Source organism: Leptospira jelokensis (assembly GCF_004769635.1).
GTDB lineage: Bacteria > Spirochaetota > Leptospiria > Leptospirales > Leptospiraceae > Leptospira_A > Leptospira_A jelokensis.
In genome coordinates this window covers 1-57,671 of the sequence record NZ_RQGH01000026.1, presented here as the reverse complement: position 1 = coordinate 57,671, position 57,671 = coordinate 1, and the positions used below count along the sequence as shown (strand labels likewise).

50 protein-coding genes and 1 pseudogene (1 of these 51 running past the window's edge) are annotated in these 57,671 nt (G+C 36.9%); 27 read left to right on the top strand and 24 right to left on the bottom strand.

What is annotated here, in order from left to right; translation table 11 throughout:
* Positions 1-274 carry the beginning of a class I SAM-dependent methyltransferase gene (locus EHQ62_RS10205; protein WP_135642502.1) on the bottom strand. The gene continues 578 nt to the left of window position 1, outside the view, so 274 of the gene's 852 nt are visible here — the first part of the coding sequence; the start codon lies at positions 272-274; its stop codon lies off the left edge, out of view.
* A 110-nt stretch (positions 275-384) separates the two neighbouring features.
* On the opposite strand from EHQ62_RS10205, the gene dapF reads away from it, so the two are divergent.
* A complete protein-coding gene (dapF, locus tag EHQ62_RS10200; protein WP_135642500.1) occupies positions 385-1,227 on the top strand; it encodes a diaminopimelate epimerase in 843 nt (280 codons plus the stop codon).
* 45 nt (positions 1,228-1,272) lie between these two features.
* Here dapF and EHQ62_RS10195 read toward each other — a convergent pair whose 3' ends face one another.
* Both EHQ62_RS10195 and EHQ62_RS10190 read right to left on the bottom strand, forming a co-directional pair.
* A complete protein-coding gene (locus tag EHQ62_RS10195; protein WP_135642498.1) occupies positions 1,273-1,995 on the bottom strand; it encodes a lysophospholipid acyltransferase family protein in 723 nt (240 codons plus the stop codon).
* A gap of 1 nt (position 1,996) precedes the next feature.
* Positions 1,997-2,287, bottom strand: a complete 291-nt coding sequence (locus EHQ62_RS10190) for a hypothetical protein (RefSeq protein ID WP_135642496.1) — start codon at positions 2,285-2,287, stop codon at positions 1,997-1,999.
* A 261-nt stretch (positions 2,288-2,548) separates the two neighbouring features.
* Between EHQ62_RS10190 and EHQ62_RS10180 the strand changes: the two genes are divergently transcribed.
* Entirely contained in the window at positions 2,549-3,034 is a 486-nt protein-coding gene (locus EHQ62_RS10180; RefSeq protein WP_135642492.1) for a DUF4468 domain-containing protein, read from the top strand.
* 13 nt (positions 3,035-3,047) lie between these two features.
* Here the strand turns inward: EHQ62_RS10180 and EHQ62_RS10175 are convergent, their stop codons facing one another.
* From EHQ62_RS10175 to EHQ62_RS18720, 5 genes are all read right to left on the bottom strand, one after another.
* On the bottom strand, positions 3,048-3,362 hold the full coding sequence (locus tag EHQ62_RS10175; protein ID WP_135642490.1) for a hypothetical protein: 315 nt from the start codon (positions 3,360-3,362) through the stop codon (positions 3,048-3,050).
* Positions 3,363-3,383: 21 nt separating this feature from the next.
* The gene (locus EHQ62_RS10170; protein WP_135642488.1) at positions 3,384-4,949 is read right to left on the bottom strand and encodes an adenylate/guanylate cyclase domain-containing protein; all 1,566 of its coding nucleotides are present in this window, start codon (positions 4,947-4,949) and stop codon (positions 3,384-3,386) included.
* 16 nt (positions 4,950-4,965) lie between these two features.
* A complete protein-coding gene (locus EHQ62_RS10165) occupies positions 4,966-6,351 on the bottom strand; it encodes an MFS transporter (protein WP_135642486.1) in 1,386 nt (461 codons plus the stop codon).
* Between the two features lie 103 nt (positions 6,352-6,454).
* Positions 6,455-8,248 (bottom strand): SpoIIE family protein phosphatase, encoded by a 1,794-nt coding sequence (locus EHQ62_RS10160; RefSeq protein WP_135642485.1) that lies wholly within the window; start codon positions 8,246-8,248, stop codon positions 6,455-6,457.
* Between the two features lie 48 nt (positions 8,249-8,296).
* A complete protein-coding gene (locus EHQ62_RS18720; RefSeq protein ID WP_279638326.1) occupies positions 8,297-9,394 on the bottom strand; it encodes a PP2C family protein-serine/threonine phosphatase in 1,098 nt (365 codons plus the stop codon).
* A 1,349-nt stretch (positions 9,395-10,743) separates the two neighbouring features.
* On the opposite strand from EHQ62_RS18720, the gene EHQ62_RS10150 reads away from it, so the two are divergent.
* A complete protein-coding gene (locus EHQ62_RS10150) occupies positions 10,744-12,435 on the top strand; it encodes a methyl-accepting chemotaxis protein (protein ID WP_135642481.1) in 1,692 nt (563 codons plus the stop codon).
* Positions 12,436-12,544: 109 nt separating this feature from the next.
* On the opposite strand, the gene EHQ62_RS10145 is transcribed toward EHQ62_RS10150, so the two are convergent.
* From EHQ62_RS10145 to EHQ62_RS10130, 4 genes are all read right to left on the bottom strand, one after another.
* Positions 12,545-12,982 (bottom strand): hypothetical protein, encoded by a 438-nt coding sequence (locus EHQ62_RS10145; protein WP_135642479.1) that lies wholly within the window; start codon positions 12,980-12,982, stop codon positions 12,545-12,547.
* 4 nt (positions 12,983-12,986) lie between these two features.
* On the bottom strand, positions 12,987-14,252 hold the full coding sequence (locus EHQ62_RS10140; RefSeq protein WP_015676506.1) for an acetyl-CoA acetyltransferase: 1,266 nt from the start codon (positions 14,250-14,252) through the stop codon (positions 12,987-12,989).
* 13 nt (positions 14,253-14,265) lie between these two features.
* The gene (locus tag EHQ62_RS10135) at positions 14,266-15,576 is read right to left on the bottom strand and encodes a 3-hydroxyacyl-CoA dehydrogenase NAD-binding domain-containing protein (protein WP_135642477.1); all 1,311 of its coding nucleotides are present in this window, start codon (positions 15,574-15,576) and stop codon (positions 14,266-14,268) included.
* A 596-nt stretch (positions 15,577-16,172) separates the two neighbouring features.
* Positions 16,173-16,661 carry a DUF2721 domain-containing protein gene (locus EHQ62_RS10130; protein WP_135642475.1) on the bottom strand — a complete coding sequence of 163 codons (489 nt, stop codon included), beginning with the start codon at positions 16,659-16,661 and terminating at the stop codon, positions 16,173-16,175.
* Positions 16,662-16,802: 141 nt separating this feature from the next.
* On the opposite strand from EHQ62_RS10130, the gene EHQ62_RS10125 reads away from it, so the two are divergent.
* The gene (locus EHQ62_RS10125; RefSeq protein WP_135642473.1) at positions 16,803-19,118 is read left to right on the top strand and encodes a sensor histidine kinase; all 2,316 of its coding nucleotides are present in this window, start codon (positions 16,803-16,805) and stop codon (positions 19,116-19,118) included.
* Between the two features lie 31 nt (positions 19,119-19,149).
* Here EHQ62_RS10125 and EHQ62_RS10120 read toward each other — a convergent pair whose 3' ends face one another.
* From EHQ62_RS10120 to EHQ62_RS10110, 3 genes are all read right to left on the bottom strand, one after another.
* On the bottom strand, positions 19,150-19,785 hold the full coding sequence (locus EHQ62_RS10120; RefSeq protein WP_135642471.1) for a hypothetical protein: 636 nt from the start codon (positions 19,783-19,785) through the stop codon (positions 19,150-19,152).
* 131 nt (positions 19,786-19,916) lie between these two features.
* Complete coding sequence (locus tag EHQ62_RS10115) at positions 19,917-20,570, bottom strand: response regulator transcription factor (protein WP_135642469.1); 654 nt, start codon at positions 20,568-20,570, stop codon at positions 19,917-19,919.
* 74 nt (positions 20,571-20,644) lie between these two features.
* Positions 20,645-21,571 carry a tRNA-dihydrouridine synthase gene (locus EHQ62_RS10110; protein WP_135642467.1) on the bottom strand — a complete coding sequence of 309 codons (927 nt, stop codon included), beginning with the start codon at positions 21,569-21,571 and terminating at the stop codon, positions 20,645-20,647.
* 184 nt (positions 21,572-21,755) lie between these two features.
* On the opposite strand from EHQ62_RS10110, the gene EHQ62_RS10105 reads away from it, so the two are divergent.
* The 15 genes and pseudogenes from EHQ62_RS10105 (at position 21,756) to EHQ62_RS10035 (ending at position 37,608) form a co-directional block, all read left to right on the top strand.
* Positions 21,756-22,580: a hypothetical protein gene (locus tag EHQ62_RS10105; RefSeq protein WP_244241733.1), complete on the top strand. Its 825-nt coding sequence runs from the start codon at positions 21,756-21,758 to the stop codon at positions 22,578-22,580.
* Positions 22,581-22,593: 13 nt separating this feature from the next.
* Complete coding sequence (locus tag EHQ62_RS10100) at positions 22,594-25,017, top strand: LA_1737 family protein (RefSeq protein WP_135642464.1); 2,424 nt, start codon at positions 22,594-22,596, stop codon at positions 25,015-25,017.
* A gap of 6 nt (positions 25,018-25,023) precedes the next feature.
* A pseudogene (locus EHQ62_RS18815) lies at positions 25,024-25,278 on the top strand (NADPH-dependent FMN reductase); the annotation flags it as partial.
* A 304-nt stretch (positions 25,279-25,582) separates the two neighbouring features.
* Entirely contained in the window at positions 25,583-26,620 is a 1,038-nt protein-coding gene (locus tag EHQ62_RS10090; protein WP_135642462.1) for a DUF1554 domain-containing protein, read from the top strand.
* 52 nt (positions 26,621-26,672) lie between these two features.
* The gene (locus EHQ62_RS10085) at positions 26,673-28,319 is read left to right on the top strand and encodes a hypothetical protein (RefSeq protein ID WP_135642460.1); all 1,647 of its coding nucleotides are present in this window, start codon (positions 26,673-26,675) and stop codon (positions 28,317-28,319) included.
* 108 nt (positions 28,320-28,427) lie between these two features.
* On the top strand, positions 28,428-29,378 hold the full coding sequence (locus EHQ62_RS10080; protein ID WP_244241732.1) for a multiheme c-type cytochrome: 951 nt from the start codon (positions 28,428-28,430) through the stop codon (positions 29,376-29,378).
* 67 nt (positions 29,379-29,445) lie between these two features.
* Entirely contained in the window at positions 29,446-30,042 is a 597-nt protein-coding gene (locus EHQ62_RS10075) for an NAD(P)H-dependent oxidoreductase (protein WP_135642456.1), read from the top strand.
* Positions 30,005-30,937, top strand: a complete 933-nt coding sequence (locus tag EHQ62_RS10070; protein ID WP_341866975.1) for an alpha/beta fold hydrolase — start codon at positions 30,005-30,007, stop codon at positions 30,935-30,937. The genes EHQ62_RS10075 and EHQ62_RS10070 overlap by 38 nt, the downstream gene beginning before the upstream one ends.
* Positions 30,934-31,482 carry a PadR family transcriptional regulator gene (locus EHQ62_RS10065; RefSeq protein ID WP_135642452.1) on the top strand — a complete coding sequence of 183 codons (549 nt, stop codon included), beginning with the start codon at positions 30,934-30,936 and terminating at the stop codon, positions 31,480-31,482. The genes EHQ62_RS10070 and EHQ62_RS10065 overlap by 4 nt, the downstream gene beginning before the upstream one ends.
* A gap of 64 nt (positions 31,483-31,546) precedes the next feature.
* Complete coding sequence (locus EHQ62_RS10060) at positions 31,547-33,697, top strand: ABC transporter substrate-binding protein (RefSeq protein ID WP_135642450.1); 2,151 nt, start codon at positions 31,547-31,549, stop codon at positions 33,695-33,697.
* A 37-nt stretch (positions 33,698-33,734) separates the two neighbouring features.
* Positions 33,735-34,844 carry a DNA alkylation repair protein gene (locus EHQ62_RS10055; protein WP_135642448.1) on the top strand — a complete coding sequence of 370 codons (1,110 nt, stop codon included), beginning with the start codon at positions 33,735-33,737 and terminating at the stop codon, positions 34,842-34,844.
* Positions 34,841-35,461 (top strand): hypothetical protein, encoded by a 621-nt coding sequence (locus EHQ62_RS10050; protein ID WP_208720662.1) that lies wholly within the window; start codon positions 34,841-34,843, stop codon positions 35,459-35,461. The genes EHQ62_RS10055 and EHQ62_RS10050 overlap by 4 nt, the downstream gene beginning before the upstream one ends.
* Complete coding sequence (locus tag EHQ62_RS10045) at positions 35,451-35,990, top strand: hypothetical protein (RefSeq protein WP_135642446.1); 540 nt, start codon at positions 35,451-35,453, stop codon at positions 35,988-35,990. The genes EHQ62_RS10050 and EHQ62_RS10045 overlap by 11 nt, the downstream gene beginning before the upstream one ends.
* Positions 35,987-36,901: a CE1 family esterase gene (locus EHQ62_RS10040; RefSeq protein ID WP_135642444.1), complete on the top strand. Its 915-nt coding sequence runs from the start codon at positions 35,987-35,989 to the stop codon at positions 36,899-36,901. The genes EHQ62_RS10045 and EHQ62_RS10040 overlap by 4 nt, the downstream gene beginning before the upstream one ends.
* Positions 36,898-37,608 (top strand): SDR family oxidoreductase, encoded by a 711-nt coding sequence (locus EHQ62_RS10035; protein WP_135642442.1) that lies wholly within the window; start codon positions 36,898-36,900, stop codon positions 37,606-37,608. Before EHQ62_RS10040 ends, EHQ62_RS10035 begins: the two co-directional genes overlap by 4 nt.
* A 1-nt stretch (position 37,609) precedes the next feature.
* Here the strand turns inward: EHQ62_RS10035 and EHQ62_RS10030 are convergent, their stop codons facing one another.
* From EHQ62_RS10030 to EHQ62_RS09985, 9 genes are all read right to left on the bottom strand, one after another.
* The gene (locus EHQ62_RS10030) at positions 37,610-38,131 is read right to left on the bottom strand and encodes a Crp/Fnr family transcriptional regulator (protein ID WP_135642440.1); all 522 of its coding nucleotides are present in this window, start codon (positions 38,129-38,131) and stop codon (positions 37,610-37,612) included.
* The gene (locus EHQ62_RS10025; protein ID WP_135634305.1) at positions 38,121-38,555 is read right to left on the bottom strand and encodes a Crp/Fnr family transcriptional regulator; all 435 of its coding nucleotides are present in this window, start codon (positions 38,553-38,555) and stop codon (positions 38,121-38,123) included. The genes EHQ62_RS10030 and EHQ62_RS10025 overlap by 11 nt, the downstream gene beginning before the upstream one ends.
* Positions 38,555-40,489 (bottom strand): ankyrin repeat domain-containing protein, encoded by a 1,935-nt coding sequence (locus EHQ62_RS10020; RefSeq protein ID WP_135642438.1) that lies wholly within the window; start codon positions 40,487-40,489, stop codon positions 38,555-38,557. Before EHQ62_RS10020 ends, EHQ62_RS10025 begins: the two co-directional genes overlap by 1 nt.
* Positions 40,486-42,051, bottom strand: a complete 1,566-nt coding sequence (locus EHQ62_RS10015; protein ID WP_135642436.1) for a peptidoglycan DD-metalloendopeptidase family protein — start codon at positions 42,049-42,051, stop codon at positions 40,486-40,488. Before EHQ62_RS10015 ends, EHQ62_RS10020 begins: the two co-directional genes overlap by 4 nt.
* Before the next feature lie 51 nt (positions 42,052-42,102).
* Positions 42,103-42,621, bottom strand: coding sequence for a helix-turn-helix transcriptional regulator (locus EHQ62_RS10010; RefSeq protein WP_135643701.1), 519 nt, complete (start codon positions 42,619-42,621; stop codon positions 42,103-42,105).
* A gap of 459 nt (positions 42,622-43,080) precedes the next feature.
* Positions 43,081-45,168, bottom strand: coding sequence for an adenylate/guanylate cyclase domain-containing protein (locus EHQ62_RS10000; protein WP_135642432.1), 2,088 nt, complete (start codon positions 45,166-45,168; stop codon positions 43,081-43,083).
* Positions 45,165-48,902: an adenylate/guanylate cyclase domain-containing protein gene (locus tag EHQ62_RS09995; RefSeq protein ID WP_135642430.1), complete on the bottom strand. Its 3,738-nt coding sequence runs from the start codon at positions 48,900-48,902 to the stop codon at positions 45,165-45,167. Before EHQ62_RS09995 ends, EHQ62_RS10000 begins: the two co-directional genes overlap by 4 nt.
* A gap of 49 nt (positions 48,903-48,951) precedes the next feature.
* Positions 48,952-49,950 carry an SPL family radical SAM protein gene (locus EHQ62_RS09990; protein WP_135642428.1) on the bottom strand — a complete coding sequence of 333 codons (999 nt, stop codon included), beginning with the start codon at positions 49,948-49,950 and terminating at the stop codon, positions 48,952-48,954.
* Positions 49,943-50,809 carry a phosphorylase gene (locus tag EHQ62_RS09985; protein ID WP_135642426.1) on the bottom strand — a complete coding sequence of 289 codons (867 nt, stop codon included), beginning with the start codon at positions 50,807-50,809 and terminating at the stop codon, positions 49,943-49,945. The genes EHQ62_RS09990 and EHQ62_RS09985 overlap by 8 nt, the downstream gene beginning before the upstream one ends.
* 27 nt (positions 50,810-50,836) lie before the next feature.
* Here EHQ62_RS09985 and EHQ62_RS09980 point away from each other — a divergent pair, with 27 nt between their 5' ends.
* The 8 genes from EHQ62_RS09980 to EHQ62_RS09945 all read left to right on the top strand — a co-directional run bounded on the left by EHQ62_RS09980 (position 50,837) and on the right by EHQ62_RS09945 (position 57,615).
* A complete protein-coding gene (locus EHQ62_RS09980) occupies positions 50,837-51,379 on the top strand; it encodes a glutathione peroxidase (protein WP_135642424.1) in 543 nt (180 codons plus the stop codon).
* On the top strand, positions 51,363-52,232 hold the full coding sequence (locus tag EHQ62_RS09975; RefSeq protein ID WP_135642422.1) for a ChaN family lipoprotein: 870 nt from the start codon (positions 51,363-51,365) through the stop codon (positions 52,230-52,232). The genes EHQ62_RS09980 and EHQ62_RS09975 overlap by 17 nt, the downstream gene beginning before the upstream one ends.
* A 15-nt stretch (positions 52,233-52,247) precedes the next feature.
* The gene (locus EHQ62_RS09970) at positions 52,248-54,851 is read left to right on the top strand and encodes a transglycosylase domain-containing protein (protein ID WP_135642420.1); all 2,604 of its coding nucleotides are present in this window, start codon (positions 52,248-52,250) and stop codon (positions 54,849-54,851) included.
* Positions 54,852-54,860: 9 nt separating this feature from the next.
* A complete protein-coding gene (locus EHQ62_RS09965; protein ID WP_244241730.1) occupies positions 54,861-55,838 on the top strand; it encodes a hypothetical protein in 978 nt (325 codons plus the stop codon).
* The gene (locus tag EHQ62_RS09960; protein ID WP_135642418.1) at positions 55,838-56,308 is read left to right on the top strand and encodes a hypothetical protein; all 471 of its coding nucleotides are present in this window, start codon (positions 55,838-55,840) and stop codon (positions 56,306-56,308) included. The genes EHQ62_RS09965 and EHQ62_RS09960 overlap by 1 nt, the downstream gene beginning before the upstream one ends.
* 234 nt (positions 56,309-56,542) lie before the next feature.
* The gene (locus tag EHQ62_RS09955; protein ID WP_135642416.1) at positions 56,543-56,911 is read left to right on the top strand and encodes a hypothetical protein; all 369 of its coding nucleotides are present in this window, start codon (positions 56,543-56,545) and stop codon (positions 56,909-56,911) included.
* Between the two features lie 9 nt (positions 56,912-56,920).
* The gene (locus tag EHQ62_RS09950) at positions 56,921-57,253 is read left to right on the top strand and encodes a hypothetical protein (protein ID WP_135642414.1); all 333 of its coding nucleotides are present in this window, start codon (positions 56,921-56,923) and stop codon (positions 57,251-57,253) included.
* A gap of 2 nt (positions 57,254-57,255) precedes the next feature.
* The gene (locus EHQ62_RS09945; RefSeq protein WP_135642412.1) at positions 57,256-57,615 is read left to right on the top strand and encodes a hypothetical protein; all 360 of its coding nucleotides are present in this window, start codon (positions 57,256-57,258) and stop codon (positions 57,613-57,615) included.
* The last annotated feature ends 56 nt before the right edge of the window (positions 57,616-57,671 follow it).

The window sequence follows — 57,671 nt, the reverse complement described above, 5'->3', positions numbered from 1 at the left end:
CAAAAAAACCAAGCCCACAACCCACATCCAAAAGATTCCCCTTTGGTTCTTTTAGATAGGTTCCTATAAAATCAGAATACACAGCTCTGTGTGCGTTGTCCCACCATTCCAGATCATATGTTTGTTCGGCGCCGTCCCAATACCCTTCGTAGTGTTCTTCTTGTTCATACGACGAATAAACATGACCACAATTTTGGCATTCCAAGATGGGGGTCCCATTTTCATTAAAAACGGATTTGGACTCGGTCGATTGGCAAAGGATACAAGATTTCATGTTCGATACTGTCAGTCTAATCGAAGGGAACAAGGGTCAAACTAAAAATCCTTGATACGACTTGCCAATGAGAGTCACCAAAAAATCATTGGGTGAAAAGAGAGGGACAGATGAAAATCAATTTCACCAAAATGGAAGGGATCGGAAACGACTACGTATACATTGATGCTACAAAAAACGATATCCGACTCACTCCAGAACAAATCCAAAAATTATCCGACCGCAATTTTGGAATCGGTGGCGATGGTGTGATTTTCATTCGTAATTCTAACTCTGGTGAATTCCAGATGGATATGTACAACTCCGATGGGAGCTCCTCGGAAATGTGTGGGAATGGAGTTCGTTGTGTGGGAAAATTTGTGTATGACCATGGTCTTACCAAAAACCAAAAACCTACGATTGAAACAGGAAAAGGAGTTCTCACCTTAGATTTAAAAACAGGTACGAATGGAAAAGTGGAAATGGTGACTGTGGATATGGGTGAACCCATCCTAAAACCAAACCTCGTTCCCATTGTTTGGTCTGGAGACGAACCTGTGATCAACCAAGTGATTGAAGTCCAAGGGAAACAATACCACTTTACCGCTGTTAGTATGGGAAACCCACATTGTGTGATCTATGTGGACGATGCAGATGATTTTCCTGTCAGAGAAATTGGCCCACTCATCGAAAACCATCCATTATTCCCAAGAAGAGTGAATGTTGAATTTGTATCCATCAAAGGAAAAGACCACCTTTACCAAAGGACCTGGGAACGTGGAACGGGAGAAACCTTGGCTTGCGGAACGGGAGCTTGTGCTGTCACAGTGGCCTCTATCCTGAATGGAAAAACCGGACGATCTGTACGGATTGATTTACGCGGGGGAACACTCCACATTGAATGGAAAGAAAATGGTTCTGTGATGATGACAGGTCCTGCAAAAGAAGTATTTTCGGGAGAAGTAGAAATTTAAGCAAACACCAAGGGAATGTGATCACATTGACTTGTAGTTTGATGATTACTTTTTGATGTAATCCACTTTTTGTAATTCACCCATACGCCGTTTCGTTTCTTCTGAAACGGCCACCATACCCTTGTCAAGTGGTAGGTGGGCATAGTCCTCATACTTGATCACTTCACCAAAGACCACATTGATTTTTTTGTATACGACTCTTCGTTTGATATCACAAACTTCTTTGGGCATTCCCATAAAAGCACGCACAAGTGGTGGGATGGGATAGTCGGTAATGGTTTCTTCTTCTGGGATGATGACAGATGGTAAGATATCGACTTTGTTACGCAAACTAAAGGCAGCAAAGCCAGTATGGAAATTTGCAAGTGGTGCGGAAAAATCATTTTTCACCATGTAGTCATGGCCTTCTGGAAAAATCCCAAGTACATCCCCATTCTTGAAAACCTGTTGTACCTTTTTGATACTTGCCATAGAAATGTTTCCATCAATGGCCATGGGGATGGTTCCCGTTTTTTCAACAAAGTCTTTAAAGAGTGGAATCCTTGTCGTGTATTCTGCAGCGATCCAAGAGATGAATCTTGGAAACACAGATCCAATGACAAACGGATCCATATCACTGCGATGGTTGCAAGTGAGGATCAGTTTGCCTGTTGGGACAATGTTATGGTATCCGTAAACCGTTGTGTTCACAGCCAAATTAAAAAACGGAGTGACAAACTTTTTGATGTTCTCGACGTTTTTTTTGGCTTGGTCTACGGTATTTTCCATTTCAATCTCCTAAAATCTTTTGCCACCAGGATTTGGTAACATTACCACTGTTTGGTTTTCGTGGTTCGGCACTGGGATTCTCTCCACTCATTTCTCTTGGGTCATTCGAGGGAGCATTGGGCATCCGGCGTTTCCCAACGTGAGGGCTTGGAACAGTGCGTTTGATTTCCTCCAATTCTTTTTGGGCAGAAGCGTTGGACTTAATAAAAGCGCGGATTTCATCCCACTGGGGATCAAAATCATTTCCATACATGGCATAATTCATAAGATCAATACGATCAAAATCGGGCATGTTCAAGATTGAAAGTGATGCCCGCACAAATTCAATCCAATTTTTATTTGGGCACTCTAGAATGAGGGAGGCCAATTCCGAAAATAATAAAGTGAGAGATAGAATCGAGTCCAAGAGACATAAGATCAAAAAAACAAACCAGAACACATCCCCATTGCCCAAAAACGTAATTCCATTTCCGGTCCAGCCGAATAAGGAGAAAATTTTCCATTTATGTGAAGATTTGTTTTGCGAACCGAACGAGGGAAAAGAAGCTTAGAGATGATGCAGAAACGATTATTGGCTTTATCTTTGTTTTTCCTTTTGTTCCAAAACTCAATGTGTTTGAAACTTTGGATTGTTTCTTCCAAAATGCGCACCACAGAAGATGCGAGAGACCATAAAACCTACCAAAAAACGAGAAGTTTTCTCAAAGCAAAACAATGGTTGGAATACAAACTGGATCCAGAAGTATCCAAAATTGAATTTGAAAACCAAGAAACCGGGGAACTCAGAGGGATTGGCCTCATCAAATGTTACGTTCCTTATGGAATTGGGGAAGTGGACGCCAACGAACATGAATTTGAATATGTGGTGAAGGTTCGGGATGGCCATGCTGAAATGCAGATCAATAAAATCTTTTCTTTTATCCGCGATCCCAATGACATCATCCTGAATTACGGTCCTAAGAATGAGAAAGTGGCGAAGGTAACGATTCGGTCTTGTTTTCGGCCACTGCTCGATGATTTCTTCGAGTTTATTAAATAATCTAAAATTTGGATTAGTAACCGAGTGGATTGCCCACCGTGGAACCCGTGGAACCAAAGGTATTGGTTCCTGTAGGGGAATCAGTTAGGCCATAGTAGTTCAGATTTTGTGAACTACCATTTTCTGAAGATTGGTTTTGCGATGAGGATTGGGAGGAATTGGATTGTGAATTGGCATTCGAATACCCATCGTCTTTCAGTAGGTCTAAAATGTCCTCGGTACTCACCAACTTGATTTCGTTACACGATGCAAAGAAAACACTGATCGCGAAAATTCCAAAAGCCAATTTCATAAGGACCAGTTTGCCCGATTGGAAAAAAGGATTCAAGCCTTTAATCCAGATTCTTTTTCAAGTGGCGGCATAAGAAAAAATCTTTTCTTTTGATTCCCTTCCTTTGAGTTCAAATTCACCTTCCAATTGCAAACGGAAATTTTGGCTTTTGAGTAAGTATTTTGCGGTGTTTTCTGTGATGAGAAGGTTTTTTTGTAACCCTTTGCATAATCCCTCCACTCGTGATGCGGTATTCACAGTATCACCAATCACCGTAAATTCCATTCTGTTGGTTGATCCAATATTTCCAACAAGTAAACTCCCCGTATGGATTCCGATTCCCATTTTGAGTTCCGTGAGCCCTTCCGCTAAAAATTGTTTGTTCAACTCATCTAAATTCTTTTGCATTTCAAGAGCTGTTTGTACTGCTTTGTCGGCATGATTGGTCATCGGGATAGGTGTTCCAAAAACTGCTAAAATCGCATCTCCAATGAATTTGTTGATAAACCCACCATGGACTTCAATGGCATTACTCATTTCTTGGAAGTAACGGTTGAGGATGTACAATACTTCTTCGGGTGTTCGTTTTTCTGATAACTTTGTGAAATCGCGTAAATCAGAAAAAAGAATTGTGGCTTCGACAACTTTTCCACCTAGACTATGTTCGTTGGAAAGTAGGTAATCTCTAATCCTTGGATCAACAATGCGACCAAAAGTGTCTTTGATTCTTTCTCTTTCGGCAAGTCCTTCTGCCATTTCATTCACAGCGTCACCAAGTAACCCTAGTTCATCCGAACTAAATATGGTGACTCTGGTATCAAACTTTTGTTCTTTGATGAGTTCTGTTGCCGATTCGATTTGGTTTAATGGGTGTTGCAAACTGATCGCAAAGGTAACAGAGAATAAAAAGGAAAAAAACAACATGATGGCAATCACTTCAAACAGAACATCCGTATGGAGGAGAGTGTGTAATTGGAATAGGTTTTGGTTTGTCCTTTGTAAAAGACCAAAAATCAGAAGGATGATTGGGAATAATGTGGAGGCTGTCCAAAAAATAATTTGTTTTGTGACGATAGAAAATTGTTTTCCCTTTGCATATTTGCCGAGTCCTCCTGTTGGGAACACATTCGGAATGATTAATGTTTTGTTTAAAAAATTAGTAGTGGAATAAGAAAAGGCAAAAGCAAAAAGACCCCAGAAAGCAAATAAAATGGTGACTGTCAGGATACTTTGCGGAGGGGCATCTGGATACAAAGTATCAATCCTAAGAACTGATAAAAATGTAGAAAGTTCCCAACCGATAAACCCAAACAAACTGATGATCATCGGGGAATGGACGATACGGTATCTTGCCCTTTCTTCTGAAATGATGTTACATTTTTCTTTTTTGAAAATGTAATTGGCAACTGGCATACTATAAAATAATAAAATGGAAGTGATGATGGGGAATGGTGCCCATGTTAACGCGAATAAGGTGAAATCATTTGTGGTGCGTGTTGCCTCAAACAAGGCCAAAAATTTTTCAGGTAAAAAAGCGGTACTTGTATAATTGGCAAAAATTAAAGTGAAAAAACAGGCAGAAAAAGGTACAATGAAGTAAATGCTAAGAAATGCAAAAAACTGAACCTTTTTATTTTCTCTCATAGGTTTCATATTGTAATTACCGTTTCATGTTTTTCAAGGTTCTTTTTGTTAATATCCTTTGCACTTGGATGTGTTTGGAATCAGATAAGGGAAAAAATAAAAAGAGTAGGGAACCCAAGATAAAGAAAAATCCAACACCTGGGCCAAAGATCATGGCAAGTCTGAATCCAACTTCTGGTGATTGGGTTGTGAGGCCATTTTGGAATCCAATGATATCGAGTAAAAATCCAGTGATGGCAATCCCAAAAGCTTGAGAGAACTTAACACCCATTTTCCAAATTCCAAAATAGAGACCTTCTCGTTTTTCTCCTGTTTTGAACTCATCATAATCAACCACATCGGTTAGGATGGAATCCATAATTAAAATGGAACCTGCAAAGATTCCTCCGAAAAATGCCGCAATGAGGGGAGGTCTAAGTTCTCCATATGGGAACAAAGGATAAACGATGACGGTAAGAAGTCCAAGTCCAAAGACACCAAAAAAGGCCGGAATTTTTTTTCCAATTTTTTTTGAAATCCAAACCCAAAACCCAATGGATACCATCAGCACTAAAAAAAAAGGTAATAAGATATTGATGACAACTTGTGATTCTTTTAAACCCAAACGGTATTCATAATAGTACAATGCGATCGCAGAATTAAATGTTCTACCAATGGTCGCGATCACAAAAGCAAATAATAAAATGAGAAACATCCTATTTTTTAAAACAGATCCAAATGACTGGAAAAAAGGAAGTTGTTTGGTTTTATCCGATTGGATTGTATCTTTTCCCTTTGTGACCCAAAAAGTGATGAGAGAGGAAACCAAAATCACAAGGGAAACAATTTCACCTGCTGTAGTCCGTGAAGTGATGATATTTTGTTTTGAACTTTCATCACCTAGCGATTGTAAGATTGCTGCGGGAACAATCATTCCTATAAGCATTCCAATATTACTAAAGAACAAACGCCATCCAAATACAGAAGTCCTCTCGTTTCGTTCAAAACTGAGTTCCCCACCAAGAGCAATATGAGGTACGGAGATGATTGTCATCGCTGTGTTCACTAAAAGATACACACTTAGCAAATAAGAAAATTTCCCAATTTGAGAAGCAATCTGAGGTGGAGAAAAAAGTAAAAGCACAGAAATCGCTAAAAGGATTCCTCCAATTAAAATATAGGGCCTCCTCCTACCAAATCGAGAATGGGTATGGTCGGAAATCCTACCCATAAGAGGGTCACTGATGGCATCCCAAATCACTGATATAGACAGTGCAATGCCTGCTAAACTGGAGTTTAGGCCAACAATTTCTGTGTAGTATTTTAAAAGATAAATTTGAGTGAAAAGTTGAACAGCTGTTATACCTGTTTCAGCAAGTCCATATCCCATTTTGACGGGAGTTTTGAGTTTGGTTTGGTTCATTCCTAGTTCCATGTATTGGACGGTTTTTGCCCAATACTTGGGAAATAAATTAGAAGTCCGACGAAAAGAAAGAGGTAGAGAATTGAATCAATTTATCTTCCGTTCATTCTGTTTTATACGAAATACGGATGATGGAAATATCGTCGATCACTTGGCCAGTGGAATCGATTTCTCGGATCATGTCTTCTAAATTGGCTCCTGTACTTTCCACAATTTCTAGGAAATTTTCATCCTCAGATAAAACTTCCCATTCTCCTTCTGGATTTTTTGAAAGTAGATCGTCCTTTCCATCAGACCCGATGAGCAAAACATCCTTGGGTTGCAATTGGAACTCATTGACTTCTTTTGCAGAGTTGGCGCCAAGTGTACCCAATTTTCGGTAGGTAATGGTCGGAAACAAATAATTTGCTTTTCCATTTCGAAATAAAACAATCATCGGATGTTCGGCATTGAGGAAAAAAAGTTTACCAGTCGCTTCGGCAATGAGTCCCAAACTTAAGGAAACCAACATAGTCCCATCAAACGTTTCAAAAATCAATTGTAGTTCTTGGAAAGTGGATTTGAGCCATTCATCAGGGCTTAGGGTTTGGAACCTCGTATCGGTTTTGGTCCTTTGTACGATGGATTGGAATACCGAACCAAAAACCAAGGCCCCACCTGCTCCCTGCATTGATTTTCCCATCGCATCCGCATTTACAAATAAAAGATACTTTTGCTCATTGAGATGAATGGTATGAGAAATATTGATATCACCACCAATCTCATACTTTCTGTTTTTGTATTCAAATGACTTTTTTTGTCTTAGAAAATGGTCTACTTGGAAATACTTACTACTGATATCTTTGATGGCAAATGGGTTTAAGAGTTGGTAAATTAGAAAATAATCTCCATCTTGTTGCACTTTCAATTTGCTTAAATCCAATAATGACTGGTTTAATTCATCTGTTCTTAACGTGACTTTTTCTTCCAATCCTTCGTTTAAATCTCGAATTTCTTGGTACATATTTTTTAAGGTTCCAATGACCGAGTTTAAGTAAAATGCTTGTTTGGCGAAGTCATCACTCGATCTGGGATTTACGATCACATTAAAATTCCCTTTCGCCAATTCGCCCAAAGACCGACTGGTTTCGTTTAAACCTTCATTTACTGACTTTGCCACAACGTAGGAACAAACAACGAGTGGAACAATGAAGATAAAAGAAACGGTAACGATAGGGATCATTGGGTCAGCGACGGCTATTTCACCAGAGGCCAAAGAATATAAAATGTATGAAAATATGACAAAAGGAAGTGCCGCCAAACTAAAAAATGCGACAAGTATCCTTGTGAAATAATTAAACTTTGGAATATCCTTTTCTTGAAGTTCGATATTTTGGAATTGTGGTAAATCAAATAAATTACGAATGGAGTTTTCTGTGATAAAATAATAGGTTACAAATGAAATGGGAGCAATCATCACAAATGTGAATATGGCAGATCTTGTAACCGAAGGTGTGTACTCGACCAAATAAAAAAATAACAAACTAATTGGTATCACACCAGATAACCAACGTATTACGATAATGATAGCTTCAACTAGTGGATACCGGAAAAGTAAAATTTTTACTGATTTTGCGTAAGCCAGTTCTTCTTTAGAAAGGGAAGATGTGCCAGTGTTTGGAAGTTTCATCCGTTCTATTTTTGCAAATAGATACTTTAAAAGCAAATGTCTGATAAAAGTTCCTAAAAGTCCGATCCCTGTGGCAAATACGAGACATAAAGCTATGAATATTTTCCAATGGTTTGGTTCCATCTTTTGGGTGATGATGGCATAATAAACGGCAAAGGGCACAGGTACAGTATGAGTGAAAGCCTCTAGTTTTAATGTCAGATCCCAAAATAAAGATTTTCTGTTCATGGTCGTCATACGAGAAATGATACCGAAAACGATACTATAAGACGGAGATTAAATCAAGAGATTCGGAAATTTTAATCTCAGAATTTGTTTCCATTTTTTTGTTCTTTCTTTTTCTTCCGGATATAAGTTTTCCCATTCTGCTAGTAATTCTTTTGCCCTTTGTGCGTTTTCTTTTTCCAAATACAAACGAATCAAATGGAAGGTATTTTTTACAGCTTTCGGTTCGCGAAGTCGAATTCGTTCTGCAATTTCAATGGCTTCATTGATTTTTCCGGCCTTTCGTAGCAAAATAGAACCTAACTCCATAAAACCAATGTCATATGGATGGCTCTCTAAATACACTTGCGCATGTTCAATCGCTTCCGAATATTCTTTTCTTTTGAAATGAAGTTTTGCTAATAATTTATGAAATCGTTTGTTTGTGACCGGTTGGCTTAGGATTTGTTTTTGAAGGGATTCTATTGCAGCATCAATATTGCCCAACTCTACATGTTTTTTTGCAGTTTGGTAGGATTTAGAAACCGTTTCGTTAAAGTTTTGGTTTCCATTTCCCTTGTAATAAACTCGAATCAAAGACAAATCATCCGTGATTTCTCCGTTTTGAGTCAAAACTTCAAAAATAGAATTCAAATCACCTTTCCCTTGTTCGACATAAGAAAGGATTAAATTTTCGTCTTGGTTGATTTGCCTTTGAGCCGATTCTTTTTGTTCGCTGAATAACAAAATATCATCCCTACCGTCAGAACCACTGATGATGGTATCTCCTGGGTACAAACGAAATGTTTTGATGAAGATTCCTGAGTTTAATCCTTTGGTTCCTAATTTTCGGTAACTCAGTTCGTTTTCCAAAAAACTTGCCTTTTCGTCCCTGTATAAAATTAACCAAGGATGTTCAGCATTGATAAAGTATAAAAACCCTGTTTCTTCTTCGATAAGTCCAATCACAAGAGAAACAAGCATACTTCCATCAAATCCTTCAAAGATCTTATGCATTTCGATGAAGGCATTCTTTAACCAACGTTCCGGTGACTGGTTGTAAGTGTTTGATGATAAATTGGTGCGCTCAATGATGGATTGAAAAACGGCACCTAACACAAGTGCGCCACCAGCCCCTTGCATGGATTTTCCCATTGCATCAGAGTTCACAAAAACTGAAAAATTTTTCCCTTGTAAAATTACATTGTGAGCGATGTTTAGATCACCACCAATTTCATATTCTTTTCCTTTAAACTCAAATTTCTTCTTTTGTTTTAAGAAAAAATCAATGGATACAACCTCACTTTTCACTTGGTTTTTCCCAAGTGGTTTGAGTAGTAGGTGGGTTAAAAAATAGTCCCCATCTTGTTGGAATTTTAGTTTTTTTACTTCTTCTAAAGAGTTTTCCAACTCTAACGTTCGTTCCTTTACTTTACTCTCCAATCCAACATTCAAAGTAAAAATCTCAGTATACATGGTATTGAGTTGTTGGATCACTCGGTTCAGGTGAAAGGATTGTTGTCCAAAGTCGTCACCAGAGGATGGCATGGAAACAACAGAAAAGTTACCTTTTGAAAGTTCGTCTAAGATGTGACTTGTTTCACTTAAGCCTTGTCTTACGGCCTTTGCCACTAAATAAGCCACAAACACCAAGGGGAAAATAAAAATAATGCCTATGATGACCACTTGTAAGGAAGGGTTTGCTACATTCAAATTTCCGTTGGCACTGGAGATGAGCATGTATCCTAAAACTGTAACAGGTAAAGCTGCAAGTGCAAAAAAAGAAATGAGAATTCGTTTGAAATAATCAAATTTTGGAATTTCATTTGGCTCAATTGCAATTGGTCGAATTAATGGGAGTTTGAATAAATTTCGGAATGCATTTTCGGAAATGAAATAATAAGCAACAAAGGAAATTGGTGGGATCATGATCATATACAGAATGAAAGTTGTCCACAAGGTGGGCCTGTACAAATCGAAGAAAGGAGTGACAAAAAATATAAGACCTACTCCCACAAACCAACGTAATATGATGATGAATCCTTCATAAAAAGGGTATCTGTATAAAAAAAGTTTTAGTTCTTTTGCTTTTTGATTGGAACCTATTGTATAAGAATCAGTTTTCTTTTCTGATTGCAGACTTTCAAATTGGATTGAAATTTTTTTTAAGACCAAGTAACGCCAAAAACATCCCCCGAGAACCATGAGGCTTCCACTTGTCACACAAATAAAGAGGAATAACAGCCATTCGCTGGCACTGTATTCTTGTGTGATGGAAGCCATATAAATCGCAAATGGAACAGGAACTAAATGAGTAAATGCTTCTAAACGAATGGTGAGAGGTAAAAATATAGTCTTAAACATGAAGTATCGAGGAATCCGTAAGTGATTTTATGAAAAAATAAAAATTGTCAAGCCAATGCACAAGAATCGTTTTTGCGTACTTCTATTTTGCTTGCTTGTTACGGGCTTTACCTAAAAACTTTCCTCCATGTCTCAAAAAATGGAACTGAAAGTGTATGCGTAAGAACCTACCCATCACAAACCACGAAGTAGAATTCCAAGAAGGAACCAAAATCACTTCGAAAACAGATTTAAAAGGCATCATCACATATGTGAACGAAGACTTCTTAAAAATTAGTGGATATACTGAAGACGAACTGATCGGGCAACCACACAATCTCATCAGGCACCCTGACATGCCACAGGAAGCATTCCGTGACCTTTGGGACACAGTGAAACTTCAAAATTCATGGGTTGGACTCGTTAAAAATCGATGCAAAAATGGGGACTATTATTGGGTGGATGCCAATGTTTCTCCCATTTACGAAGATGGAAAACACATCGGGTATATGTCGGTTCGCACAAAGGCAACCAAAAGCCAAATCAAAAACGCAGAAATCCTTTATGCAAAAATGAATTCTGGGAAATGGAAAGGAACATCCAAACCAGGAATGTTATCCGGACTTTCTTCATTATCCATTTATCTGATCCAAATCTTCGTTAGTTTCTTCCTTCTGGTACTTTTTTCTTCCTTTAGCATGGTAGAAATCAATTTTGTTTCCAAAACCTTTGTGTTTGGAATGGGATTCCTTCTTTTTGCACTCACTTCTCTTTTGGGGTTTTGGAAAATCAAAAAGAACAGACACTCATTTTTAAAACTGATCGAGTATTTAAAAAACTTATACCAAGGACACTTAAAATTTGATGTCGAGTTGGAGAATGGAGGAGATTACGCCGAAGTTTTACAACTCATCAAAAAAACGCAATTTGAGTTTCGGGGTATGATTTCGCAACTCATCGGCAATGCTGAAATTGTCAAAACACAAATCAAAGGCCTCACAAAAGCCGTTGAACACATCCATGTTGCTTTCAATGAGTTATCACTTGCTATGCATTCACTTTCTAATTCAAGTAATGTGACAAGAGAGAGTTCTGAATCTATCTTTCACCAAATGGATGCTTTAAACCATCTAATCTTAAGCATTCGATCTGAATCCAAAGCGGTCAAATTGGAATCAAATCTTGCCCATCAAATTGCGATGCAGGGCAAAAACCGATCGGATACTGCGATGGCACAATTTTTTAAAGCAAAAAATCAGATTTTTAAAACTTCAGAGTCCATAAAAGATTTAGGCGAAAAAACAAAAGCCATCCGAAAAATTACAGAAACGATCGCGGCCATATCTGAAAAAACCAACTTACTATCGTTAAATGCATCTATCGAATCTGCAAGGGCTGGAGATGCTGGCAAAGGATTTGCAGTTGTTGCCGGTGAGGTTGGTCTGCTCGCAGAACAATCTAAGAAATCTGCCAAAGAGATTTCTGTATTCATCAATGAACTCACAACGAAGATCTTACAAACCGTCTCTGATATCGAAGAAGGATTATCTGAGGTGGAACTTGGCTCAAGAGAATTTGAAACCGTTCAAACAGAGATGGAAAAAATCCTGAGTAACTCGGAAGTCACCAAAGCAAGTTCAGAAAAGATCAGTGGTTCAACGGAAGGTACAGAAGAAAAATCATCAAGTGTTCTTAAGAATATGGAGAATATCCAAAATCAATTGACCCATACTTCATCGATAGTGGAAGAATTATCAGCTGCTGCAAGCGAACAAAAACAGACAGTAGCTGCCATAGAAGAATCCATCTCGAACCTAGATCAGGTGGCCGACAGACTTGATTCAGTTGCCTTCCGGTTTCAGTTTTAACTTTGCTTTAATGGACGTTTCGAAATATGATGGGAACAAACCTTACGTATCCATTTGCCTTCACAAGTGGATAGGTTAGGTTGTTGCTAAGTACTTTGTTTGAGATTCTTTATCCTTCTTCGTTCCAACCTACCGAATAAATCACAGCAGTGGATATTGTAAAAAGAGAATAGTACGCAACCCAAACCCAAACCAATTGAGAAGGAAAAAAATTGGTTAAAGATATGGTCCAAAGCATAGGGGATACAAATCCAATGATGGAAACTAAAATTCCCACAAAAAAACCACCCACAAGGCCTTGTGGTAGGGATTCCTTCATCAGTGCATACAAAAAACCGAATGCAAGAGTGAATGTTAGATCGCTGAACACAGGTCCTAACCAAAAAACATCTGTTATGGGAACAAACATCTCTTTTAATGTTGGATCAAAGTAAAACTTTGCAAAAAATAACATACGAAGGGGGATGGATACCGCTTCCCAAAATGAAAAGGCAAGGAGGAACCGGACTAAAATCCGATTCCATTTTTCTGTATTCAGCGAACTCACTGGTTTACTTTCCTAAGATGAACACGAAGTTCGTCGTAGCAGATCCACCAATGTTGAGCATAAGACCGTTCTTTGCTCCTTTCACTTGGTAATCACCCGCTGTGTTTGTGACTTGTTTGTAAAGGTCGAGCATCATACGAACGCCAGATGCGCCCACAGGGTGACCCACACCGATAAGACCACCGGATGGATTGATTGGTTTTTTACCACCAAAGTCAATCGTTCCTTCTTCAATGGCAATGTGTTCTTTTCCTGGCTCTGAGATTCCAAATGCAGAAATCGCAGCATACTCAGAAGAAGTGAAACAGTCATGTGTTTCAAACACATCAATGTTTTTTACATCCAGGTCAGCACGTTTGTAAGCATCTTTTACCGTTTGGCGAGTCCATGGAAGGATGTATTTGTCCCCAACGGATTCTTGTTTTTTTGCTTCAAAGGTAATTGGTGCCACTCGGTGGCCCCAACCCTTAACACGAGGGATGTCATCGATTTTACGACCAGTTTTTTTAGCGTATTCTTTTGTGTAGTCTTTAGAAGCAAGGATCGTCACCGCAGCACCGTCTGTTACTTGTGAACAGTCTGTGATACAAAGCCTTCCACCCACTGCCATGTTGTTTGCACCACCACGAGCCATCGCATGTTCTTTGTTCATGAACCATGTACGAGTTTGTGCTTTTGGGTTTCGTTTTGCGTTTGCGTAATTGATACGAGAAATTTCAGCTAATGCATCCATAAAACGTTCTTCTTTGAGTTCGTATCTTTCTAAGATTACATCTGCCAGTTTTCCGAAAAGTTTTGGGAAAGGAAATTGCACTCCTTTCGCTTCTTTATCATAATAAGCAGCCGTTCCAAGGAAGTCACCACCCACAGAAGAAGAAACAGTTTTCATCACTTCCACACCAAGGACGATCGCGAGATCGTAATCTTCCGCACGGATATGTGTGATGGCAGCATCAAGGGCAACGGAACCAGAAGCACAAGCGGCTTCGTAACGAGCACCAGGCACACCAAAAAGAGCAGGGTTTACTTCTGTTAAAAATGCCCCCAAGTGTCCTTGGTTTGCATACTGTTCAGCATCAAAGTTTCCAACAAAGACAGCCACGCGGTTTTCTTTGTTCAATCGTTTGATTTCATCATAACTAATGCCAACTTTTTCAAGAGCATCATCTAAAACTTCACGCATCATGGACATGAAGGTTTTTCCTTCTTTGGTCCAGTTTCTTTGGAAGTCGGTTTGTTCTCCGCCTAATACGAATACTTTTTCACTCATATGATACTCCTAATTAACCTTTGAAGAGAGACCTTGCATCAAGTTTGTCGCCAAGTTCGTAGAACTTTTTGCCTTCTTTTGCATCTTTTAAAAGTTTTGGAACTGGTATTTTAGACGCTTCCATAAGCTTAATTGTTTCCTTTGGTCCACCAAGGAAATCGACAAATGCAGAAGCAGGAACCCAGTTAAAACCAAATCCCATCGCACCATCAGTGTTTTCTTTTGTATCCACAACTTCTCCTACGAGAGAGAGCGAATAACTGATGTAACGTGAAATGAAGTAACGAGCGATTTCAGCTTCAAAACCGGATGCGTTTTTCACAACGTCCATAGCACCCTTGTAGTCAGAGTCTTTGATTTTTTGGCGCGCTTCTTTGATAAAAGGAATATCAAATTTTGGGTACGGATCGTACTCACCAGTTTTGATATTATAAACAAACTTCTCACGTTTTCCGTCAGCGTGTTTCACAACTTTTGTGAGACCACCACCAGATTTCATACCAAGTTTGCCTGCATCGATTAATTTTTGGAAGTAACCAGGCAGTTTGAATGTTTCGTGTGCTTCGTCTTTTGTATTGTCGTAAATATTGTCTACGATCGCTTTGTGAACATCTAGTCCCACAAAGTCAGCAGTAGCGAGTGGTCCCATCGCACGTCCAGTATAACCAGACATGATTTCGTCCATAAGGGCGATGCCACCTTTGTCAGCATACTTTTCTGCAAAATGAGCCACTTCGTTCATCAACTGGAATCCAATGCGGTTTCCAGCGAAAGCAGGAGTATCGTTTGTATACACCACAGCTCGACCGAGAACTTTTTCTAAGTATTCGCCTAACGCTTGTGTGACTTTTTTATCATTCCCTGCGTGGGTGACGAGCTCGCAAAGGATCATTTTATATGGAGGGTTAAAAAAATGGGTTCCGTAGTAGTGTTTTTGGCCATCTTCATCGTACGCTTTTGCCAAACGACCAATGGAAAGTCCAGAAGACACAGTGGAGACAATGGTTCCAGGACGACGAGCCTTTGCAATACGAGTATTGATCGGTTCTTTGACTTCGTAACTTTCCGCCACGAGTTCGAATACCCAATCTGACTCTGCGACAGCTTTTTCCAGATCCGCATCGTAGGAACCAGGGATCATTCTTGCGCGAATGGTATCCGTTTTTACGGATGCGACAGCGGCTTCGATACCCTGTTTTGCTTTTTCAACATCTCTAGCGAGCATATGGACTTTAGCACCACCGAAGGCAGCAATGACGCCCGCACTTCCAGAACCCATGGCTCCGTTGGCACCTAAAATCGTGACAGTTTTGATTTCTCTCATGAAGGAATTTCCGAATCTAAGTTTTTACTTACCTTTGTAGAAATGCGAGGTACCCCGAAAATCGTTTTTTTTTGTCAGATTTGTTACAAAAGAGGGTCGAAGGGGGTGAGCAAGTGGGTACACTTTCCCCGCCCGATTTGAGGGTGGGGAACTAGACCCGCCGCCCAATGTGTTCCCTATACCATACCCCTGTTTTTTTGGCACGCCCATTCCCAAAACCCGAGATTTTCTTTCCCAAAAGTTCATAGTTTGGCCATTCGGGCACCCGGGCGGGCTCCTCCGGGGTCCGCTAAACGCTCCCGTCTTCGGTTGGCTGAAGTGGCCACCGAAGACCAAGCCCTACGGATCCCTGGTGCGGATCTAAGTGAGGACCGGAAATTTGCATTTGATGATCTGAGAAGTGTCAGAGAAAATCCAAGCGCCATTGGAACTAAATCTGTCGATCTAGCGTCGTAAGTTGTGAAAACACTTTCACAAAGCAAACGATTGCAGCGGACGAGAAAGTCTGGCATTCATGATTTCTTTGCATTCATTTGGTGAGGAGGCACCCAAAAGGAAAACGAAACCTTCCTTTTGGAAACCGTAACTGTCCTTTCTTATTTTTCTTGAAGTTCTCGTTCCAAAAATTCTACGAACTCAATTTGTCGATTGATGAATGTTAGGTTGTATCTGCTTTCATAAAATAGTAAGGCACTTGCAATGAATAAACACACGCCACCTAGTATCGCGACAATAGTTGCAAACCAAGTTTGCTGTTTTGCAAATGCAAGTGTAAATGCTAAAGTTAAACTTGAGATAATAAATAAGGACGTGGCTAAATACAAAAATGCCATCGAACGTTGGATGAGTACAGCTCTCTTTTTTTGCACAGAAAGTTGATGGCGCATGTACACCAATCTTTCTTTTTGATAATTTCTTTTTCCATCTAACAATAACTCTACTTCTGATTTTAAAAGATTCACTCGGTCAAAAATTCGCCCAAGCCGATTCGCAGTAGAAAAAATCAAACTGGCACAGGCGGAAACAAGGACGGCAGGGGTGATCATTCCAGATAGGATTTCAGAACTTGTAAAAGAATCGAACATAGGAATAAAATTAGAAAGTTGTTTGGATTTGAAAAGTAAAAACTAAATCAATATTTTAGGTGAAAAAATATTGACTCAGTCAGTTTTAAGAACTACACCTAACACTGATTGAAATCGAAAATTATCATTCCGTCCTTGATTATGGGATTTCTTCTCACCTTTTTGATAGGCTGTGAACTTCCCAAGTCAAATCAAACCAGTTTTGATGCTAAGGAAGGTATACTTGATCTAAGCGATGCTTCTTTTGACAGCGAAATGATTTATCCACTTGCAGGGGAATGGAAATTTTATTGGAAACAATGGATTGGTTCAGAAGCCATTCGAAATAAAGAAACAGAAGCTTTTATCTGGAAACAATCTCCATCGGTTTGGAATGATACGTTGTTTGGAAACGAAACTATCGAGAGTTATGGATATGCCACATATGAACTAGAGATTCGGCTAAAAAGTTTACGATCAGACCTTGCTATTTTTATTCCAGATATCGGTACCGCCTATCAACTTTATGTGAATGGTCAAATTCTCACATCAGTGGGAAAGATTGGAATCACAAAGAACGAAGTACATCCTAAATACAAACCACAAATTGTTTTATTACCTGCGAGCAAAACCTATCAATTGAAACTTTATGTTTCCAACTTTCACAATCGTTGGGGTGGGTATTGGTATCCAATTTTACTGGGAAAAGCAGAAACCATTTTTCAGAAAAAACAAAGGCAAATTGGTTTTACAATAGCTGTTTGTATTGCCGCCGCATTGATGGCATGTTATAACATCATCTTTTTTTACTTTCGTAGAACAGATATCACTCCTCTTTTGTTTTCTCTCCATTGTCTCATGATTTTATTTAGGGCATTGACAACGGGAGAAAGGTTAGGGCATTTATTTTCTGATTCTCTTTCTTGGGATTTATTGAATCGGATCGAATATTTTTCCGTATTTTTAACAGCGCCAGTTTTATATGCTTTTTTATATAGAATCATTCCAAGTTTATTTTGGAAACGATTTGGGAAATATTTTAATACACCTCTTTATTTTATGTGTTTATTGGCTTTGGTCGCTCCGAATGCAGTGTATGCATTTTTTCTAAACTATATCATTTTGTACATATACCTTACAGTCGTTCCCATTTGGTTTTTCATTTTGTTAAAGGCAGTGTTGGATAAAGAAAAAGATGCAGTTGGTCTGTTTGTCAGTTATGTGGCGATTATGGTTGCTAATAGTAACGATACACTGGTTACTTTTGGAATTATGAATGGACCTTTTTTAATTCCCTATAGCCAGATATTTTTAATTTTTTCTCACTCTATCATCATTTCAAAACGATATTCAAATTCTTTGCTTATTTCGGAAGAATTGTCCATTCAAATGAAACAGTTGGTGGTTTCGACTCAAAAAATCATGTCATCTAGGGACGATGTTGACGCCGTAAAATCTGCTTTAGATATATTAAAATCTAAAATTGGAAATGGAGAATCCATTTATCTTTATATCACAAACCAATCAATGGGGAAAGGAAAAGTACATTCAATTGATTCTGGCTTAAGGTTTCAAACAAACGATTTTACTTTGGAAGATTTAAAAAATTTGGTGCAGATCGAATTACATCAATTTCAAGAACCAATTGTTCGATTGAATCGAATTTTGATTCCCTTCAACCAGAATGGAATTTTGCAAATGGTTTTAGATCTGCCCAGAAATCAGTTTTCAAAGGGAGAATCCGATTTGGATTGGGCAAAAACCATTGCTTACGCTTTGGTCTTATCCATCCAAAATTTGAATCGACATGATCTTGAAAAGTATGCAGTGATCGGTGAACTTTCTTCAGAAATTGCGCACGATATTGGAAATCATGTGATGTTGATCCGAAAAAGTTTAGAGTTATTGGAAGTGCATTCTCGCGCTCAAGAGATGGTGTTAAACCAAACTAAACAGGAAATTGACGTATTATCGAACCTTTCCGTTGACATTCTGGAATTTTCTAAAAAAAATATTGTTTTAGACCTGAAGCTAACGGATATTAACACACTTTATCTAAGCATCGTTGACGATCTCTCTCTATTATTTAACAATAGCAGAATTCAGTTCCGACATTCAAATTCTGTATCGAATCTCAAAATTCAAATTGATTCACTTCGAATTAGAAGGCTTTGTATCAACATTGCAAAAAACAGCTTAGACTTAGGGTCAAATATTACAGAATTCGTTTTATCCTTACATTCAGAAAATTCAACCTTGTATCTGATGATAGAAGATGACGGTCCAGGTATGAGTGATGAAATGAAACTTAGAGTTTTGGATTCAAAAATTGAATCCAAAAAAACTTTTGGTGCAGGTTTAGGATTGTCGATAGTGAGAAAAATTGTTTTAGCCCATGGAGGTGAACTTTTATTAACTGACAGACCTTCTGGTGGGCTTAGATTTACAATCTTACTTCCGTTCACTGAACAGAAGTAAGTGCCATGACTAAATCAAATAGTTTCTTTAATTATTGGCAGATTCCGAGGGAACCACTGTATTCAATTGTTGTTGGATTTCCAAATCCAAAGCTTACTTGTGTTGCCCAACCTCTATTATCATATGTGTATGTATTGGCTCCATCTGCTACCGTTTTGGGAATGGTCCTACCTGATTCGTAAGTATAGGTGATTGTATTCCCGATGGAATTGGACTTAGGAAATCCGTTTGCATCGTAATTTGAATAAGTAGCTGCCGGTGATGATACCGATTGCAATTGGTTGGAAGCATTATACACAAAATTTGTTTCAGTTGTACCTTCCACTCGTTTCTGTAATCCACGTTGAACATGTTGGTTAGAAAAAGAAGGTGGATCTACAACACTCAGCTTCGCTAATTCAGCCGATAAATAAGTTCGAGTGACTGTATTACCACCATCTTTCGGAACACAAGTATACACTTTTCCACTCACAGAACAATTGTAAGTTGTGGTTGTTGCCGAGTTTCCATCTTTAACAACTGCTTGCTCTGGGACAGAAAAACAATTTGAAAGACTTGCAAGTACAAGTCCTGCTAATAAAGTTTGATCATTTTTTTCTTCTGAATTACAGTTTTGAAAAGAAAGTGTCACTAACATCAGATAAATTGTAAATTTTACCGTTTTCATATAAACTCCCAATTGATTCGTCTCCGAATCTCTTTAAGAGTGTAGCTAACATTTACAAAATATACTACTTCGGTTCTTACGTAGCTTGGTAAACTTTTCTCCGTATTCATACGGAGAAAACTCAAAATATTTTAGATTAATTTTGATAATTGCAATTGGTGCAGAATTTTTGCAAATTCGATCGTTGAGTGGATCTCAAATTTTTGCATGATTGCGGATCGGTGTGATTCGACAGTACGAATACTGATCTGGAGTTCATCAGCAATTTCTCTATTTAGTTTTCCAGATTTCAAATGATGTAAAATATCTAATTCTCGTTTCGATAAACCATTTAATTTTTGAATCAATACATCGTTGGTTGCGATTTTATTTTGTAAAGTGCCGACTTCCTGTGGAAAAATTTTATTACCTTGGAATACACTTTTAATTGTGCCTAGAATATTGACCGTTGTTTCCGTTTTCAGGACGTAACCATCCGCTCCAGAATTGGCTGCTTTTTGTAAATAATCCCAATCGCGATGCATTGTAAAAAAAATGATTTTGAGGAGTGGGAATTTTTGTTTTATATTTTTTAATTCGTTAATTCCATTTTCATCTTTAAGTGAAATATCCATAATCAGAACATCCACTGTTTTAAATTTCATTCGGTTCAAACCATCTTGAATAGAATCACTGGAGCCAACAAATTTAAATCCAGAATCCGATTCAATTTCCGCCTGCAGTCCCTTTCGTAAAATTGGGTGGTCATCGATAACAAAAACTGAAATTTGAGTTTTAGAAGACAAGTGGATACCCTATTGGATTGGCATTTCAAATTTTAAAATGAAAACAAGCAGAAAATTTTATGGGAAATTTCTTTTTACTTCCAATAACTTTCAAAGTCTTCTGTTCGTTTGAATCTTTTTACAATTTCAAAGTCTCTTTCCGCTTCCACATATTGTTTGGATAGATAATGTAACCATTGTTTAATGCGACCTGCGCGACTCGTGACATCCATATCCAATTCCAACCTATCCCAATATTTTTGTAAAATTCCTTTGGTTTCGAGCCAAGGAAGTGGATCCTTTTGTTTTTTTCGGATCATCAGGGCAAGAGAAGGATTTGCGACAGCACCTCGTCCAATCATGATGTCATTAGATCCAGAAATTTCCATACACCGGATGGCATCCGTTACACTCCAAATTTCCCCATTCGCGACAACTGGAACGTTTACTGTTTCAATGATTTTATGGATCCATTCCCAGTAGGCAGGTGGTTTGTATCCGTCGGTTTTCGTTCTGGCATGAACCACTATTTCTTCGGCTCCACCATCTTCCAATGCTTTGGCACAAACAAGCGCTTGTTCTGTGGAATCAAATCCTAATCGCATTTTAGCAGTGACAGGGATATGGGCAGGAACAGCTCTCCTAACAGCCTTTACAATCGAAAACATAAGCTCTGGTTCTTTTAGAAGTGCAGCACCTCCACGATTACGATTCACTGTTGGTGCTGGGCATCCAAAATTCAAATCAATGCCATAGGCACCAAGAGATGCTACCATACTTGCATTTTCAGCCATACAATTGATGTCGGAACCTAACAACTGTATTTTGACAGGTATTCCAGCTAATGTTCTGCAGTTTTGGTGTAGTTCAGGCACAAAACGATAGATTCGATGAGCAGGAAGTAAGGTATCATTCACTCGAATGAATTCACTCACACATTCGTCGTACCCTCCAACGCCTGTAAGAGTATCACGAAGTCTGTAGTCTAGAAGCCCCTCCATCGGAGCAAGTAAGATGCGCATAAAAATGATAAAGAATTTAGGGGGTGATTTGAAGGAAAACCACTCATTCCATTCATGTCAATTGGTTTACTGTATCAAATTCTTCCTCTCGAAAGAAAAATGGATTGTTTCGTTAGGGACAAATGAATACAATTCCTAACGACCTATGAAAGCCGTTACAAAATATTTCCTGATATGCTTCATTTTGATCTTTATCAATTTCTGTTTTACGAAAGAGGTAATCATTCCAAAAGACAATTTGCACCTTGTTGTTGCTCCACCTGTTTATGCCAATACTTTCGAAACAAATTCGTATCTCTTTCCCGTATTTTCAGAAATCAAAAATCGGCCTGATACAAAGGGTAAGGTATATCATACTATTCTAAAAGATAAAGAAAAAAATCGTATCTTACGTTCTATTACAATTTTGGTAGACGACCACTCTTTAAAATTAAAACCAGAAGAATACCTTCACTATCCAGTTTATTATGCAAACTCCACTTCCAGAAGTTTTCGTGTATGGCACCATTATAACATGACGTATGACATTCGACGTGCGGCCGATAATTCTCCGGTGTATGTTCCCGTTTATACATCAGCAAGTGTTGCCTCATTTGCTGCGTTTGGTGTTTTTTATGTAGCTTCAACAGGAACTGCATTCATTTTAGGCCTAGGAAAAGGGACCTATGAATTTACAGAAGACATCATGGAAGGAATTTCAATCAGCCAAGAAGAGGTTGTACTTGCGTATAACGACTATTCGTATGATGATCTGGGTCGTGTCACAAAAATTACAACGTATTTGCCATATCGATCTATTTCAAAGTCTGTCATTCCTTTATATGATAGAGAAGGCAAAAAACAAATCGGCCAAGTATTTCCATCTAACAAACCTATATTGGTCTCTCAGATGGATTTCCAATACAACAAAGGGAATCAAAATCCTAAATCTGTGAATTTTATAGAATACTTACCTAATAAAAACCAAAAGTTAGTTCGTTTGCCATTGAAAACAAATGAGGAAAATTAAAGTGAATTGTTGGATGAAGTTATTGAATTCGAAACTGATTCCGACAATCACCTTTTATTTAATATGTGTTAGCATTTCTCCGGCATATGCCAAAACTTGGCCTGATTTAGAAAGTGAACAAGAAGTCAAAATTTATGGTAGCGAACGCAGTGCAAAGTTCAAAGCGAGCAATATTTTTTATGATATGGAAGATTGGAAAGACCATTATTCGGTACGTGCTTTGGGAATCTATCGATACTACGATTATCCACTCGCAAAATCCAAAACAATTTTTCCCTTTTACTACCACATCCAAAGTAAAATTGACAATCGTGAATACAAACGGATCATCAATGTGAATGTCACAAAGGAAAATGATTCAGTTCAAAAATCATTTTTCCCCTTTGTATTTTGGGGAAACAGACCAAATACTTCTTATCTAGTCACAATTCCTTTTTTCTTTCAAAACAAAACTGAGACAGGAAACAGTGTTGGTTTTCCTATTTTGCCACTCGTATATTATAACCATAAAGAAAAAATTAGTGATTCAACTTATCAATACACAAGATTTCTTACTTTATTCCACTTTGAGCGAAATGAGAAAAGTGGATTAACGGATTTATCATTCACTCCATTATTTTATTATTCAAAAGAAAATTATTTATTTTTACCGTTGTTACTCTTTTACCAAAATTTCCGTGAAACAGCTCGTAATTATTGGTTTGGGCCAATCTATTACTATAGAGACAGATCAATGGAAAAACGACTTTTTGTATTTTTCCCTTTTGTTGTGAGTTTTGTTTCCCCAAAAAGGGAAGTAGATTTTGTTTTCCCATTGTATTTGAATATAAAGGATTCAGAAGAAGATTATCATATCAATTTATTATGGTACACAAAAGTTCATAATGCCAATGTAAATCTTGCAACCAATGATGGAAATGTTTACCTAGATTACGACTTTGGATTGTTTTATAATTTGGTAGGGATTTCAAAACGTAGTAGGATTTTAACGGGGAATTCTCTTAAAACACAAGAATTGAATCAATCCACAAAACCAGAGTTAAAGAAAAAAAGAGAATTTAATCGAGAAAATAGTGATCAATTCACTGGGTACCAATTATTGTTTGGTATATTTTCTTATGAAAAAGCTGATACGAAAAAACATATACGTTTATTGCCCTTTGCTTGGTTCACATGGGATGAGTCATCGGAAGATAAAGTTGTCTTAGTGCCTCCTTTTTTCCCAATTTGGCTCAGTTATGTTTCGGCTGATTTAGAGTATAAGATTATATTCCCCCTTTATGGAAAACAAAAGGATAAAACTTCTGAGATACAATCTTACTTAATCAACGGTTATATCAAAGAAGAATACGAAGAGAACCACCGAGTCGAAAGGTCTTATTTTTGGCCTTTTGTAAATGTATATGAGTCAGATATTGACTCAGGGCACCGGGTGTTGCCGTTTTATGTTTACAATCAAACGAAAAAGGAGAAAAGTTTCCAAAAAAATGCGTATACATTCATTTCAATTTATAAAAGAGTATCAAATCCCAATTTTGAAAGAAAAGAGTTTTTGGTTTGGCCTATTTGGATTTCGTATGACTGGTATCTCTTTAAAGATCAAAATCCAATAACCACAATTTGGTTTACTCCATTTTTTTATCGAAGGGTCAGTGACTCAAGTTCCAGAACGAATTTGTTTTGGTTCATCGATTGGGAATTTGAATCCTATAAATCCACTTTCACCAAAAATCAAAACGAAACAAACCAAACAGCTACAAAAGAAACTTTATCACATTTGTTTCTGTTCCCTTTTTATTACTCCGATTCTAGTTTTTCAATTTTACCAATCTCCTTCAACTTTTGGAGCAAAGAAGAGTTTACAACCTTCACAATGTTAAATTATTACCATTCAAAAAAAGAAGGTCATTATTACAATTTTTTGTATTTGGTAGAGTCTGAAAATTCCACGAACCATTACCAATTCAGAAGTTTATGGGATTTTTTGTTTAGTTTCCAGAAAAAACCAAAAGAAATCGAACGGCTCACACTACTTTGGTTAGGATACGATAATACAAGTGATAAAAAAACGATTAATTTTTTTCCATTGGTTCGCACAACGGTTTCCGAAGAGGAAACTTCCAAATTGTATGGCCCATTTATTTATTACGAATCGAAATCAGCAGACGAAATCACGGAACTAGCCTTGGCTGGGATTGGTTATTACCATAACCAAACAAAATCAGACAATCAGTATTCCACCTATGTATTATTAGGTGCAATTTACCAAGAGAAAACTGAATTAGAAAGGGGATTTGTCAAACGAGGTAGCTTATGGGGTTGGTTATGGGAATACCAAACGGAAGACAATGGGTATGAAAAATTTTCCATTTTAAAACTATTTTCTTATTCAAAAGAGACAGATGGAACAAAGAAGATTTTAGGAATCAGTATTTGATCAATTATGTTACAATCTAAACCAAAACTTCTGGCAATTTCCGGCGGAATTAGCCCCACTTCTTATTACCAAAAAATTCAAGAGATCTCAAAACATTTTTGTAAGAAGTAAAAAATGCAGATGGTGTTATCATCTGTTCTCCCGAATGAGTTTATCGTATTCTAGGAGTATTAAAAAAATGCATTGGAATGGGCTGTATCCTTTGTCGTGTTTACTGAAAAATCAGTTGCATTGATCACTGCTGCTCTCGTTGGAGAAAAGTTTCTGTCGAGAGGGTCAGATCACAGATGAGGCAAAAAAACTTACTATCACAACTCTAGTGTATGATTTTTTTAAGTTTGATTTGTTTACTTTGCGCTTCCCAAAAAAGCGATTAGACAACTTTCATTTTAATGTTCCATTTGTTGCCCTTCGATATTGAAAATTAACAATTATTAGAAACTCAATATGATCATATGACGATTTATTATTATTGGAGATGATTTAGCGTTTAGTAATGAAGTTCAAAAAATGAATTACATCCAATCAAAAGTCAAAAATCTGACTTTTAAATTGGTTTGTGACTATGATTGAACAAAAAAACAAAACGTTCCTTTATTTGGCAGAGCAGCTAAGCATTTTTCCTTTCATCCTGTTTTTGATTTCATGTTCCGATCAATCATTCAACAATACTTGTGATATCAATTCAAAAGCATATATTGAAACTTCCTTATTAATAACGGCAACCGGACAAAAAACACATCCATGTTACCCAGGAATTCAAATTGTTAGTGATCGTGGTATCAATCTAAGTGATAATTTTTTGACATTATCGGAAGCTGGTGGTACGACGAGTTATGGTTCATCATTTACACTGCAAGTTTTTTTAGGAACAGAACCCAAAGATGATGTCAATATACAAGTCATCGTTGGAAATCCTTCCTTTGCTTTCGTTTCCCAAACTAATTTATTTTTTTCGAAATCCAATTGGAATCAAAGCCAAAGCACAGTCATCACTGCAGTGAATGATACGGTAATTAATGGGACTCATTCCACTTTGATTCGATTTGTACCCAATTCGAATGATACTTCCTTTCCTTTGAATGAAAAGTTTGTCCAAGCGGAGATATTAGACAATGATAAAATTATTTTTCTGACGAGTGTAGGACTAACTGGTGCATTTGGTGGAGTACCAGGTGTCGACAATGTATGCCAAACAAATGCAAATTGTCCCATTGGTAAAGTATGTAAGGGAATGGTAGGAGACAGCTTCTATTCACTAAGGAGGGCATCTGTCACGGCAAATTTGGGAGACGGTCAAATTGATTGGGTTTTAAAACCTAATGCAAGTTATTTTAGACAAAACCGAACTGACTTAATTGCTACAACAAATAATGTTTCTTTATTTACCTTTAACCTCTTGCTACCTATTTCAGGCTCTAGTTCGACTGCTTGGACAGGAATCAATCCAAATTGGACAAATAATGGAAATAATTGTGATGGTTGGACAGTAACGGGTACAAATGGATATGGAGGAGATACTGGTAGCAGTACATCTACTGCTCTCGGCTTTAATTCTTTCGGTTGTACTAGCGGCCTATTGTTATATTGTGTAGAGCAGTAAGGAGAATGTTTTTTAATTGATTTTATGATTACGACCTACAAAATTCGGTGATATGAATCGTAAAATTCTTTTCCCTTTGGCCTTCACTTTGTTATTCGCTATCAATTGTAGCAAAAAAACTGAAGAAATCCTTTTACCCGAAAAACTCTATGTCATTCCATTTGCGAATAACACTGTCTCCGTTTACCATTCCTTAGATACTTTGGAACGTGTGAGCACCTTTGAAAAAGACAAATATTGGGTTGTAAATGGAATTTTAAAATTAGTGCCCAAAAATCAAAGTGATAAGGTCATTTCATTTTTATTTGGTGATTGTGATTCTCGATTCAAATGTTCTGATGGAAAGTTTTATATCAAACTCAATACAATCCATTACAATGCAGACGCTGGACTGGATGTTCCTATGAGTTTGGCAGCACCATTTTCACCTGTATACATTGCCAAGAAAGACCAAGTTGATTCGATTGTAGAAGGCATTCAGTTTTTCAAACAACCTACTTCAGAATATCCGGCAAAGGGTTTAAACAGTTCATTTGTTGATCATATGCTTGAAATCACCAAATCACTTGGAAAACAGGATCGAAATGAAATATTAATTCCATTCTATGTTCTACAAAAAATGATCTCTACTAAAGGGAATGCCAACTTTCCGGAATTTGACTTAACAAATTATAAAATTTCATCCACCTTACAATCAATTGTGGATGCAAAGACTAGTGGAAGTTTATCATCTTTCGTTTTCCCTACTTCATTTTCAGATAAACAGATAAAAGTTTTAGAGGAGTTAGTTGAGGAAACTCGTAAAGAACGTATCTTCAATTTAATGAATGTCGAAAAATCATGGCAAACCATTCAAAAAGAATATAAAGAATTAGCTAAAGTCCCGGATACAAAACAAAAAGTATTGGAATCGATTCTAAAAACTGCTGAATACAAAGTCATCGGAAGGGAAGGACTCTTACAAATCAATGGACTTGATCCTAAACAAGAAAATGGGGTCAAATTCCAAAAGAATAAAACAACGGGAAATTTAGAAATTGTTTCTACTAACAGTGCATTAAATACATTTGAAGTTTCTCAATCGGAAATTCTTCCGAATACTGAAGACTCTGTGAAACTTCGTTTGACTAGTCCAACTGGCGAAGAGTTAATCCTTGAATCCATTGGGATACCAAAGGCATTTAAGGGAGCAGAAACATTAAAGGAATATGTAAAATCGATTCCTAAGACCATTGATGAAATCATTTCTGCTGCATCTAATGTCCAAAGATCTGCTATGAATGCAGCACTTCGATTTGGAGTCGGTAAATTTGATCGAGAATCAGGTCAATATATTTATGAAATTCAAAATGTGAATGTCGTATTGGCGTTATTCAAAAATAATTCTGTATTTAGCGCGAGTGATAGTGAATATTCACAAGAAGTTTCAAGTCGATTTGGAGATGAAATCATTACGAAGTTTTATCAGAAATATGATAAGGCAACAAAAGTACAAACCTTGTTTTTGAATTATGAAGTCGAAGGATGTGCAAGGGAATGTAACACGTACCCTTATCCGGATAACTTGTGTTTTACTACTGGTGATAGTCTAATTGTTAAATTCACTCCAAGTGATTTAGAAGTTTCAGAAGAAGTTGACATTAAGTTTAGTGCAGCAAAATCCAAATTTTGTAACTATCCATTTGGAAACCAAGAATAGTATTTGTATCGATTTAGGACTTTTACATTTCTTTGTCTCTTGATTTGCAATTCTTACAATTGTAGCGAATCCGAAATACTCAAACCAATGTCCAATGGAAAATTTCCTTTGGATATTGGATCCCACCGATGGAAATCCTCAAAAGATTGTGAAAGTTGTCACAAATCCATTTACCAAAACCATCAAAAGTCTGCCCATGCGAACTCATGGAAAGATCCAATCTTTTTAGAAGCATTTCAAAAAGAACCAAGACAGTGGTGTTTAAATTGCCATGCACCACTCCATTCATTTGGTTCCAATCATGATTTTAAAACCCTTTCCAATGATCAAACCTTGAAAGGAATCTGGACAGAAGGTGTGAATTGTGCAGTTTGTCATGTGCGAGGGAATCAAATTTATGGGAAACAAACACGAAATGATTTCAAAGACCATACAGTTTTAGGGGATACTTCATTTTCTAATAATTCTCTCTGCAAAAATTGCCACCAATTTAACTTTCCTGAAAAACATCATCCAAAAATAGAATATACGAATGTAATCATGCAAAGTACAGGTTCGGAATCAGAAACAATGATCCCAAGTTTATCTGGAACAAATTTATGTGTGAATTGCCACCTCAAATCGGACCATAGGTTGAATGGAACTGTATTTGATATAGATTGGATGGAGGATTGGAAAGTTTCTACTTTAACACAAACCATAGGTAATGAATCGATTGTAAACCTAACTTTAAAGTATCCCAAAATGGGTCATACCTTTCCAACCGGAGATTTGTTTCGGTCACTCATATTCCGAGTTTATGACAGAAACCAAAATATTCTATTGGAAGATCGATTTGAAAAAAAAATGAGAATTATCGATTTGTTTGAAGTTCGAGATACTCGGTTGTCTCCTTTTATTAGTACAGAAGTATCGAAATCCTATATCATAAAACAAGTTCCCTTTGAATGTGAATTGGTGTACCATCTACAATTCCCAATTGAAAACGAACTGAAAAGTAAATTCCAAGACAACCAATTACATCGTCCTATTTTTCGGGACAAATGTTCTGTGAAATGAATCAAAAATAGTTTGACAAAATATATCTAATAGATATAGCTGATAATTATATCTGGTAGATATAATTATGGAAAACAAAAACAAATCGATATTAATTGTATTGGGGCACCCGAACCCTAATTCCTATTGTGCAAAACTTGCCGAAACCTATTTGGAATCTGCGAAAGATTCAGGTTTCGAGGTGAATTTATTAAAATTGAAAGACCTTCAGTTTGATTATAATTTGAATTTTGGATATGATAAGTCAGTCAAACAAGAGTTAGAGCCTGATATCTTACTTAGTCAATCATTGATTCTAAAAGCAGACCATCTTGTGTTTGTGTATCCTAGTTGGTGGGCAAGTATGCCAGCATTATTAAAAGCTTGGATTGATCGCGTTTTTTTGCCAGGTTTTGCCTTTGCGTATCAAAAACACTCTCCTTTTCCAAAACAATTTTTAAGAGGTAAAACAGCTAGGATCATCATCACGATGGATGCCCCCACTTGGTATTATAAATGGTTCAATCGTAGTCCAGGTGTTCAAATACTCAAACATGGAACATTAGAATTTTGTGGTGTTGGGAAAGTGAAAGTCACTTATTTAGATCAAATCCGATTTAAGAAACAAAAACAATTAGAAAAGTGGATTGAAACAATCAAACAACTGGGTGCAAAGGGGAAATGACATGGAAGGTTTTTTTAAAAATTCAATTGAGTTTAAAGAAAATGGTCAATATTTAAAATTCAAAAATCATTCTATTTTTTATAATAAAATTGGAAAAGGTGAAACATTATTATTGTTACACGGTTACCCGTTTAATAGTTATGATTGGAATTGGTTATTAAAAGATTTATCTAAGCATTACCAAGTAATATATTTCGACTTTTTAGGAATGGGATTTTCCGATAAACCAAAAGAACATCGATATTCTTTTGAAGAGTATGTAGATATCGTAAAAGAAATTGTAAAAGTAAACCAATTACAATCAGTGAGGATTTTGGCTCATGATTTGGCTGTCAGTGTTGTGCAAGAATTGATTGCTGTCGAAAAAACTTTAGATTTTGAAATTGTATCAGTCGCTTTTATGAATGGTGGTTTGTTTACGGATGTGTACAAACCGCGTTTGATCCAAAGGTTGTTATCACAATCTCCCAATTGGATGGGAAAATGGATTAGCAACAAAATGTCGAGGAAGGCTGTGGAATCATCTTTGTTTCGTGTTTTTGGTCCCCAAACACAACCCAACTTAGATTTATTGGAAAATTATTGGACTATCCTCAATTACAATGATGGAAAACAAATTACTTATTTAATTGGTAGAATGGTATTTGAAAAGGTGAAATACCAAACTCGATGGATCGATGCATTAAAAACTACTAAAATTCCTTTTTGTTATATTTGTGGTCCATTTGATCCAAATTCTGGAACTCATATGGCCAAAAGATTCCAAAATGAGTATCCAAATCGGAAAGTTTATTTTTTATCAGACCAAATTGGTCACTGGCCTCAGGTAGAATCACCGTCAGAAGTAATGTTAGCGTACCAACTTTTTTTGAAAGATATAGACCAGAAGAAATGAAACGAGAAAGTAAAACACAGTATGCCCTCTTAGGGATTTTGGCCCAATGTGAAATGAATGGGTATGAAATCAGAAAATACATCGAATCCACGATTAGTTTTTTTTGGAGCGAAAGTTTTGGGCAAATTTATCCAACCCTTGCCAAATTAGAGAAAGATGGATTGATCCGTGAATGGGAAAAAACAGATCCAAACGGTAAGAAAAAAAAAGTATTTAAAGTCACAAGGAGTGGATTAGAAGAATTTAGAAAATGGATGGATTCTTCACCCATCCATTCCAACAAACGAAACGAACTTTTATTCAAAGTATTTTTTGGAAGGCATATGAATCCAAAACTTTTAGTAGAACAATTAGAAGGTGAAATACAAAAACAAAAAGCTGATTTAAAAAGTTTAAAAGAGTTTCAGAAGGAACTCAAAACTGAGTGGGAAAATCACCCAGACAATGAATATTGGAATTTTACTTTAGAGTTTGCTGAAAAACAAACCATGTTGAATTTAGATTGGATCGAAAAAGTCAAATCGAAAATCAAAGAAAAAAAGTAAAAATCAAAAATACGGATGGTTATTTCATTGATTTAAGAGAAATAATCTTTATAAAAATCTCAGAATGGAAACAAAGATCATTCTTAGAATTTTTAACTATGTCGTATGTACACTTCTATTTTGTTTCCCAGTTATATCCATATCCGCTACTGAAAAGGTCACCCTTCATTTAAAATGGTTACACCAATTCCAATTTGCAGGTTATTATGCTGCCTATGAAAAAGGTTTTTACAAGGATGTCGGTCTTGATGTTGAAATTATAGAAAGTACTGTTGGTGTTCGTGGGATTCATGAAAAAGTTGTAGCAAAAACTGGTCAATACGGGGCTGGAAGTAATGAATTGTTACTCCAGCGGCATATGGGAAAACCAGTAGTCGTTTTAGGAGTCATTTTCCAACACTCTCCTTCTGTTTTATTTTTTAAAAAATCTTCAAATGTACAAAGCATCCACGACTTAGTTGGTAAAAGAGTGATGTTAACTCCTTGGATGGAGGAAATTGTTGCTTACCTCAAAAAAGAAGGGATAGATAAATCCGATTTGCAACTGTTAGAACATAAATTTAATCCTCGAGATCTAATTGAAGGTAGGGTTGATGCTTATTCTGGTTACTCAACTACCCAAGCTTACGATTTTAAAAAAGCAGGTTTCCCTGTGGTGGCATACTCACCTCGTTTAGCAGGAATTGACTTTTATGGAGATAACTTTTTCACAAGCGAAGAAGAACTAAAAAAATATCCAGATCGCGTAAAGGCATTTCGTGAAGCAACATTATTAGGTTGGCAGTATGCGATGAGCCATCATGAAGAAATCGCAGACATCATTTACGAAAAATATTCCCAAAGGTATTCCAAAGAAAGGTTATTATTTGAAGCACAACAGATGATGCCACTCGTACAACCAGTTCTCGTAGAAATGGGATATATGAATCCTGGAAGATGGAAACACATAAACGATATTTATTTTGAACTTGGAATGTTACCAAAAAATATTAATTTAAAAGGATTTATTTATGATCCCAATCCTCCCACAAATTATGAATGGATCTATTATTCATTTTTTAGTTTAATTACGGGTGTTGGAATTGTTTGGTTGGTCCAATGGCGAAGATTAAATAAACAATATTCAGAAAATTTAAAATCCCAAGTAAAAGAGAGAACGGAAGAATTACGGCAATCGAACGAAAGTTTACAGATTCTGAACCAGAGTTTGGTAAATACATTAAAAGAACTTACAGAAGCCCAAGATCGTTTATTGGCATCTGAAAAATTAGCAGTCCTTGGCCAATTGGCAGCGGGAATGGCTCACGAATTGAATACTCCACTAGGTGCCATCGTTTCCTCCAACTATTCTTTGTATGATTTTCTAAAAAATAAACTCCAATTGGTCATCTCGACAATACTTACCTTTAATGAAGAAGATATGAAACGTTACCAATTGGTTTTATCAGAGAGTTTGCTTAACCAACCTTATATGGAAGGAAAATCGGAAAGAACTTTGAAAAAGGAATTACATTCTCAATTTTCTGATCATGAAAAAATGGATTTATATGGAGAACATTTGCAATTGGTGATCGAAACAGGATTGTTCCGCATCCCAGACAAAATCAAATATATTTTAGAGAGTGAACGTTCCTTAGAGATATTACAAGTAGTGTCTAGTATCCATTCGGCCTATCGATGTAACCAGATTATTTCTGTTGCCTCAGAAAAAGCCACACATGTAATTCGTGCTTTAAAAAATTACCTTGTCTCCGAAAAAGAAAATACTGCTAACGATTCAATGATCGACTTGGAAGCCGAAATTGAGACAATTTTATCTTTATATCATTACAATTTAAATAAAGTAACGGTTGTTAAAAACTACGGTCCACAAAAACTTTGTTATGGAAATCGGGACAAATTGAATCAAGTATGGATTAACCTAATCAATAATGGATTACATGCGATGTCCTATATGGGCACACTAGAAATTAAAATCCAAACAGAAGCTTCATGGGTCAAAGTATCCATCATTGATTCTGGAGTGGGTGTGCCAGATTCAATCAAAGATAAAATATTTGATCCATTTTTTACGACCAAACCAAATGGAGAAGGAATGGGATTGGGACTGGACATCTGTAAAAAGATGATTTTACAAATGGGTGGTAAAATTGAATTAGAGCCATCGGCATCGGGTGCTTGTTTTTCTGTATGGTTAAAACATGCACAAATTTGATCCGTGATTAGACTCAAACCATTGATTCTCAAATTTTATGGAACCACTAAAAAATATTTATTCAAATGAATGGATCAAAAATCTAAGTGAAATCGTATCCCAGGTAGATGCAAAAATCACACCAAAAACATTTCAATTAAAAGTATTAGAATCTCCTTGGAAACAATTTGAACTAAAAGAAAGAATCAATCGAATTGCCGATGTGTTTCTGTTTTTTTGGAACGAACCACTTCCACTAGTGGAACCGAAGTTACTTAATATGATTGATTTGTTACGATCAAATGGTATTCAAAATTTTAATTTTCCTTATATCTTCGTGAATGATATTGTAACAAAATCAGGTTTAAATGATTTTGTTACCTCCATGCGAGTATTAGAAAAAACTACCGTATTCTCAAGTGCTGAATTTGCGATTCGATTTTATTACCAATCTCATTTTGATCGTACTTTGAAACAAATGAAACTTTGGTCAAAACATAAGGAAGCTTATGTTAGGCGATTGGCAAGTGAGGGTGGTCGTCCGTTACTTCCTTGGGGAATAGGAATTCCTGAAATCAAACGTAACCCAGAAATACACCTTCCAATATTGGAGAATCTTTGGGATGATGAAAACGAAGTGGTCCGCCGGAGTGTTTCGAATCATCTCAATGATATTTCAAAAATAAACCCTGATTTGGTTTTGGAATTTTGTAAAAAACGATTTGGTAAATCAGAAATTTTGGATAAAAATTTAAAACATGCTTTAAGAGGTTTGCTAAAAAAAGGAAATCACAATGCACTTACGATTTTTTCCTACGATACAAAATGGAAACCAAGTCAATTAAGATTCGTCTTAAAACAAAAGGTTGTAAAAATTGGGGATTCATTAGAGTTTGAAATTCAATTCCAACAAAAATCTAAAAATGAGGAAAAGATCCGAATTGAATATAAAATTGGTTTTTTACTCGCGAATCAATCATATGGATATAAAACGTTTAAAATTTCAGAAAAATTGATCCCTTCGAATGAGAATGTGAAAATTGTTAAAAGGCATTCATTTAAAACGATAACCACTCGAGTTTTTTATCCTGGTATCCATAAGATAACAATCATATTCAATGGTAGGGAATTTGAAAGTTTGGAATTCAAATTAATAAACAAAAAATGAAACAAATAAAATGGATTTATGTATTAATTTACCTGCTGATTGGTTTATTACATTCAAATTGTTCTGTATTTTATTCTTCAGAACGAATTGTATCTGATACACGATTTCCAATCAAAAACAAAACCTTGTCTTATGAATTGATTGGTTGGGACGAAGAATTGGATAGGAGGCGGGTGACTTATATCTTAAGTGCATTACAAAATTCTCAGAAATTTAAATCGGTGCAACATTATGCCCAAATCAAATCAGACCTTCATTTACAAATCATTTTAGAGTCTAGTCCGAAGTTTAAATTTTTTATGGGAGAATCTTCAGAGCCAGTTTCTTACATGGCGGAACGAGAACCTGGTCGATTTACTGTTTATCTTTTGAATCGGTTTTTAGCAGTGAGTACCTTTTTTGTGATTCCTGATATTGATTATGATGATGATCGGATTTTATTTCGCACATTAAAATCTGGGAAAATTCTTTCTGAAAAAAGATATCCGATTGAGTCGTATCGAATTTTTGGTTGGGTTTCCGTTTTGTTGATGTGGGCTGATGATCGAGATGAATGGAAAACCATTTTAACGGAAAAAGTGAATGAATATTTAGTGGATATCAAAGATGAGATTTAATCTGAAAAACATTCTACTCGTCAATACGCGATTCTTACTCATTACGTTTTGTTTTCAATGTGCAGCCATTCCTAGTGTAGTGCAAACCAAAGAAAGGAATTTGACTACTTATTCCCAAAATACATTCAAACTTGTATTCACAGGTTTTTATCGGTATGAAAAGGAAAAAGACTTAATTCAAAATAGATTGATGGCGAATGGATACAAAATTGATCAAAACTCAAATTTTCAATTGGAAATCATCCTGCAAAAAAAAGAACCGAAATACAATTCTGAATTTTTCCACAAACTACATTTTCTATTAACATTTTTTTCTGGTGGGATCATACCAACACACATTCGGACAGAACACACTGTAACATTTCGCTATTCAAAATCTGATGATATTTTACAAGAAAAGGTATACTATGTTGGAATGGATCAGTTTAGAGGGATCCCAATTTTTGTATTTATGATCACTCATTGGCCAAATCAAATCTTTAAAGATCAATTATTAGAGACAATCAATATGGAGTTTATCCCCCAATGAGAATTTTTCTATTTCTATTTGTGATTGGATTTAATTCTTGTATGGGATACTTTTATAGAGTATCACCTAATGAGAAAATTGATTATTTTACTTTCTCTGGTAATAAACGTACTTATTTAGTCCATTATCCTAAAAAATGGGATGGCTTACCAATACCGATGTTAGTGGCACTTCATGGTAGATTTGGTACCGGAGTCACCATGTCCAAACAAACCAAGTTAAATGATTTATCCGATCAAAAAGGGTTTATTGTTTTATACCCAGATGGTTACAAAAGGAGTTGGGCGGACGGAAGAGGAAGTTCTCCGGCCGATGAAGATGGAATCAATGATGTAGTGTTTATAGAATCAATAGTCAAAAGGATGATCGCGGAAGGTTCGGTAAATCCAAAAGAAGTATACCTAGTAGGGCATTCAAATGGAGGATTTATGGCCCAACGTATGGCCATTGAAAAACCAGATTTATGGAAAGGGGTGATGAGTGTAGCAGCCCAGATTTCTGTTTCGCAATTAAAATCCAAATTAAATTTTAAAACCAAACCTGTTTCCGTTGCAATTATGGCTGGAACAGAAGATCCGTTGGTTCCATTTAGTGGTGGTTATGTGAAAGACGGAAAAGAAGTCATTTCAGTTTCTGATAGCATACAACGTTGGAAAGAATGGAATGTTTGCCAAGATACAGTGAAACATAAATCAAAACAGTACGACGAAAATGGTTTCAAAATCGTAATTGATTTTTACCGTTATGAAGATTGTTTTGAAGATACTAAAGTAGAATTAATCCAAATGAATGGATTGGGGCACAGTTGGCCTGGAGAAACACCAATGTTACCTTTTATAAACCAAGGCAGAACGACTAAGGTTGTCGATGGTTCTGCAATGGTATGGGAATTTATGGAAAGTCTCAAATGAATGAAAAGGTAGCATTGGTAACAGGTGCCTCAAGAGGGATTGGGCTAGCAATATCCAAAGTTTTACTTGAGTTAGGTTACATTGTATACGGCATTTGTCGATATCCTAATCAATCAGAATTTCAAAATCAAAATTTTCATTTCATTGAATGTGACTTATCAAATCCAAAACAAATCCAAAAATTAATCGATAGTTTTCCCAATCGAGACAGATTACATGTGATCGTAAACAATGCCGGTTTCGCGCAATTTGGCCCTATCGAAGAGTTATCACCAGAGAAAATGATCGAAATGGTCCAAGTGAATTTAACAGCACCAATCTTAATCACAAATGGATTCACTCGGTATTTAAAACAAAATGAAGGTCACATATTTTTTATAGGTTCGGTTTCTGGAAATCTAGTTTCCCCTTGGGGAAATGTGTATGGATCATTAAAAGCAGGGTTACACCATTTTTCCAGATCTTTATTTGATGAACTTCGAAAGTATTTAGTAAAAGTACATCTTTTGGTTCCCGATATTACAAAAACTAATTTTTACGAAGATTTAAATATAGAACCTGACTCTGATACAAGTTCCTATTTATTGCCCGAACAAATTGCTACAGTTGTGAAACAAATACTGTTGGATGAATCAGGTATGCTTGTGCATGAAACTCACATTTCACCACAGTTATTTAAAATCAAAAGGAAAAAGTTTTTAAAATAATTCATTCCCCAATCGATTGGGCATCATTTGTAAATGTTTCTAAAGGAACTTGGCCTGAAGATTCTTCTCCGTTTCCATCGGAATCCGGCTGCGAGGCATTAGGTGTAACTTTTGCAATAGCAGAATCTTCGTCCTGTTTTCGTTTGATGGCTCTAATTTTTCCATCAGTTTCATACAATCGTTCAATTACTTTTTTTAATAATAAAAATAGAAATTCAGGACTTTCCTGACTCATTTGCACAAAGGTTGTACGGTTGATGATTCCTAATTTTGCGGTTTCTGAGACTACCACAATGGATGCAGCTCTTGGACTGTTATTGATGATCGCCATCTCTCCAAAAAATTCACCAGGAAGGATGCTTCTTAACTTAGTATGTTTTCCTTCGATTTGTTTGTAAATATCGAGTTGGCCTTCAAACAAAAAAAACATAGCACCATTAGAGGGTACACCTTCTTTAAAAAGGACCTCTCCACGTTTGATATTGATCATACTAAGTTTTGCGAGAGATTCTTTAAGTCCCATCACTCACCTCGGTTAGATCTTTTAACTTTTGTTCTGCTTCAATCAATCGTTCCACATAAGTTTGGAGCAGAGCATAAACAAACATAGGATTTGAATTTGCGATTCGGATTAAATTTTGTTTGTCCAAAATTCCTAGTTGAGCGCGATCCGATTCGATAAACACGGTCATCGCTCTAGGGTGAGCGGAAATTAAAGCAATCTCACCAAAAAACTCACCAGTGGAAAGTTTTCTCACTTCATGGAAATTTCCTTGGTCAGGAGCACCCATTCCAACAGACAAAGTTCCACTTAATATAAAATACATTTTTTCATTTGATGGATCACCTTCGCGTACGATGATCTCACCACGTTTGAATGTCTTCGTTGGTACTGTATTAACGAAGTCGAATATGTTGATACGATTATCTTTTTTGGGAATGGACATCAAAGACCGCGATAAATTTCTATCAATTCAGAGATATTTTTGTTCAGAGCATAATCTAGAGCCGATTTTCCGATTTTGTCTTTTAACTTAGTGTCTCCACCATTGAGTACAAATACTTTGGCCAGCTCTAAAATGGCGTCACTTTTACCAGCATCGAATTGAATTGCTAGTTCGGAAAGTATAGTTTTCCCTAATTTGTCCTGTTGGTTGATATTGGAGCGTCGTTCAACTAGGAATAGTACTAATTTCTTAAAGGATTCGATTTGGTTTGGATCTTTTGCGGTAAGGAATTTTTGAACTGCTTTGTGTAAAACGGATAATCCATTATTGTCTGTTAGGTTCGGATCTGCCCCCATCGTTAATAAAAGTGACATTGTTTCCGTTTTGTTTCGATTCAAAGCGATGTGTAGGGCACTTAACCCACGTTTGTTTTTTGCATTTGGGTTTACACCCTTGCTAATCAATAGTTTGATAGTTTCTTCTATGAATTTTTGATCCTTTTTATCAAAGTCTAATTTGCAAACAGTAGTAATTAGGTTTTCCTCTTCATCATTTAATGATTGTAAATCGGCGCCGTTCGCGACTAAAAGTTTAAATGCTTCAGCATCTTTTCGTTCGATGATAGAGAAAATTAAACTTACACCATCTTTTAATTTATGATTTGGATTGGCTTTTTTTGATAACAATAATTTTGCGATAGGGATCTGTTTGTTTTCAAGTGCTAAAGACAAAGCAGTTTCATTTGTTTTAACATTCTCAATGTCAACGGGAGTTCCTTTTTTTAATAATAAATCCACGATTTTTAAACCTGGTTTTCGAGATGCTAAGTGGATCGGCAGATAACCAGCTAAATTTGGAGTTTGTGTATCGGCATTTTTTTGGATTAAAAGTTCTGCAATTGCCCACTTAGAAGATTCAATTGAATCTTCCAATGGATTTTTGTTGGTTGATAATGTTTGATTTGGATTTGCACCCGCATCTAACACCAGTTTTAGAAGATTACTATCATTTTTGGTTAAAGCAATTTCAAATAAAGTTTTTCCAGCTGTATTTTTGGAATCAACATTTAGTCCTTTTTTCAAAAGTAAGTTGGTTACTGTTAAATTCCTTTTTTCTACTGAATAAAACAATAAAGATTCGCCTTCAGGTGTGGAAACATTGGCATCTGCGCCTCTGTTTAATAAAATTTCAACTCCTGCTGTAAAACCTTTTTCAATGGCATACACGATAGGTCGAATGGATTTGGTATCTTCAAGATTCGGATTTGCATTGGAATCTAAGGCAAGTGTTAATAATTTACTATTTTTTAGTTCGATTGCAGAAAAGATAGGAGTTCGACCCGTTAAATCTTGCAAATTGATATTGGCACCATTTTGTAATAGGTAATTGATCGTATCAATTTTTCCTTTTTCAAATGCCAAATAAAGTGGAGACTTACGTGGATTGTTCCTTAGGTTAACATCTGCTTTACTTTCGATCAAGATTTTCTGGACCGATAAATTGGCTCTTAAAACTGCTATGTGTAAGGCAGTGTTTCCGTCAGCATCATAAGCATTTAGATCAGCTCCCTTTTCCACCAATGTTTTGATTTGATTGGTAAATTTAGATGTGACAACGTAGTGAAGTAATGTTTTCCCTGATAAATCCCTTTTGTTTAGATCAGCTCCTTGGTTTAGTAAAAGATCAAATTGTTTGGGTCGGTTTTTTTCTACCGAGATGATGAGAAGCGACTTTCCTGAATCATCTGTTGCGTTGATATCTCCACCATTGTTTACAGCAGTTTCAAATTCTTTCAGATTCCCTTTGGTAAGGATTTGCACCATATCATAAGTCACTTGTGTTTCAGTTATGGCAGGTGGAGCCTCCTGTGAAAAAAGTGGATTCCAGAAAAGAAGGGATACGAATGCGATTTGAATGGTAGATTTAAAATTCATTTGGGTAAATATGCTCCTGGATCCAATGCTTGTTGGTCTGGGCCTTTCCTAACTTCAAAATGTAAATGAGGACCGGTAGATTTACCAGTGTTTCCTACCTGACCAATGATATCACCAGAGCGCACTGTGTCACCCTCTTTTACTTGGCGTTCATTCTGATGAGCATAGTAGGTATAAATATTGTTTTTGTGACTTAAAATTGTTAATACCCCATAACCTCCGCTAGTTGTGATGGTTCGCCAAACTTTTCCATCGCTGACTGCTTTTATTGGAGTGCCAACGGCAGCAGGTAAATCAATCCCAGAATGGAAGGCACCTACCTTTCCAGTGACTGGATCAACACGGGTTCCGAAATTAGATGAAACGTAACGGTCGTTATCAATAGGAATTTGAAAGTACTTTGATATGTCGTCTGAATCTACTAAAGGTCCTCTTTCTTTGGAAACAAACCCACCAAAGACCCAACCTTCCCATTCGTCATTCCAATTGACATAAATCCATTTGGAACGAACCCCTGAAATCGTTTCGACTTCCTTTTTGGTGTCCAAAATTTTTATTTTTTCATCACCGGGTATGGATATGACAACCGAACCATACTCGTTTGGTTCGTCTCGCATGCGTAGGTTAGTGGATCGAACATATCGTTTTTCGCCGACTTTTAGTTCGTCGGGATTTTCTTGTGGATAGGAAATTTCTCCTGGTGATACGTCATAGGAAACAACTTCTGATGAACTTAAATAACCACCAAAAACCCAACCATTTCCATAGGCCGATGATACTTGGTGCCAAAGAGAAGAGATTCCGTCGATGGTCTCTTCATTTGCAGTAGAATTTTGGATGGATACCTTAATTCCTTTTGGTAACCTTGCGACGACGTAACCGTTCACATCTGGTTCTGCTCTCATGTTTAATGAACTGGCACTCACCCACATCTCTTTTCCTTTATTTGTTTCTGAGTAACTTATGTTAGATGAATCCGTTGTGGTTCTGGATGGTAAGGAAGACAAATCAAGTGAAAAACCTTCTGTGTTTCGTGATTTGACAGCGGGTTTCGTTGGTTGTAATAAGTCTTGTGTGGTATAACCTTCCTTTTTTGATTTGGTGCGAACCAATACCCAATGGGAACCTTCTTTTTTTTCGGTGACATCTTGTTTTAAGACCATCACCACCTCTAAATTGTCACCTTTTTTAACCTTTACTTGCGAACGCATGTTAGGTTTTGTTGTTGGTTCCAGTTGCAAATAAAAATTTTCAGAAGCAATTGCCGTTAATGATTTTGATTTTTTATCTGTGGCGCCTGGAGCGTTATTATGATCCGAAATTCCTTCTGCGAATTTTAGGTCAATGGGTGAAGAGGCAATTTTTAAACCAGGAAATCGACTTTGCACCTTACCCACAAATTCATTGTATTTTTGTAGGATTTCTTCCTGTTTTTTTTGGTTTTTTTGGATCAGTCCAGATTGTTTATCTTTGTCCCGCTCTTCCAAGTTGGATTGTGACCAAATGGAAATGTTACATAATGTAAATGCTATGGTGAAATAAAACAGGTTTCGTCGTTTCATAAAATAAACATAAAATAAGCAAAAAAAGAGGGTTTGGTCAAGGTTTTTTGTTTAGTCTTCCTCGGGTAGGAGTGGGGTGAGAAAAAATGAAATGAACTCGAGTTTGCCTCGCATGGACGATTTTTCATAAATCGAAGCAGTTTGGTTTTCGATGGTGCGTAAACTTTTTTTCCTGACAGCTGCAATCTGTTTTTGAGAAAATCCTCTGAGTAATAGGATGGCAATTTCAGTTTCTGCTTCCGTTAATTCCCATTCAACCATTTGTGCTTTTGCTTCTGCCCAAAATCCTTTTTCAGGATTCTTTAATATTCGATTGGTTCGTTTGAGATCATGGATTTGGTTTTTTGCCTGTTTGTTTTCTACGGCCTCTTTTTTGACCTCTTTGTATAAAATGAAAACAACTAAAAAAGATGAGACTGCAATGAAAGATTCTATTGTCGCAATGATGATCCTAAATCGATCAAAGTATTCGGGTGGTTTGGTCAGTGTGTAAATTTCTTCCACAATCCAAACTAAAAGTGAAATCACATAAAATACTAAAAAAAGGATACGAATGGTTCTAGTTTCCATCTTTTGATTCAATTTGAAGGATTTCTTTGAAAGAAGCAAGTATGTTTCTTAGGTGATTACCACATTTGCGGAAATCCTCTATTGAAACATCACGGGATCTATGCGATATTGAGTGTATGAAACGTTGGTCACTTCGAGTTTTGGTACTTTGTTTTGGATTTTTGTTCTTCCAATGCAGTAACAAAGGTTCTGAAACAAGATTAGAGTGTATGGATCGTTGTATGCGAGAACAATTTCTGTGTGCCGTCGCACTTGGGCCTCAATTGGATAACCCAGTCTCTACAACAACAACTTGCATTTCTCTTTACATCCTCTGTTATGAAAAATGCCCGGTAGCTTCTTCTCGATCAACAACATCTACAAGCCGAAGCTCTTCCAGTTCGAGTTCCAGTTCCAGTCGAGGGGGGAGTTCGTCTAGTTCCAGTTCCTCAAGTTCTAGTTCTTCCTCTGGGAATTGAATTATGAACCAGTTTGGCGGTAAATGATTTTGGCACCGATTTGTAGATTTTTATATAAGTCTAAAAACATCTGGTTTGGGACCATACCCTCAGGATCCCTTGAAAACTCGGGACGTAATCGTTTTAAAAAGTACATTCCCATCTCACCTTTGTTTTTTGCCTTTACCTTACCTCGGTATTCACATTCAAAAAATCGTTTTACTTTGTCATAAGTTGTTTCGGATAAATTGATTTCACCTGCATCACCTGAACTTTCCATACGGCTTGCTGTGTTCACAGCATCACCCCACACATCATAAGCGAATTTTGATTTTCCTACGACCCCCGCAACAACGGGTCCTGTATGGATTCCGATTCGAATTTCCCAGAAATCTTGGCCTAACATTTGTTTGAAGGAGCGAATCTGAGTCATAAAGGATTTGATTTCCATGGCGAATAAACATGCATCAACAGGATGAGTAAAGTTTCCTTGTGGAATCCCACCCGCAGCCATGTAAGAATCACCTATGGTTTTTAATTTTTCAAAATTATGCCTTAAAGCAATGTCATCAAATTGAGAGAAACATCCATCCAATTGTTCAATGAGATCTTCTGGAGATAATGATTCAGCGGCTTTGGTGAAGTTTTTAAAATCAGTAAATAAAATACTAACGGATTCATATTCCATAGGAACCACTTCCCCTTTTTCGATGAGTTCATCTGCTAAATCACCAGGTAAAATGTTTCGGATGAAGTGAATTGTTTTTTCACGTTCTTTTTCTAAGTCTCGACGTAGGTTTGCGTTATGAATGGCACCTGCTACTTGTTCACAAAAGGATATGATTTCTTGGAATTCATCAAAAGTCCATTCTTGTTCCCTTGTCAATCGTGTGACACAAATGATTCCTATTGTTTGGCCTTGTACAACCAAAGGAATTTGACCAAAAAGTTCTAATTTGAAACTTTCCACAATTGAGGTATCAATGGCAGTGAGTTCTTTCCAACGGGATGATTTTTTTAAATAAATTGGTTTTTGTTTTGTATAAGTGCGGTACAAAGACCCAATGCTCGGTGTTAGTTTAGGCCTAAATGTTCTTAAAAAATTTGTGACAAGCAATCCTTTGTTAAAAACCTCTGCACCTTCCATCAAAGGAGCCAGTGAGTTTGATTTAGGATCAACAAGTAAAATAAATCCCAATTCCACTCGATGGTTCGTTTTGAGGTAAGTGAAAACTTCTCTTGTGATATCTTCAATTTGGGAGTAAGAATTGATTTTTCTATTAAACTTATGAAGGTTTTCTAACTTCAATCGATTGGATTCAATGTTCTCCTTTTCTTCTTTGATGGTGATGTTTACATTTTTTAATTCATCCAAAAGGTATCCGGTTTCGATGGTGCCCGCAATATAATCGGCAATGATTTTGATTTGGTTTAACTGTTGTTCGTTTAATTCAAAAATCCCTGAATAGTCCAATAAATCTAATGTGCCGATGAATTTGTTTCTTAGGTATAAGGGGACAATAAGAAGGGATTTTAAATTCGCAGATTTTTTATTTTCTAATTCAATTCCTTCTGTTTTGTAGGATTCAAAATCTTGGATATAAAAACTTCTTTTTCGTTTTCTTACATAAGCATGTGCATATTTGGTAACATATTCATCGGATACAGGGATGTCCCTTCCCATGATTTCCGCTTTGACTGTTTCTGAAAGTTCACTTGGAAAATTGCTATGAAAGAATTCGAGTGCATCTTTTTCCGATTTATAAACATACAACAAGTAATGTGGGACTTTGAATTTTTCGCGAATGTAGTATCCTAATATCCTTAGGATTTCTTTGAGATCGGTGGCGGAATTGATTTCCCTTAGTAGTCCATCCAAGTCTGAAAGTTGGCCATAAGAATCTACCAACTTGTCAGAAAACTCTTCTGAAATCGTTTTAGTGGTAATGAGTTCTTTCTCTTTACTTTCTAAAGTTTCGTTTAAGATTTTGATTTCAGATTTTAGTAAGGTGAGTTCATTATTTTTTTCTTCATTCTGTTTGTATAACTGAGAAACCCAATAAAGAATTCCTAAAAAGAAAATCCCTATGAAAACCAAAGAATATATCATTTGATTAAAATTTTTGCTCCCCGTTTTTGTTGGGTGTATAACCTTTCAAACTTTTCATTGGGAAGTATGCCTGAGTGATCGGCCAAGTCAGTTTTTAAACTTAACAATTCATAAATGGGAAATTGTTCCCCTTCGTAAGTGTTAATCATCCTTTGGTTATCGATATGGAACAACCGTTTTACCTTTTCCATCGTTTCTTGTGAGATATTGATGGAGACTCCCACACCACCTCGCCTGATCGCTTGTGTTTGTGTGACAGTTTTTCCCCAAACATCGTAATTAAACTTTGATTTACCGATGACTCCGGCGACCACGGGACCTGAGTGGATGGCGATCGTAATTCCATTGGGTCGAAATGGGATGTCTTTAAAATCTTCCATCAAACGATTGACTTCGTTTTTGATTTGTAAGGCGGCAAGGCAGGCATCCACAGCATGGGTAAAGTTTCCAACAGGTAAACCACCAGCTGCCAAATACATATCACCTGTCATCCTTAACTTTTCCATTCCTTTGGTTTTAATGATTTCATCAAAACGGGAAAAATATAAATCCAGTCCTTCAATTAACTCTTCTGGTGTGAGTTGGCCTGTGATCTGAGAGAAACCTGGGAAACTAGTCATCAGTAAGGTTACATTTTCAAATTCAACTGGATTTACCCTTCCCTTTTTTTGTAATTCTTCTGCTACGTTTTTAGGAAGGATGTTGAGTAAAAGGGAATCGGATCTTTGTTTCTCTTCTTCAATTTTTTTCAGTAAAAAGTGATTGTTGATCGCACTCGCAATGTGTTCGGAGACACCCACAATAGAATCCACTTCCTCATTGGAAAGATGGATGGTTTCATCATTGATTCCATACATCGCCATCGCCACCACCTCATCATTATTGACAAGAGGTGAAATTAGAAATCCTTTCATGCCAGATCTATCGGTGATTTGTTTGTCAATGGGATATGGCATAGACTTGGGAACATGTTTCATGTAAAAATGTTTTTTACGTTGGTAACATTTATACACAAATCCACTCTCTTCTTTTAATGGAAATCGTAGGGACTTAAAGAAGTTAACATTTTCATCATTTAATAAATCAAAACCGGAGTGATTGAGGTAACGAAGTTCATTAAATTCTTTATCTAAAAAATACAAAACACAGTTTTCGATTTTATAGTTTTTTCGAATGAATCCAAAAATTTCGGCCAATATGTTTTCTAAATTATTTTGTGAGTTTATGGTTTTAGCGAACTCATTCATCTTCTGGATTTCTGCTTTCGCTTTTTCTGATTTTTTTCGTTCTTCTTCGGTGAGTTGTAGTAATAGGGAATTTTGGATTGCTCCAGCAATTTGGTCACAAAATCCAGATATCCTTTGTAAAACTTCTCGGTTCACATCCATCGGTTTTTGGTAGGAGGTAAAATAAGCGATACCAATCACTTCGTTTTGGACAACAAGAGGAACAGCAATGAAAGAAGATAAACTTAGTTTTGAAAAAATTTGTTCGTCTAACTCTGATTCGTATTTTTTTGGAGGTCTTGGGACAAATAATGCTTTTTTACGCAGGTAGGTTTTATAAATGATCCCACCTCTTTCGTTTAATGGAACACGGAATGATTTTGCGAATGATAACTGTTCTTCTGTAGCATAGGTGGGAATTGATGTTTTATAAGTGTAAAGTTCTTTCTTTTTTGGATCAATGAGTTGTACGAGGGTTGCTTCAATTTCGAAACTTTTGAGAATGTAATCGAACATCTCATCGATAATTTGAGACAAACTTGATTCCGAATTGATTTTTTTTGTGAATTCATTAAGTTTCACAACTTCATTTTTAGCATTTTCCATTTGCAAACGAGCGTTATCTGCAATGAACTTCTCTCGGTTCATTTCCTCAACTAAAATGGAGTTTGTCACAGCGGTCGCAATGTTTTCAGCAGTATTTTCTACCAGTTGTAATTGTGCTTTAGAAAAACTAGATCCTTTTTGTTCACTAAAGATTGCAAGCATGGCAATGACTTTCCCTTGTGAGCTGAGTGGAATGATCATCCCTGGGTGTTTTCCAATGAGTTGGATGAATTTTTGATTGGATTCGTTTAGTCTCGATTCCCAAACTTTGGCAAATCGGAAAGGACGGTTCCTTTTATAGACATGATAAAACAATCCAGCGCTAACATCTAATGGAAAACTAAGACCACGGAATTTGTTTTCTAAATCTAATTTTGAGTTTTGCGAAACAACTGATTTATGATAATGGAGTTTTCCATTTTCCTCATCCACTAACAACAAAATCATGGAGTCACAAAAAACCTCTTCCTTTAAGTAATCAAATGCTTTGATTAATATGCTATCAAGTTCTAATGAGGTATTTAATGTTTTTGCAAATTCGTTTAGCCTTTCGATATTGGATTTTGAAATTTCCAATTCCTTGGTCCGTTCCACTACGATGTCTTCCAAACCATCTTTTAAAATATTTAGTTCTTTGTTTGAGATTTCCAAACTTTCTTTTAATTTTTCGATGGAAAGATAGGCTCTTGTGAATCCGTAAGAAAGGATGTATCCTTGGAACAAAATGAATCCCAAAAACCCAAAAGGAGTGATGTTCATCGTGTTGATGACATTGTTTTGGTATAAGATATCATGGACAACAGTTCCGAAAACAAAACTAAATCCAATTAATGAAAGACCGGCACCAACGGTGTCAGATCGGTATGCCATGATGATTGCAATTGTGATCCGAACACAGACTAAAATCAAAAAGATTTGGAAAAAATGGATTTGGGCCGTGAAAATAGAAACAGGCAAAAATAAAGAAACTAAAAACGGTGTGATTAAAATGTACAAAACGTACATGGTTTTTTTGCCAACGGTATTTGGAAAAACCAATCGATAAAAATAAGCAAAAACGATTGTGGCAATATAAATGGTAGCAAACTCAATGCAAATGAGGGCATCCATTGGTAGAAAAGGAAGGATGTCTAAAATGTTCCTCTCTCCAATTGTCAAAAGACGCATCACAATGAGTAAACTGAATAATGCGATGAATAAACTTGCTTTGTCTTGTCTTCGCATGAAAAACAAACCAAGGTGGTACAAAGCCCATAAAAAAATACTACCTGCAAGGAAAGAAGTGATTTGGTAACTGCGATTGACTTTGTCGTATAACTTACGTCTTTCGCCAAGTTCCATACTTTCCCAAAATCCACCTTTTGAGTAGTGGTAATTGGAGATTTCGTAAACGATTTCGGTTTCACCACTCACTGGTTCTAAATCAACTAAAACAGATTTATAAGAAGGTTCATAATAATTTGGGTTGATTCCAAAACTACCTTGTTCAATGACCAATTTACCGTTGATGTACAATCGGTACGCAGAAGAAAGATCCAAGTTGTGAAAGGCAAGGGTTGGTGGATTTTTTGGGAAAATGACTTTGAGTTTATATGTCGCATAACCAAATCCACCCAAGGTTTCACCAAACCAATCGACCCCTCGCCAATTCGATGGGACCACTTGGTAGATGAATTTTGGTTCTTTACCGAGTTCTTTTTCGATTTGGATGCCATTTAGGGTTTCTTTCCAATAGAATTCCCATTCTCCATCGAGATTGATGTTTCCATCTCTTAAAAAATCCCAATTTGATAAGTCGATGACTCCATTTTTTGCTATCGGTTTGTTTCGACTGACTTCTCCACAAGAATTGAATGCAATCAAAAGGCAAAAGAGAGAGAGCAAAATGGAACATTTCTTCATAGTTAGGCTAATCAGCCTATGAGGGAGAGAGGGAAATGAAAAGGAAAATTTAAGAATAACTGAGTTTTATTTGAGAAGATGAAAACTGTTTTTCTAAGGCTGTAACCATCACATCTAAAATTTCTTCTGTCTCATCTTTTGAATAAGAAACAATTTTTTCTTTTTTTTCAAAAGGATGAAATAAAATCGCAGAGTCCTTTCTTTTCGAAATGATTTGTTTCAGAAAATCAACATTCATTCGGAATCCACCCACACTGAACTCAATCGAACCATTTGAATTTAGTTCTTTCCCTAATGTTTCAGCTAACGACTGGTAATGGGTTTTCCAATCCGGAATTCGTAAGATGGGATCGATGCAGATCCGAACTGTCCATCCCACTTGGATTCCTTTTTGGATGGATTTGATCCTGGCATGTAAGGAAGGGGTGCCATGTTCAATGGTTTCGATTACTTTTTCTGGGCTGAGTGTCCAGGCAAGTATCACATTGGGGATTGGTGTTAGGTGTGATATAGATGGGAAATTGGTAGATTTGGTTCGGATTTCTAGGTTTAAATTGGGTTCTTCACTTGCAAATTGGATCCATTTTGATGTCGCAGGGAAAAAAGATTCTAAGGCTAATAAATCCGTGTCATACGACAATGCGAGATACAGTGAACCGTTTTGATTTAAAAAGGTTTTGGTTTCTATGAAAAAATCTTCCCAATTGACAAAGAGGACAAGATTGGCCGATGGGAACATACCTTGTAAGTAACAATATTCGCAATCATAAATACAATTAAGTGCTAATGTATTGTAATAAAAATGAGGATGCGAAAAATCAGGGGAAAAATCACTACCTCGGTATAAAAACTGATCTTTTTTTTCTGCCAATATGAGTTTGGGAGATTGTTTTTGGATCCTGAAATTTTGTGCATTCCGATTGAAATGATCTTTGTAATGGCGGATTGGAATTTTAACTGCATTCGGAAACTTTGTTAGAATTTCTTTTGTGCGAAAGTGATCCCAAATCCCTTCTTCAATATAAATATGAGAAAAGGACCTAAGCATGGAGTTTTTCTTTCCAACCAGCTAAGAATAGTTTCAAATCCGATTTTGATTTGATGGTTTGTGGGAAACCCATATCGGGAGGGGGAATTGGTGCATTTGGATTGCGAAGGTGGAAAAAACGTAATGATTTTTTTAAATCATGTTTCATGGTTTCCGTTAGGCGAAGGTTTGCAAGCCTACGGGAAATATCAGGCCAAATCTTTGTTTCCATTACATCTTCTTCCATCCAAGGAAGGGGAGTGTTCCATTCCTCAAACAGTGGATCCAAAATAGAACCCATCATTTCTTCCACTTGGTTTTCTTTGCAAAACCTTCCTTCTAAAAAATCAGAAATCTGTTTGCCGATGGCTATGTTTTCTAAGGGAAAATAAAGTGAAGCCGCCTCAAAAAATCCGGAACCTTCCATATCAACGAGTGAGATGGTCTCTAATTCTTTTTCTTGGATGACTTGGAATCGATTGTCTGTTTGCACTTTGCTTACGGGTCGGTCAAAGGTGGTTAGATTCGTTTCTTTTTTAAATGATGAGGATTGGATTCGTTCGGGATAATAATCCTTTTGGGAGGCAAAGTCTCTAATTTTATGGATCCAATAAAAATCACCAACATTTGTTTTTGCCATGTTTCCACCAGCAATGCCTAAATTCCAGATTTTCATTTGGTTTCTTGTTTCTTTGGAAAGTAAACTGGCAAACTCAGAAACGGCAAGTGCCATCGGGATTTTACCGGGACCCGAGATGATGATGTATGTCGATTCGTTTTGGTAAATGCGGAATTTGCCCGAATGGGAGAGAGGGGTTACCTTTGTTTTTTGGATCCAAGGTTTTGCTTCGGAAAGAAGTGCAAAAAACAATGATGGCATAGTCTAAACATCCAAGAGGGGGCTCCTGTGCAAAGAAAAGTTTTGTTTGCTATTTTTCTAATTCTTGGGTTTAGTTTGAATGCTGGAGGGAAAAAAATGTCATTTCATAATTTAAAATCAGTAACCATCCAAGGGAAGGAAGTCTCTTTGGGCGAATATAAAGGCCATCCAGTATTAGTTGTGAATGTTGCATCTAAGTGTGGTTATACGCCACAGTATGAGGGATTAGAGAAACTTCATTTAGAGTATAAAGACAAAGGGTTAAAGGTGATTGGGTTTCCTTCCAATGATTTTGGTGGGCAAGAACCAGGTTCGGAAGCACAAATTGCAGAGTTTTGCAAACTCAACTATGGTGTGAGTTTTGATTTGATGAAAAAAGTCAAAGTTTTAGGAAATGATAAGGACCCTGTTTACCAATTTCTCACAGAAAATGCAAAAGAGAAAGGTGATGTAAAATGGAATTTTGAAAAGTTCCTCATTGATAAAAATGGAAATGTGGTGAACCGGTTTCCTTCTGCAACAAAACCAGAGAGTAAGGAACTGAAAACAGCCATTGAAAGTCTTTTGTAAACTTTCTCTTTTATTTTCACTCTTTGTAGGTTACGGAGTATTTGGACAAGAAAGTCCAAATACCGTACGAATTGTTCGTTCTAAAACATTAGAGACTGTTTCCATTGAAGAGATTCTAAAAGAATTACCAAAAGTTGATGTTGTTGTTTTGGGGGAAGAACATGACAACAACGACTTACACCGTTTTTACGAAACTTTATTCCAGAAAGCTTTATCTGCAGCACCCATTAGTTTGTCTCTTGAAATGTTGGAAAAAGACCAACAAATGGTGGTCGACGAATACCTCATCGGATCCATTTCGGAATTTCAATTTTTATCTTCCATCGTCCATTGGAAAAATTTTAAATCTGATTACCTTCCACTCGTGAGTACCGCTAAGGAAAACCGGTGTGCGGTTGTCGCTGCCAATCCCCCGAGAAGGTATGTGAATTCCATTTCAAAAAAAGGCCTTTTGGCATACAGAGATTTTTCAAAGTCTGCTCTGTCATTTTTACCACAAGCGTACACTTTGGAAAAATTCCTTACTATTGAATACAAACAAAGGTTATCTGCTCTTTTCGGAAGTGCGGAACATAACTCACAACATACAATCAATGTAGAATTTATGATCCTTGGCCAAGCCACTTGGGACCAAGGGATGGCAGAGGCGATATCCGCAGAGATCCACAGGTCTGGCAAAAAAGTCTTTCACCTTAATGGAAGGTTCCACTCGGATCGGAATGGGGGAGTGGTGTCTCGGTTACGGGAAATGGGCCATTCTGTCCTTGTCCTTTCAGGTTTTCCCAAGGGAAAGGAAGAAGAGGCCGATTTTGCAAAAATCGCTGATTTTGTAATTTTAACAAACGACCGATAAGAATAGGGAGAACCTATGTCGGCACCGTCTCTAAAATACCTTTGTCCACATTGCCAAAAAGCATCCCGTTTGCCGGAGCCAACTCCAAAGGAAGGGAAGTTTCAGCTAACGTGCGCTCACTGTTCGGAAAAGGTAGTTTTACAATTTATCGACTATCGATTTGAGATTGTGCAAGTTATGCCAAGCGCAAAAGAAGAATCCAAACAATCTTACCAAAGTTTTAAAATTCCAGTTCCCACGATTTCAGGTTCAGCCAATGATACAAAACCAAAGAAAGCCTTTCAAACAAAGGTAAAACCATTTTTTGAAAAAAAGGTTGTTTGGGAAAAAGAACCAAAAAAAGAATTCTCAAATTCAAATCGGAATCCGTTTGGATTTTCAAAACGAAGTCCGATCCCAAAAAGGAATCCGTCACGGTTTTCGTATCTTAAGGTAACATTTACAATCACATCCATTTTACTTTTTTTATTCATTGTTAGCTTTTCTTATTTTGTAGCAGGAGTGTTAACAACTAAAAAGGAAGTCCCAATATACTTAGAGGCTCTGGCAAAAAACATTCCAACAAAGATTTTAGATCGGAATGGACAAGTGGTGAGTGAGATCTTTCAGAAGAGAACTTCCACCTTGCGTTTGCAAGACTATCCAGAGGATATGATCTCCATTTTACTGAATATTGAAGATCAAAAGTTTTTTTTCCATGGTGGGATCGACTATTCTGCCATCTTTCGGGCGTTTTTTAAAAACATCGTCAATTTAAGTTATAAACAAGGTGCTTCCACAATCACCCAACAGTTAGCTCGAATCATTTTAGATGACCGTCGGAAAAGTCTGAATCGAAAATGGAGAGAGGCCCAACTTGCATTTGCTCTCGAATCAGTGTTAACCAAAGAACAAATCCTTGAGACCTATATGAATCATGTGTATTTGGGACATGGTGCATTTGGATTTGGTGAAGGGATCAAGTTTTATTTTCAAAAAAATCCAATGGAGTTATCCAAAGAAGAGATGGTGTTACTTGCTTCTTTGCCTTCTGCTCCTAACAAGTATTCGCCGTTAAAAAACCCAGAAGATTCTTACACTCGTGTTCGAGCGATTTTGAATATGTTTCGTAACCGTGGGATTTATCCAAATTTAGATCGTGATAAATTTATCAGTTTGTATCATCATTTGTCTACACGTTCGCCAAATGAAACTGTGTTTGGCTCCCGTCATGACATCGCACCATATGTAACAGAACATGTTCGTGCGGTTCTTTCCTCTTTGGAAGGAGAAAAAAATATCTATGAAAGTGGCGGATATACAGTGGAAACCACTTTGGATCGAAATGCCCAAGAAGTGATTGGTCCCATTGTCAGGGAATATTTAGCAAAAAGTAAACGTTCGGGAAAAATCCAAAAAAAACGAGTTCGTTTGAAACAAGAATCATCTCTTGATCTGGCATTCCGCCAACGATTGGAGGAAGTATCTCTATTAAATGAATTGGTTTGGAACCCAGACCAATTGGAAGGTGATAAAGACCAAAGCATTGTCCAAGCGGCCATTGTTGGTATCCAACCAAACACAGGCCAGGTGTTATTCTTACATGGTGGAGATGAATTTAATTCACAAAACCAGTTTAATCGTGCAACTCAGATGCGTAGGCAAACGGGAAGCTCCATCAAAGCAGTGTTATATGCATCGGCAATTGACAGTGGATCCATTCACGCTGGCATGAAAATCCTAGATGCTCCTTTGTACTACCGAGGTGGTGGAGGAAAAGAATGGGCTCCTGAAAATTTGGGAGGAAGTTTTGATGGTGAGATTTCTCTCCGCACAGCCCTTGTGAAATCCAAAAATACAGCGGCAGTGCAAGTCGCAGAACGGCTCGGGAGTGCGGGCATTGAAAAGTATTTTACGAAGTTTTTTTTCCCGAATGATGCAGAGAAAAAAAATCGATACCGTGGTGATCTATCATTGGCACTTGGAACACTTGAAATTTCTCCTCTGGAAATGGCTTCCGCTTTTACTAGTTTTGTGAACCAAGGTACAATCAAACGTCCCTACCTCATCCAAAGGATCAAAAATGCGAAGGGTACTGTTCTTTATGAAGTTGGTGCCAGTGATGAATTCAAATTAAAATTACCAGAAGAACGACAGGTGATTCGTCCCGATACTGCGGAAGTGATGGTATCGTTACTTCGTGATAGTGGAAGGGCAAGTGGCGTACGAAACGGTGGTTATACGGGGGATCTAATTGGTAAAACTGGCACAACCAATGATTACAAAGATGCTTGGTTTGTCGGTGCAAGGCCTGACCTTTCCCTTGCCGTTTGGGTAGGCTATGACAATCCAAAATTTGGTATGGGACCAAGTGGACTCGGTGGTGCGGTCGCAGCTCCTCTTTGGGGAGAGATCCTTGCGACGATTGATAAAAAAAGTATCCTTCCTAAAACCCAATTTAGTTTGCCAGTCTATGCCAAACCGTATAAGGTTTGTACCTTAACGGGTAAACAGGCTGCACCCTCTTGTCCGAGTACTCAGGAATTGTATTTATCTGATTATCCACCAGAGGGACCGTGCACAGAAGATCATAAATCGAATGCTTCTGACCATAAAGATTTAATGAAAGGTTTGTATTAATTGGTTCCATTGAGAAATAAATTTTCCTATTTCACAAACTTACTAATGTTTGTTGGTGCCATTTCACTGGTTGGGACACTTCAGGAGGTAAGTGCAAGTGGATTTTATGAAGAAGCCTATGAGATGGAACAAACAAACACTTTGTTTGCCATCCCCTTATACGAAAAGGCTCTCAGCCAAAAACCAACGGGTAAATTACAAAAGGCAGTTGTATCCCGTTTGTTTTTTTTATATAAAAAACATTCCAAGTTATTAGATGCCTTGTTTTTGGGAAGTCGTTACCCCTCTCACATTCCTTCAAAAGATAGAACTTGGATTTGGAACCAACTTGCTGAAATCTATAAACCAATCTCTGTATCCGATTTATCTTCCACGTATGTGTTGGCGAGTAAGGCCAATTTGGAAAACATAAAAGATCTTTCGGATCATTTGAAACAGTTAAATCTTCCTAAGTTGTATGAATTTGCCTCCATCTTACTTTTAAAACGCAAACAATACAAAGTGATTCTTTCCCTTTACGAAGAATCTCCAAATATGTTCCTCACTCCCTTGTTTGTGGGAATCTCTGAATTCAAATTAGGAACCGAACAAGGAAAAGAGTTTTTAAAAAAAATACTGGCAGATTCTGAGAAAGAAAGATCCGATCAGGAAAAATCTGATATTTTGTATCTGATGGGAGTCCATTACAGACAATCCAATGAACACGAGTTATCTGCTCGTTATTTTCGGATGAGTGGTAGTTTTTTTGCAAAACCAAGGGCTGATTTGGAAGCTAGCAAATCATTGGTTTTACAAGGCAAACAGAAAGAAATGTGTTCCACGTTTAAATTTGGGTCCTCACCTTTTGATGAGATAGAAACCATTTTGTATTACCTTTGTTCCCCAACGGGTTACCAAAATCTAAAACCAATTTTGCCAAGTATTCGCATCCTAACTGAAAGGGAGGGGAATGAATTTTTACAAGTTTTGTTCCCTAAGGAAAGTTAATGGATTTCTTTCGTAGTGTTCGATTTTTATTACTGTTGTTCGGTGGAATTATTTATTCCACCTATCCATTGTTTGCTAATTTTTTAGTCACACCGGAAGAAACAATCCGTTTGGAATTTCCTTCCCATGTTCGAAATCAAATCCGTTTTTGCAAACAAAACCCCATGCAAGTTTATGGTAGGAATCCAATTGGTTCACAAAACATCTGTATTACTGTTTTGGAAGGGGAAGTCGCAATGGAATCTTTCTTTACAGAAGAAATGGAAGAAACATCGGAAACCCAATGGACTTTTTATGATCCCACAGGAAAACAAATCTTTCCTTTAGTGAGTTGGGAGGGAAGTGAGCCAATGGTGTTTGTTTCTCTTGTGCGTTCTAAACGTGGTCAATTTGGCGTGCAGTTACAGAGGAAAAAAGACGGTGCCTATTTTTTTTACCGAACGAAACTTGCAAATTGGGTGGTAATGTAGGTCTCAGCTTTTTACGAAAGCTTCGCGGGGTCGAAGACAAGCTTCATGACAAGAAACCTCCGACCTTTCAATTCTAAACTTCCTTCCATCGAAAGATCCGAATAAAAAAAGTTTCCAAATACCGTTCTTTCTGTTCCAAAATCGGTCGAATTCCGCTCAAAACGGTTGGCACGGAAGATTTCATAGAAAAAGAAGTCGATCCATATGCTAATTTTCGAATATTTGTTCGTTAATATGAGAAAGCGAAAGATCCGATTGGAAAATACAGTTTTTAAAAAGAAAACCTCCATCCTTGCGTTACTCCCAAAGTCTCTTGGCGTAGTTTTCTGGTTTTTGTTATCATTCGCCAATTGCACAGACCAAAAGGATTATTGTATGGAAAGCGTAAGAAGAAAAGGTGGGAGCTTGGAGGGTGATGCTGAATCGCTTTGCTTAGGTTATGTGGTTTTAGAGAATTCGGTAAGAATCAATGAAGAACGTGGACGTCCTTCATCCATTTATCGTTTTTGGGCAGATCAAAATTTAGTGGGTTGCCTCTATAAAACCATCGAAGAACGGAAGTGCGAAAAGAAATCGGAATACATCCCACATTTTGGGTATTAGGGGAAAGTGATGGAGCAGATTCGAACTGGTTTATGTTTGGTGTTAATTGTGGTTCTAACCAACTGTATGGTTGGTAAAAAGGAAGATGCGTGTAAATACTATCTGGATAGGGATTTTAAATCATACTGTGAACAACTATTTCTTTTATCGCCTACAATATTGAAAGAGGATAAAAATTTAGGACAAGCGATCGCTTCCAACATTGTGTTAGTCGGTTGCGCCACCTATCTCAAAAAGAAAAAGGAATGTGAAAGAGAAGAAAACCAGTATTTACCCGGCTTATATGGTGTGAATTTCAATATTGGAACTGCTAACTTTTTTATCAGAAAGGAGAAGGTTTGAAATTGGAATCTATCTCTTTGTATATTAAAAGAAATTTTAAATTTAGTTTTGATAAGGATCCTCATTTGATAAAAGGATTGTTTCTCTTCCTGTTGTTATTTTCTTTAAGTTGCTCGAATCAAAAAGAATATTGTGAAAGTCGTGCAGAATCAAAAGGAGGAGAAAAATACCAAGATTCAAAGTCAGCATGTGCCACGTATCTTGTGATGACGGAAATTGCAAATACATCTGAAGCACAAGGTAGATCTCCTTTTACTGCGAGAATCATTGCAAGTGAAGCATTCGCAACGTGCCTGATCAAAATAAGCGAAGAACGGAAGTGTGATCAAAAGTCAGAATACGTCCCACATTTTGGCGATTAGGGAATCTAGTGCGGTTATATGGAATATGATAAAACTATGATTGTAAAATAATGATT

Coding starts and splice junctions, on each gene's coding strand:
- dapF (WP_135642500.1), top strand. CDS start 385: ATGAAAATCAATTTCACCAAAATGGAAGGGATCGGAAACGACTACGTA.
- EHQ62_RS10195 (WP_135642498.1), bottom strand. CDS start 1,995: ATGGAAAATACCGTAGACCAAGCCAAAAAAAACGTCGAGAACATCAAA.
- EHQ62_RS10190 (WP_135642496.1), bottom strand. CDS start 2,287: ATGCCCGATTTTGATCGTATTGATCTTATGAATTATGCCATGTATGGA.
- EHQ62_RS10180 (WP_135642492.1), top strand. CDS start 2,549: ATGATGCAGAAACGATTATTGGCTTTATCTTTGTTTTTCCTTTTGTTC.
- EHQ62_RS10170 (WP_135642488.1), bottom strand. CDS start 4,949: ATGAGAGAAAATAAAAAGGTTCAGTTTTTTGCATTTCTTAGCATTTAC.
- EHQ62_RS10165 (WP_135642486.1), bottom strand. CDS start 6,351: ATGAACCAAACCAAACTCAAAACTCCCGTCAAAATGGGATATGGACTT.
- EHQ62_RS10160 (WP_135642485.1), bottom strand. CDS start 8,248: ATGAACAGAAAATCTTTATTTTGGGATCTGACATTAAAACTAGAGGCT.
- EHQ62_RS10150 (WP_135642481.1), top strand. CDS start 10,744: ATGCGTAAGAACCTACCCATCACAAACCACGAAGTAGAATTCCAAGAA.
- EHQ62_RS10140 (WP_015676506.1), bottom strand. CDS start 14,252: ATGAGTGAAAAAGTATTCGTATTAGGCGGAGAACAAACCGACTTCCAA.
- EHQ62_RS10135 (WP_135642477.1), bottom strand. CDS start 15,576: ATGAGAGAAATCAAAACTGTCACGATTTTAGGTGCCAACGGAGCCATG.
- EHQ62_RS10130 (WP_135642475.1), bottom strand. CDS start 16,661: ATGTTCGATTCTTTTACAAGTTCTGAAATCCTATCTGGAATGATCACC.
- EHQ62_RS10125 (WP_135642473.1), top strand. CDS start 16,803: ATGGGATTTCTTCTCACCTTTTTGATAGGCTGTGAACTTCCCAAGTCA.
- EHQ62_RS10120 (WP_135642471.1), bottom strand. CDS start 19,785: ATGAAAACGGTAAAATTTACAATTTATCTGATGTTAGTGACACTTTCT.
- EHQ62_RS10110 (WP_135642467.1), bottom strand. CDS start 21,571: ATGCGCATCTTACTTGCTCCGATGGAGGGGCTTCTAGACTACAGACTT.
- EHQ62_RS10100 (WP_135642464.1), top strand. CDS start 22,594: ATGAAGTTATTGAATTCGAAACTGATTCCGACAATCACCTTTTATTTA.
- EHQ62_RS10090 (WP_135642462.1), top strand. CDS start 25,583: ATGATTGAACAAAAAAACAAAACGTTCCTTTATTTGGCAGAGCAGCTA.
- EHQ62_RS10085 (WP_135642460.1), top strand. CDS start 26,673: ATGAATCGTAAAATTCTTTTCCCTTTGGCCTTCACTTTGTTATTCGCT.
- EHQ62_RS10075 (WP_135642456.1), top strand. CDS start 29,446: ATGGAAAACAAAAACAAATCGATATTAATTGTATTGGGGCACCCGAAC.
- EHQ62_RS10065 (WP_135642452.1), top strand. CDS start 30,934: ATGAAACGAGAAAGTAAAACACAGTATGCCCTCTTAGGGATTTTGGCC.
- EHQ62_RS10060 (WP_135642450.1), top strand. CDS start 31,547: ATGGAAACAAAGATCATTCTTAGAATTTTTAACTATGTCGTATGTACA.
- EHQ62_RS10055 (WP_135642448.1), top strand. CDS start 33,735: ATGGAACCACTAAAAAATATTTATTCAAATGAATGGATCAAAAATCTA.
- EHQ62_RS10050 (WP_208720662.1), top strand. CDS start 34,841: ATGAAACAAATAAAATGGATTTATGTATTAATTTACCTGCTGATTGGT.
- EHQ62_RS10045 (WP_135642446.1), top strand. CDS start 35,451: ATGAGATTTAATCTGAAAAACATTCTACTCGTCAATACGCGATTCTTA.
- EHQ62_RS10040 (WP_135642444.1), top strand. CDS start 35,987: ATGAGAATTTTTCTATTTCTATTTGTGATTGGATTTAATTCTTGTATG.
- EHQ62_RS10035 (WP_135642442.1), top strand. CDS start 36,898: ATGAATGAAAAGGTAGCATTGGTAACAGGTGCCTCAAGAGGGATTGGG.
- EHQ62_RS10030 (WP_135642440.1), bottom strand. CDS start 38,131: ATGGGACTTAAAGAATCTCTCGCAAAACTTAGTATGATCAATATCAAA.
- EHQ62_RS10025 (WP_135634305.1), bottom strand. CDS start 38,555: ATGTCCATTCCCAAAAAAGATAATCGTATCAACATATTCGACTTCGTT.
- EHQ62_RS10020 (WP_135642438.1), bottom strand. CDS start 40,489: ATGAATTTTAAATCTACCATTCAAATCGCATTCGTATCCCTTCTTTTC.
- EHQ62_RS10015 (WP_135642436.1), bottom strand. CDS start 42,051: ATGAAACGACGAAACCTGTTTTATTTCACCATAGCATTTACATTATGT.
- EHQ62_RS10010 (WP_135643701.1), bottom strand. CDS start 42,621: ATGGAAACTAGAACCATTCGTATCCTTTTTTTAGTATTTTATGTGATT.
- EHQ62_RS10000 (WP_135642432.1), bottom strand. CDS start 45,168: ATGATATATTCTTTGGTTTTCATAGGGATTTTCTTTTTAGGAATTCTT.
- EHQ62_RS09995 (WP_135642430.1), bottom strand. CDS start 48,902: ATGAAGAAATGTTCCATTTTGCTCTCTCTCTTTTGCCTTTTGATTGCA.
- EHQ62_RS09990 (WP_135642428.1), bottom strand. CDS start 49,950: ATGCTTAGGTCCTTTTCTCATATTTATATTGAAGAAGGGATTTGGGAT.
- EHQ62_RS09985 (WP_135642426.1), bottom strand. CDS start 50,809: ATGCCATCATTGTTTTTTGCACTTCTTTCCGAAGCAAAACCTTGGATC.
- EHQ62_RS09970 (WP_135642420.1), top strand. CDS start 52,248: ATGTCGGCACCGTCTCTAAAATACCTTTGTCCACATTGCCAAAAAGCA.
- EHQ62_RS09960 (WP_135642418.1), top strand. CDS start 55,838: ATGGATTTCTTTCGTAGTGTTCGATTTTTATTACTGTTGTTCGGTGGA.
- EHQ62_RS09955 (WP_135642416.1), top strand. CDS start 56,543: ATGAGAAAGCGAAAGATCCGATTGGAAAATACAGTTTTTAAAAAGAAA.
- EHQ62_RS09950 (WP_135642414.1), top strand. CDS start 56,921: ATGGAGCAGATTCGAACTGGTTTATGTTTGGTGTTAATTGTGGTTCTA.